Source organism: Pseudarthrobacter sp. NKDBFgelt (genome assembly GCF_046097905.1).
In the GTDB taxonomy this organism is placed as follows: Bacteria; Actinomycetota; Actinomycetes; order Actinomycetales; family Micrococcaceae; genus Arthrobacter; species Arthrobacter polychromogenes.
Map to the genome: position 1 here is coordinate 1 of NZ_JBJURL010000004.1, position 56,405 is coordinate 56,405.

At 65.6% G+C, this 56,405-nt stretch carries 52 protein-coding genes, 1 tRNA gene and 2 pseudogenes (1 of these 55 running past the window's edge); 14 read left to right on the forward strand and 41 right to left on the reverse strand.

The features are described 5' to 3' along the window. Nucleotides 1–193 (reverse strand): annotated as a pseudogene (locus tag ACKAE7_RS01750) (hypothetical protein); the annotation flags it as partial. Nucleotides 194–293: 100 nt separating this feature from the next. Then, entirely contained in the window at nt 294–1,199 is a 906-nt protein-coding gene (gene mca / locus ACKAE7_RS01755) for a mycothiol conjugate amidase Mca (protein WP_188809200.1), read from the reverse strand. 118 nt (nt 1,200–1,317) lie between these two features. Here mca and ACKAE7_RS01760 point away from each other — a divergent pair, with 118 nt between their 5' ends. Both ACKAE7_RS01760 and greA read left to right on the forward strand, forming a co-directional pair. Continuing rightward, the gene (locus ACKAE7_RS01760; RefSeq protein ID WP_104185381.1) at nt 1,318–1,770 is read left to right on the forward strand and encodes a DUF4307 domain-containing protein; all 453 of its coding nucleotides are present in this window, start codon (nt 1,318–1,320) and stop codon (nt 1,768–1,770) included. Between the two features lie 182 nt (nt 1,771–1,952). Next, the gene (gene greA, locus ACKAE7_RS01765) at nt 1,953–2,447 is read left to right on the forward strand and encodes a transcription elongation factor GreA (RefSeq protein WP_174175518.1); all 495 of its coding nucleotides are present in this window, start codon (nt 1,953–1,955) and stop codon (nt 2,445–2,447) included. A gap of 82 nt (nt 2,448–2,529) precedes the next feature. On the opposite strand, the gene ACKAE7_RS01770 is transcribed toward greA, so the two are convergent. The 4 genes from ACKAE7_RS01770 to ACKAE7_RS01785 are packed head-to-tail and all read right to left on the reverse strand — an operon-like array spanning nt 2,530 to nt 6,728. Continuing rightward, entirely contained in the window at nt 2,530–3,150 is a 621-nt protein-coding gene (locus tag ACKAE7_RS01770) for a rhomboid family intramembrane serine protease (protein ID WP_104185383.1), read from the reverse strand. An 8-nt stretch (nt 3,151–3,158) separates the two neighbouring features. Beyond that, a complete protein-coding gene (gene ilvA, locus ACKAE7_RS01775; RefSeq protein WP_190610770.1) occupies nt 3,159–4,397 on the reverse strand; it encodes a threonine ammonia-lyase in 1,239 nt (412 codons plus the stop codon). Nucleotides 4,398–4,400: 3 nt separating this feature from the next. Further along, the gene (locus ACKAE7_RS01780) at nt 4,401–5,735 is read right to left on the reverse strand and encodes an AI-2E family transporter (RefSeq protein WP_190610773.1); all 1,335 of its coding nucleotides are present in this window, start codon (nt 5,733–5,735) and stop codon (nt 4,401–4,403) included. A 39-nt stretch (nt 5,736–5,774) separates the two neighbouring features. Next, nucleotides 5,775–6,728 (reverse strand): aldose 1-epimerase family protein, encoded by a 954-nt coding sequence (locus ACKAE7_RS01785; protein WP_408978365.1) that lies wholly within the window; start codon nt 6,726–6,728, stop codon nt 5,775–5,777. Between the two features lie 100 nt (nt 6,729–6,828). On the opposite strand from ACKAE7_RS01785, the gene galT reads away from it, so the two are divergent. Together galT and galK are read left to right on the forward strand one after the other, a co-directional pair. Then, a complete protein-coding gene (gene galT, locus ACKAE7_RS01790; protein WP_408978366.1) occupies nt 6,829–7,986 on the forward strand; it encodes a galactose-1-phosphate uridylyltransferase in 1,158 nt (385 codons plus the stop codon). Further along, entirely contained in the window at nt 7,983–9,170 is a 1,188-nt protein-coding gene (gene galK, locus ACKAE7_RS01795) for a galactokinase (protein ID WP_408978367.1), read from the forward strand. Before galT ends, galK begins: the two co-directional genes overlap by 4 nt. A gap of 97 nt (nt 9,171–9,267) precedes the next feature. Here the strand turns inward: galK and ACKAE7_RS01800 are convergent, their stop codons facing one another. Beyond that, a complete protein-coding gene (locus tag ACKAE7_RS01800) occupies nt 9,268–10,167 on the reverse strand; it encodes a Bax inhibitor-1/YccA family protein (RefSeq protein WP_188809195.1) in 900 nt (299 codons plus the stop codon). A gap of 348 nt (nt 10,168–10,515) precedes the next feature. Here ACKAE7_RS01800 and ACKAE7_RS01805 point away from each other — a divergent pair, with 348 nt between their 5' ends. From ACKAE7_RS01805 to ACKAE7_RS01820, 4 genes are read left to right on the forward strand one after another with little or no spacing between them, the layout of a single operon-like run. After that, entirely contained in the window at nt 10,516–11,811 is a 1,296-nt protein-coding gene (locus ACKAE7_RS01805) for an ABC transporter permease subunit (RefSeq protein WP_238340449.1), read from the forward strand. A 9-nt stretch (nt 11,812–11,820) separates the two neighbouring features. Beyond that, a complete protein-coding gene (locus ACKAE7_RS01810; RefSeq protein WP_188809194.1) occupies nt 11,821–12,789 on the forward strand; it encodes a branched-chain amino acid ABC transporter permease in 969 nt (322 codons plus the stop codon). Beyond that, nucleotides 12,786–13,877, forward strand: coding sequence for an ABC transporter ATP-binding protein (locus tag ACKAE7_RS01815; RefSeq protein WP_190610784.1), 1,092 nt, complete (start codon nt 12,786–12,788; stop codon nt 13,875–13,877). The genes ACKAE7_RS01810 and ACKAE7_RS01815 overlap by 4 nt, the downstream gene beginning before the upstream one ends. Beyond that, nucleotides 13,874–14,647 carry an ABC transporter ATP-binding protein gene (locus tag ACKAE7_RS01820; RefSeq protein ID WP_188809192.1) on the forward strand — a complete coding sequence of 258 codons (774 nt, stop codon included), beginning with the start codon at nt 13,874–13,876 and terminating at the stop codon, nt 14,645–14,647. Before ACKAE7_RS01815 ends, ACKAE7_RS01820 begins: the two co-directional genes overlap by 4 nt. A 69-nt stretch (nt 14,648–14,716) precedes the next feature. On the opposite strand, the gene ACKAE7_RS01825 is transcribed toward ACKAE7_RS01820, so the two are convergent. The 24 genes from ACKAE7_RS01825 to ACKAE7_RS01940 form a co-directional block, all read right to left on the reverse strand. Continuing rightward, nucleotides 14,717–16,072: an ABC transporter substrate-binding protein gene (locus tag ACKAE7_RS01825; protein ID WP_408978368.1), complete on the reverse strand. Its 1,356-nt coding sequence runs from the start codon at nt 16,070–16,072 to the stop codon at nt 14,717–14,719. Between the two features lie 209 nt (nt 16,073–16,281). Beyond that, nucleotides 16,282–16,355, reverse strand: a tRNA-Leu gene (locus tag ACKAE7_RS01830). A gap of 20 nt (nt 16,356–16,375) precedes the next feature. After that, nucleotides 16,376–17,320, reverse strand: coding sequence for an N-acetyltransferase (locus ACKAE7_RS01835; RefSeq protein WP_188809190.1), 945 nt, complete (start codon nt 17,318–17,320; stop codon nt 16,376–16,378). A 156-nt stretch (nt 17,321–17,476) separates the two neighbouring features. Continuing rightward, on the reverse strand, nt 17,477–18,958 hold the full coding sequence (locus ACKAE7_RS01840) for an NAD(P)/FAD-dependent oxidoreductase (RefSeq protein WP_188809189.1): 1,482 nt from the start codon (nt 18,956–18,958) through the stop codon (nt 17,477–17,479). A 59-nt stretch (nt 18,959–19,017) separates the two neighbouring features. Next, entirely contained in the window at nt 19,018–20,415 is a 1,398-nt protein-coding gene (locus tag ACKAE7_RS01845; protein ID WP_188809188.1) for a S8 family serine peptidase, read from the reverse strand. Nucleotides 20,416–20,419: 4 nt separating this feature from the next. Then, nucleotides 20,420–21,367 (reverse strand): Ppx/GppA phosphatase family protein, encoded by a 948-nt coding sequence (locus ACKAE7_RS01850; RefSeq protein WP_188809187.1) that lies wholly within the window; start codon nt 21,365–21,367, stop codon nt 20,420–20,422. Further along, nucleotides 21,364–22,035, reverse strand: coding sequence for a DUF501 domain-containing protein (locus ACKAE7_RS01855; protein ID WP_188809186.1), 672 nt, complete (start codon nt 22,033–22,035; stop codon nt 21,364–21,366). The genes ACKAE7_RS01850 and ACKAE7_RS01855 overlap by 4 nt, the downstream gene beginning before the upstream one ends. 28 nt (nt 22,036–22,063) lie before the next feature. After that, a complete protein-coding gene (locus ACKAE7_RS01860; protein ID WP_408978369.1) occupies nt 22,064–22,750 on the reverse strand; it encodes an FtsB family cell division protein in 687 nt (228 codons plus the stop codon). 139 nt (nt 22,751–22,889) lie between these two features. Continuing rightward, nucleotides 22,890–24,170 carry a phosphopyruvate hydratase gene (gene eno, locus ACKAE7_RS01865; RefSeq protein ID WP_188809184.1) on the reverse strand — a complete coding sequence of 427 codons (1,281 nt, stop codon included), beginning with the start codon at nt 24,168–24,170 and terminating at the stop codon, nt 22,890–22,892. Between the two features lie 133 nt (nt 24,171–24,303). Next, complete coding sequence (locus ACKAE7_RS01870) at nt 24,304–24,936, reverse strand: MazG nucleotide pyrophosphohydrolase domain-containing protein (RefSeq protein WP_408978399.1); 633 nt, start codon at nt 24,934–24,936, stop codon at nt 24,304–24,306. 85 nt (nt 24,937–25,021) lie between these two features. Further along, nucleotides 25,022–26,152 carry an adenosine deaminase gene (locus ACKAE7_RS01875; RefSeq protein WP_188809183.1) on the reverse strand — a complete coding sequence of 377 codons (1,131 nt, stop codon included), beginning with the start codon at nt 26,150–26,152 and terminating at the stop codon, nt 25,022–25,024. 39 nt (nt 26,153–26,191) lie between these two features. Continuing rightward, nucleotides 26,192–26,920, reverse strand: coding sequence for a DedA family protein (locus tag ACKAE7_RS01880; protein WP_104185400.1), 729 nt, complete (start codon nt 26,918–26,920; stop codon nt 26,192–26,194). A gap of 124 nt (nt 26,921–27,044) precedes the next feature. Continuing rightward, nucleotides 27,045–27,674: a DedA family protein gene (locus tag ACKAE7_RS01885; RefSeq protein WP_408978370.1), complete on the reverse strand. Its 630-nt coding sequence runs from the start codon at nt 27,672–27,674 to the stop codon at nt 27,045–27,047. 6 nt (nt 27,675–27,680) lie between these two features. Continuing rightward, entirely contained in the window at nt 27,681–29,024 is a 1,344-nt protein-coding gene (locus ACKAE7_RS01890) for a thymidine phosphorylase (RefSeq protein ID WP_408978371.1), read from the reverse strand. Continuing rightward, nucleotides 29,021–29,464: a cytidine deaminase gene (locus ACKAE7_RS01895; RefSeq protein WP_408978372.1), complete on the reverse strand. Its 444-nt coding sequence runs from the start codon at nt 29,462–29,464 to the stop codon at nt 29,021–29,023. The genes ACKAE7_RS01890 and ACKAE7_RS01895 overlap by 4 nt, the downstream gene beginning before the upstream one ends. Before the next feature lie 4 nt (nt 29,465–29,468). Beyond that, nucleotides 29,469–30,794 carry an ABC transporter permease gene (locus ACKAE7_RS01900; protein WP_191034295.1) on the reverse strand — a complete coding sequence of 442 codons (1,326 nt, stop codon included), beginning with the start codon at nt 30,792–30,794 and terminating at the stop codon, nt 29,469–29,471. Beyond that, nucleotides 30,791–32,164 carry an ABC transporter permease gene (locus tag ACKAE7_RS01905; RefSeq protein WP_191034296.1) on the reverse strand — a complete coding sequence of 458 codons (1,374 nt, stop codon included), beginning with the start codon at nt 32,162–32,164 and terminating at the stop codon, nt 30,791–30,793. The genes ACKAE7_RS01900 and ACKAE7_RS01905 overlap by 4 nt, the downstream gene beginning before the upstream one ends. Beyond that, nucleotides 32,157–33,743, reverse strand: coding sequence for an ABC transporter ATP-binding protein (locus ACKAE7_RS01910; RefSeq protein WP_408978373.1), 1,587 nt, complete (start codon nt 33,741–33,743; stop codon nt 32,157–32,159). The genes ACKAE7_RS01905 and ACKAE7_RS01910 overlap by 8 nt, the downstream gene beginning before the upstream one ends. A 177-nt stretch (nt 33,744–33,920) precedes the next feature. Further along, complete coding sequence (locus ACKAE7_RS01915; RefSeq protein ID WP_188809432.1) at nt 33,921–34,991, reverse strand: BMP family protein; 1,071 nt, start codon at nt 34,989–34,991, stop codon at nt 33,921–33,923. 294 nt (nt 34,992–35,285) lie between these two features. Further along, a complete protein-coding gene (locus ACKAE7_RS01920; protein WP_408978374.1) occupies nt 35,286–36,296 on the reverse strand; it encodes an NADP-dependent oxidoreductase in 1,011 nt (336 codons plus the stop codon). Next, nucleotides 36,293–36,721, reverse strand: a complete 429-nt coding sequence (locus ACKAE7_RS01925; RefSeq protein WP_190610810.1) for an Ohr family peroxiredoxin — start codon at nt 36,719–36,721, stop codon at nt 36,293–36,295. The genes ACKAE7_RS01920 and ACKAE7_RS01925 overlap by 4 nt, the downstream gene beginning before the upstream one ends. A gap of 49 nt (nt 36,722–36,770) precedes the next feature. Next, on the reverse strand, nt 36,771–37,205 hold the full coding sequence (locus ACKAE7_RS01930; protein WP_188809176.1) for a MarR family winged helix-turn-helix transcriptional regulator: 435 nt from the start codon (nt 37,203–37,205) through the stop codon (nt 36,771–36,773). Nucleotides 37,206–37,305: 100 nt separating this feature from the next. Beyond that, complete coding sequence (locus ACKAE7_RS01935; RefSeq protein WP_104185409.1) at nt 37,306–38,505, reverse strand: amidohydrolase; 1,200 nt, start codon at nt 38,503–38,505, stop codon at nt 37,306–37,308. Between the two features lie 56 nt (nt 38,506–38,561). Further along, nucleotides 38,562–39,695 carry a mannose-1-phosphate guanylyltransferase gene (locus tag ACKAE7_RS01940; protein WP_188809175.1) on the reverse strand — a complete coding sequence of 378 codons (1,134 nt, stop codon included), beginning with the start codon at nt 39,693–39,695 and terminating at the stop codon, nt 38,562–38,564. A 297-nt stretch (nt 39,696–39,992) separates the two neighbouring features. On the opposite strand from ACKAE7_RS01940, the gene sdhC reads away from it, so the two are divergent. The 5 genes from sdhC (at nt 39,993) to ACKAE7_RS01965 (ending at nt 44,471) form a co-directional block, all read left to right on the forward strand. After that, complete coding sequence (gene sdhC / locus ACKAE7_RS01945) at nt 39,993–40,373, forward strand: succinate dehydrogenase, cytochrome b556 subunit (protein ID WP_074446982.1); 381 nt, start codon at nt 39,993–39,995, stop codon at nt 40,371–40,373. 3 nt (nt 40,374–40,376) lie between these two features. Then, nucleotides 40,377–40,853 (forward strand): succinate dehydrogenase hydrophobic membrane anchor subunit, encoded by a 477-nt coding sequence (locus ACKAE7_RS01950; RefSeq protein WP_408978375.1) that lies wholly within the window; start codon nt 40,377–40,379, stop codon nt 40,851–40,853. A gap of 108 nt (nt 40,854–40,961) precedes the next feature. Continuing rightward, on the forward strand, nt 40,962–42,761 hold the full coding sequence (gene sdhA / locus ACKAE7_RS01955; RefSeq protein ID WP_188809173.1) for a succinate dehydrogenase flavoprotein subunit: 1,800 nt from the start codon (nt 40,962–40,964) through the stop codon (nt 42,759–42,761). A 1-nt stretch (nt 42,762) separates the two neighbouring features. Then, a complete protein-coding gene (locus tag ACKAE7_RS01960) occupies nt 42,763–43,545 on the forward strand; it encodes a succinate dehydrogenase iron-sulfur subunit (protein WP_066274343.1) in 783 nt (260 codons plus the stop codon). A gap of 155 nt (nt 43,546–43,700) precedes the next feature. Next, complete coding sequence (locus tag ACKAE7_RS01965) at nt 43,701–44,471, forward strand: alpha/beta hydrolase family protein (protein WP_408978376.1); 771 nt, start codon at nt 43,701–43,703, stop codon at nt 44,469–44,471. Nucleotides 44,472–44,509: 38 nt separating this feature from the next. Here ACKAE7_RS01965 and ACKAE7_RS01970 read toward each other — a convergent pair. Continuing rightward, nucleotides 44,510–45,421, reverse strand: a pseudogene (locus ACKAE7_RS01970) (ABC transporter substrate-binding protein); the annotation flags it as partial. 326 nt (nt 45,422–45,747) lie between these two features. Between ACKAE7_RS01970 and ACKAE7_RS01975 the strand changes: the two are divergent. Continuing rightward, nucleotides 45,748–47,859 (forward strand): hypothetical protein, encoded by a 2,112-nt coding sequence (locus ACKAE7_RS01975; RefSeq protein WP_408978400.1) that lies wholly within the window; start codon nt 45,748–45,750, stop codon nt 47,857–47,859. A 65-nt stretch (nt 47,860–47,924) separates the two neighbouring features. Here ACKAE7_RS01975 and ACKAE7_RS01980 read toward each other — a convergent pair whose 3' ends face one another. From ACKAE7_RS01980 to ACKAE7_RS02020, 9 genes are all read right to left on the reverse strand, one after another. Continuing rightward, complete coding sequence (locus ACKAE7_RS01980) at nt 47,925–48,953, reverse strand: YihY/virulence factor BrkB family protein (RefSeq protein ID WP_408978377.1); 1,029 nt, start codon at nt 48,951–48,953, stop codon at nt 47,925–47,927. Between the two features lie 94 nt (nt 48,954–49,047). Continuing rightward, nucleotides 49,048–49,767, reverse strand: coding sequence for a 2'-5' RNA ligase family protein (locus ACKAE7_RS01985; RefSeq protein ID WP_408978378.1), 720 nt, complete (start codon nt 49,765–49,767; stop codon nt 49,048–49,050). Between the two features lie 4 nt (nt 49,768–49,771). Further along, on the reverse strand, nt 49,772–50,815 hold the full coding sequence (trpS, locus tag ACKAE7_RS01990; protein WP_104185416.1) for a tryptophan--tRNA ligase: 1,044 nt from the start codon (nt 50,813–50,815) through the stop codon (nt 49,772–49,774). A gap of 21 nt (nt 50,816–50,836) precedes the next feature. Beyond that, complete coding sequence (locus ACKAE7_RS01995) at nt 50,837–51,670, reverse strand: exodeoxyribonuclease III (protein WP_408978379.1); 834 nt, start codon at nt 51,668–51,670, stop codon at nt 50,837–50,839. Between the two features lie 10 nt (nt 51,671–51,680). Continuing rightward, the gene (locus tag ACKAE7_RS02000) at nt 51,681–52,241 is read right to left on the reverse strand and encodes a hypothetical protein (protein WP_190610823.1); all 561 of its coding nucleotides are present in this window, start codon (nt 52,239–52,241) and stop codon (nt 51,681–51,683) included. 96 nt (nt 52,242–52,337) lie between these two features. Continuing rightward, a complete protein-coding gene (locus ACKAE7_RS02005) occupies nt 52,338–53,576 on the reverse strand; it encodes an IS110 family transposase (protein WP_408978380.1) in 1,239 nt (412 codons plus the stop codon). 344 nt (nt 53,577–53,920) lie between these two features. Then, nucleotides 53,921–54,754, reverse strand: coding sequence for an ABC transporter permease (locus tag ACKAE7_RS02010; protein ID WP_408978381.1), 834 nt, complete (start codon nt 54,752–54,754; stop codon nt 53,921–53,923). Beyond that, on the reverse strand, nt 54,751–55,596 hold the full coding sequence (locus ACKAE7_RS02015; RefSeq protein WP_408978382.1) for an ABC transporter permease: 846 nt from the start codon (nt 55,594–55,596) through the stop codon (nt 54,751–54,753). The genes ACKAE7_RS02010 and ACKAE7_RS02015 overlap by 4 nt, the downstream gene beginning before the upstream one ends. Further along, nucleotides 55,589–56,405, reverse strand: partial view of an ABC transporter ATP-binding protein gene (locus ACKAE7_RS02020; RefSeq protein WP_408978383.1) — the 3' portion only. The gene runs 185 nt beyond the window's last position; only the last 817 of its 1,002 coding nucleotides appear in the window; its start codon lies off the right edge, out of view — the gene reads right to left on this strand; the stop codon is at nt 55,589–55,591. Before ACKAE7_RS02020 ends, ACKAE7_RS02015 begins: the two co-directional genes overlap by 8 nt.

Here is a 56,405-nt window from a genome sequence, read left to right on the forward strand (position 1 = left end):
GCGCCCGGTAACGCACCCGCCGGATGCGCCGCACCATATCCACGATCAGCAGCGCGGTGGCAACCACGAAGAACGCCGTCATAATGAAGCCCAGCAGGCCGGGCGTCACCTGGTCCTCGGAAATCCCCTCACGCAGCGTTGGCGTCGGCAGGGGCGTCGGGGTGGTGGCCAAACTGAGGAGCAGGTGATGCACGGTTATATACCTTCTGTGGAGCGGATGGCAGGGGTCGCGGAAGGGACGGCGACAGCGCCATACCCTAACTTCTACGCGACATAGAAATTGCCGGCTGCTTCTATCTTAGCCCTGCAAACAGATCCCGCTCCGGGAGTTCGGAAGGAACCCGGGAGCGGATGAGGGAGTAGTCTTCCCACGGCCAGGCCCGCCGCTGCATCTCCGGGGACACGGCAAAAAAGAACCCGAGGGGATCCACCTGGGTTCGGTGGGCCCGGAGCGCGTCGTCGCGCACTTCGAAGAAGTCGCCGCAGTCCACCTGGGTGGTGGTGGGATGTGTGGCGGGCGGAGGCGTGTGGCCCTCGGCGTCCGCTTCAAGCCAGGCGGCGAGCCGCTCGGCGTACGGGGACTGGAGCCCGGCTTCCTCCAGGGCGAAATGGAGGGCCCGGAAGCGCTCCGGGCTGAAGGCCCTGTCGTAGTAGAGCTTGCTGGGTTCCCACGGCTTCCCGGCGTCCGGGTAGCGCGAAGCGTCACCGGCGGACTCGAAGGCTTCCACGGCAACGCGGTGCGCCATGATGTGGTCCGGATGGGGGTAGCCGCCGTTTTCGTCATAACTGAGGATGACGTGCGGCTTGAAGGACCGGACCAGCCGGACCAGGGGCGCGGCAGCGCGTTGCAGGGGCAGGGTGGCGAATGATCCCGCAGGGAGGGGAGGAAGCGGATCACCTTCAGGCAGGCCGGAATCCACGAAACCCAGCCACCGCTGGCTGACGCCGAGGATGGCCGCCGCCCGTTCCATCTCCAGGCGCCTGGCGCCGGCCATGTCCCGTTTGGGGTGCGGCTCCCCCTCAACGGCCGGGTTCTGGATGTCCCCCCTGGAGCCGTCGGTGCACGTGGCCACCAGTACGTCGACGCCGGCGGCTGCATACTTGGCCATCGTCGCAGCGCCCTTGCTGGACTCGTCATCCGGATGGGCATGGACTGCGAGCAGCCGTAGCGGCGCCGGGGTGGTGCTGGACGCTGTCATCGAAGGACGGCTCCTTATTCTTCTGCTGCCTGTGGCTGCTGATCGGATGGCTTGAACGGGCGGACGCCTGGAGGGGCTGCTGACAAGCCGCTTCCGGAAAGGGCACTAAACTGGTGAGGTGACTTCCCCGGACCAGCCGGCCCAACCCGCGCCCGCAGACACTAGCCTAGCCAATCGATATGGGGCTAAAAAGCGCACGCTTACGCCGACAGCCAAACGCGTCATTGGCGGGGCGGCGCTGGCCGCAGGAATCGGATTCCTGGCGTGGGTTTCCACGTCCCAGTCCTTGTCCGACGTGACGTTCAAGGACATCGGCTACAGCACCACGGACGCCACGCTGGCGGAGGTGGACTTCCAGGTCACCCGCGAGCCGGGAACCGCAGTCAAGTGCGCGGTCAAGGCACTGGACTCGAAGTTTGCGGTGGTGGGATGGAAGGTTGTGGACATTCCTCCCGCCGAGGCCACGGAAACAGCCGACGGCGGCCGCACGGTTGCCCAGCGCGTGGCCGTGCGCACCGAATCACTGCCGGTATCCGGCGTGGTGGACAGCTGCTGGGCGGCAGGCACGTAGCACCGGACGCGCGGGCCCGGAAGCAGGCCCGGGCCTGTGACGTGCGCCGCTTCCCTGTTGGGTTAAGTCCAAGGGATTGACTACAATGGAGCAATACCTTTACCCCGCTGAGCTGGTTACTGTTCCACAAGTGGCCACCGTGGCGGGGTCTTTTGCATGTAGGACCACCAGAGGAGAAGTCCGTGTCTACCACCAACAGCGCAGCTGCAGCCTGGCTCACCCAGGAAGCTTTTGACCGCCTGAAGGCAGAGCTGGACCACCTTTCCGGCGCTGGCCGGGCAGAGATCGTCCAGAAGATTGAAGCAGCCCGGCAGGAGGGCGACCTCAAGGAGAACGGTGGCTACCACGCAGCCAAGGAGGAGCAGGGCAAGATCGAGGCCCGCATCCGCCAGCTCACTGCACTGCTCCGCGACGCCCACGTGGGCGAGGCTCCTGCAGACGACGGAATCGTGGAGCCCGGCATGATCGTCGTGGCCAGGATCGCCGGCGACGAAGAGACCTTCCTGCTCGGTTCCCGTGAAATTGCCGGCGACTCGGACCTGGACGTCTTCAGCGAGAAGTCGCCGCTGGGTGCGGCCATCCTTGGCCACAAGGAAGGCGACACCCTCAGCTACGCGGCACCCAACGGCAAGGACATCAAGGTGGAGATCCTCTCCGCCAAACCGTACGCCGCCTGATTGCTTCCAGCCCGCAGTGGCACACATAACGCTGGCCGCCCCGGAAAGGGGCGGCCAGCGTTTGCCGTTAAGGGCCTGATACCTACAGCGCCGGACCGGGGGCGCGGCTGCGGCGCCGCAGCAGCAGGGCCGCCACCACCCCACCGGCCGCGCCGCCCAGATGGGCCTGCCAGGAAATGTAGCCGGCTGCTATAGGCAGGACACCCAGCAGGATGCTCCCGTAGCCCATGAAGAGGACAACCGCCAGGAGGATCTGGCGCCAGCTCCGATTGATGAACCCGCGGACCAGCAGGAACGAAAACAGCCCGAAAACCAGTCCCGAGGCACCCACAGTGACGCCGCCGTCGCCAATCAGCCAGACCGTGAGGCCGGACCCCAGCCAGCTGAAGGCCAGGGCGGTCAGGAACACCCTGAGGCCCGAAAGGAACACCAGGAACCCAAAGATGATCAGCGGCAGGCTGTTGGACAGCAGATGGTTCAGGTTCGCGTGCAGGAGCGGGAATGTGAAGATGTCCAGCAGCCCGTCGGCGCTCCTGGGCCGGAGCCCGAACGTCGCGTTGAGCGAGCGCAGCATCACCATGTTGAACAGCTCGATAACAAAGAGGAGAACCACAAAGGTCCCCAGCACCAGCAGGCCGCCCTTGGCCCGGGCGGCCACGGTCCTGCGCTGCCCTAAGCTTCCGTTTCCCGTCAGTCCGGCCATGGCTTTTCCTAGTGCACCACGATGGGCTGGAAGCCTTCGGCGCGCAGGGCGCTGAGGACCTGTTCGCCGTGCTGGTGGCCTTTGGTTTCCAGGTTCACGGTAATGGACACGTCGCCCATGCTGATGGAGCCGCCCACCCGGGTATGGTCCAGGCCGGTGACGTTGGCATCGTTCTCGGCGATGATCCTGGCGATGGTGGCCAGTGAACCGGGCCGGTCATCGAGCATCATGCGGACGGTCATGTAGCGCCCGGCAGCGGAAAGGCCCCGCTGGATGACCTTGAGCATAAGCATGGGGTCGATGTTGCCGCCCGATAGGACCACCACGGTGGTTCCCGGGTTTTCGATCTTGCCGTCCATCAGCGCCGCCACGCCAACGGCACCGGCCGGTTCCACCACCATCTTGGCCCGCTCCAGCAGGAAGATCAGGGCACGTGCCAGCGAGTCTTCGCTGACCGTCACGACGTCATCAACGAGTTCTCGGATGATGCTGAACGGGAGCTGCCCGGGACGGCCGACGGCGATGCCGTCCGCCATGGTGGACACCTTCTTCAGGGGCACCAGCGCGTCAGCGGCCAAAGAGGGCGGGTAGGCAGCAGCGTTCTCCGCCTGGACCCCGATAATGCGGATCTCCCGCCCCAGTTCTTTGGCCCGGGCCTTGATGGCGACGGCGACCCCGGCCAGGAGCCCGCCGCCTCCCACGCCCATGAGGATGGTGTCCACAGTGGGTACCTGTTCAAGGATCTCAAGCCCCAGGGTTCCCTGGCCTGCCACGACGTCCACGTTGTCGAAAGGGTGCACGAAGACGGTTCCCGTCTCGTCGCTGTACCGCTGGGCTTCGGCGAGCGCCTCGTCAACGTTGTGGCCATGCAGGATGACCTCCGCACCGTGGCTGCGGGTGGCGGCCAGCTTGGGCAGCGCAACGCCCAGCGGCATGTAGATGCGGGCTTTGATGCCAAGGCTCTTGGCGGCCACGGCGACGCCCTGGGCGTGGTTGCCTGCGGAGGCTGCCACCACGCCGCGCTTTTTCTCCTCGGGGGAAAGCTTCGCCATGCGGACGTAGGCGCCGCGCACCTTGAACGATCCGGCCCGCTGGAGGTTTTCGCACTTGAAGTAGACATCCCCGCCGGCCATCTTCCCGAGGGCGCGGGACGATTCCACCGGTGTACGCGCAATAATCCCGTCGAGCAGCTTCTGCGCCTCCAGGACATCGTCCAGCGTGACGGGAAGGGTTTCAAGGATGTTCACGGACTATTCTCCTCTGGATTCGGCCCCTGCGCCCGGTTCCGCAGTGGGAGGGGCATCAGGCAGTTCTGCTGTGGTGCCGGCGGCGGCGCCCTTGCCGCGTTTGAGTGCCGCTGGCGGCCGGACGTCCCGGAAGGTGTTGTCCGGTCCGGCGCCCGCCGTCGTGGGTCCTCCGGCTAAAGCCGGCACTTGTTCATGTTCCCACGTTCTGGCGGCAATGTAGCGAATGGAGGAATTTGCGACGGCGAGGATGGGCACCGAGAACAGGGCACCGGGGATGCCTGCGAGGTAGGATCCTGCCGCCACCGAGAGGATCACCGCCACCGGATGCAGGGCCACTGCCTTGCCCATGATCAGCGGCTGCAGGATATGGCTTTCCAGCTGCTGGACGAGGAGCACGATGCCCAGCATGATCAGGGCGTTGATGGGGCCGTTCGCCACCAGTGCCAGCAGGACCGCGATAGCACCCGTCACCAGGGCGCCGACGATGGGGATGAACGAACCGATGAAGACGAGCACGCTCAGCGGCAGCGCCAGGGGTACCCCGATAATGGCGGCGCCCGCGCCGATTCCCACAGCGTCCACAAAAGCCACAAACATTTGGATGCGCGCGTAGCTGACCATGGATGTCCAGCCCTTGCGCCCGGCGCCGAACGCTGCCGCCCTGGCCTTCCTGGGAAGCAGCCGGACCAGAAACGTCCAGATCCGGTCCCCTTCCAGCAGGAAGAAGATCAGGATAAACAGCGCCAGGATGAGCCCGGCGGCAAAGTGCCCGGCCGTGCTGCCAAAGGACAGCGCCCCGCTGACGATGCTGCTGGTGTTGTCCTGCAGCGCAGTGGTTGCTTCCTGCAGGTACTGGTCCATCTGGGCGGCGGTCAGGTGCAGCGGACCGTCGGACAGCCAGTCCTGGATCTGCTTGACCCCTGCCAGCGCCTCCGACCAGAGTTCGCCGAAGCCTGAAACCAGCTGCCGTCCCACCAGGGCAAGCGACCCGCCGATCAGGCCGATGAAGGCTACAACGGTGACGGCGACGGCCGCTCCGGCAGGCAGCCTGTACTGCTTGAGCCACCGCACCACCGGGCTGAGGAGTCCAGCGAGGAGCGCAGCCACCATGACGGGGATGATGAGGAAGCTGATCCGGCTCAACAGCCAGACGAGCGCGCCTCCCACGAGGAGGATCAGCCCCACGCGCCAGGCCCAGGAGGCTGCGATGCGTACGCCGTAGGGGATGTCCCGGTCCAGTTCACGGTCCGCGAGGACCCTGACAGGCTGGCTGGAGTCAGGCCGTTGCGGGCCTGGGGTAAGGCTGGTGGAGGTAACGGCATCCTCTGCTGGCGTCATAGCCCAATACTTCCCCAGCGGAAGCTGATTCGGAAACCGCTACCCGCCGGCGCCCGGGGTGTAGTCAATGCCCCACTCGATGGTGAAGGAACCGCCAGGGCTTAGCCAGCGCAGGCCGTCACCGGAGTTGAAGGCGTTGGCCGGCCCGGTCATGGGCTCAACGGCCACGGCCCGGCTGCGGCCCGGATACTGGGTGCTGACAAAGACGTGGACGTAGCGGCAGGCTTCGTCCTGCCACAGGCTTACCCGCCTGCCGTCCGGGGCCGACAGTGTGTGGCGGGCCTTTCCTGCTTCGTAGCGCAGGTCCGTCAAGGCGACGTCCACGTCCAGCGCAGCGATGTTCAGCCCTGTCCTGAAATCCGAGTCCCCCTGCACCGGGGCGGAGCTGCGTGGAATCAGGCGGTCATCGGCCACCAGGCGCGTGTCGGCCGCTACCGTCAGGACCAGCTCTTCAATAGGTACATCGCCCAGCCTCAGGTAGGGATGGGCACCCAGGACGAATGGTGCGGGCTCCCTGGCGTCGTTCAGCAGGGTCTGTCGGACCACCAGCCCGAGGCCGCCGTCAATCCCGTACTGCACCCGGTGCCGGGCAAGGAAGGGATACCCGTGCTGCGGGAAGATGGTGGCCTCCAGCGTCACGGAGTGCTCCGACTCATCCACCAGCGCGTAGGCGGAATTGCGGAGCAGGCCGTGGCTGGCGTTATTCCGGGCAACCTCGGTGATGTCCAGCTGCTGTTTCTTGCCGTTCAGGAACCAGATTCCGTCCTCCACGCGGTTGGCCCAGGGCGCCAGGGTGATGCCGGCGGCACCGGGGGCAATCTCGTCGTCGCCGTATGTCTCCGTCAGGAGGGTTCCTCCCCTGCTGAAGGAACGGAGGCCGGCGGCCAGCTCCGTAACCACGGCCGAGGCGTCGCCGCGGCGGAGTTCATACTGCCTGCCGGTGGCATATACCTGCATCGCCGGCACGGGTTCCTGGGGTGAACGTGAAGTCATGAGCAATACCGTACCCCGCGGCGGTCCTGGCACGCAGCACCACCTTGTGACTTTTTGTTGTTAACTATTCTTTTTTGATCGAATGTGCCACACTTTTTTCATGACAGGTATCACGAGCACCAGACTCTCCGACGGCAGGGAGCTGATCTATTTCGACGACGCTGCAGCGCCCAAGTCGCGCATCGCCGAACTCACCTCGGACCAGCGGGGCCTTCCCCCGAGGGGTGAACCCGGCGAGGTCCGCTATGACGCGCTGACCGACGAGTGGGTTGCCGTGGCCGCGCACCGCCAGACCCGCACCCACCTTCCTCCGGCGGACCAGTGCCCGATATGCCCCACCACCGCCGGTAATCCTTCCGAGATTCCTGCGTCGGACTATGACGTGGTGGTGTTCGAGAACCGGTTCCCGTCGCTGGGGCCGGCGCTGGGCCCGGTTCCGGAGGAAACAACATGGGGAACGAAGGGGCCCGCATACGGCCGCTGCGAGGTAGTGGCGTTCACCCCGTCCCACACCGGTTCCTTCAGTGAACTGGGGGAAGCCCGTGCTCGGACCGTCATCGAGGCGTGGGCGCACCGCACGGAGGCTTTGAGTGCCCTCCCCGGAATCAAGCAGGTCTTTCCGTTCGAGAACCGCGGTGCCGACATCGGCGTCACGCTCCACCACCCCCACGGGCAAATTTACGCCTACCCCTACGTCACGCCCCGCGCGGGAGTTTTGGGGGCCGCGGCCCGCAAGTTCCATGACGCCCACGAGGGCCGGGAAACACTCACCGGGTCCTTGTTGCGCTCTGAAAGGGAAGACGGCAGCAGGATGGTCCTGGAAGGCGAAAACTTCAGCGCCTACGTGCCCTTTGCTGCCCGCTGGCCGCTGGAAATCCACCTGGTGCCCCACCGCCAGGTCCCGGACCTGGCGGCGCTGAGCGGCGAGGAGAAGGATGAGCTCGCGTCCGTCTACCTCAACCTTCTCCAGCGGGTTGACGCCCTTTACCCCACGCCCACGCCCTATATCTCGGCCTGGCACCAGGCTCCCCTGGACCCGGTCCTGCGGCCCTCCGGATACCTTCACCTCCAGCTGACATCCCCGCGGCGGGCTGCCGATAAGCTCAAGTACCTGGCAGGATCGGAGGCAGCCATGGGCGCTTTCATCAACGACACAACCCCGGAGAGCGTGGCGGAGCGCCTCCGGGAAGTCGCCCTTCCGTCCCCCGCCCCACACCCCGCCGCCCTGGCGGCCACACCCGAAGGAGCCCACGCTTGAACGCCGCACCCGACCCCCTGGCCACCCGTGCGCCGGCAGGGACAGAGGACCTTGCCGCCCGGTTCGCGAAGGAGTTCGGCGGCGCTCCGGACGGCATCTGGCAGGCGCCGGGACGGGTGAACCTCATTGGCGAGCACACGGACTACAACGCGGGTTTCGTCCTGCCTTTCGCCATTGACCGGACTGCCCGGGTGGCCGTCCGGGTCCGCCCTGATTCCGCTGTCCGGCTGCTCTCCACCTACGGGGATCAGGGCGTCGTCGGCACAACACTGGATTCCCTGCAGCCGGGCTCCGCCAAAGGCTGGACCAAGTACCCCCTCGGCGTGATGTGGGCGCTGAAGCAGCGCGGCATCGAGGTTCCGGGCGTGGACCTCCTGCTCGACTCGAACGTTCCCCTCGGAGCCGGGCTTTCGTCATCGCATGCCATTGAGTGTGCGGTCATCTCCGCGCTGAACGAACTGACGGGCGCCGGGCTGGAGGCGGAGGAAATGGTGCTGGCCACGCAGCGGGCGGAGAACGAGTTTGTCGGTGCCCCCACAGGCATCATGGACCAGTCCGCCTCGCTCCGGGGCTCTGAAGGGCACGCTGTCTTCCTGGACTGCCGGGACCAGAACGCCCGCCTTGTTCCGTTTGAGACCCAGCCGGCGGACCTGGTGATGCTGGTGATTGACACCAAGGTCTCGCATTCACATGCCGACGGCGGCTACGCGTCCCGGCGGGCATCCTGCGAACTGGGCGCCGAGGTGCTTGGGGTCAAAGCGCTTCGGGACGTGCAGGTGGGTGACCTGGAGGAAGCCAGCGGCCTCCTGGATGAAGTCACCTTCCGGCGCGTCCGGCACGTGGTGACCGAGAACGACCGCGTGCTCCAGACCGTGGAGCTCCTGGCAAGCGAGGGACCGGCCGCCATTGGCGCCCTGCTGGACGCCAGCCACGCTTCCATGCGCGACGACTTCGAGATCTCCTGCCCCGAACTGGACCTGGCGGTCGACACTGCCCGCGGCAGCGGCGCCATCGGGGCCCGCATGACCGGCGGCGGTTTTGGCGGTGCAGCCATCGCGCTGACGCCGGTGGGGCAGGAACAGGCGGTGCGTGACGCCGTCGTCAAGGCATTCGCAGATGCCGGCTACAAGGCGCCGGACATCTTCACGGTGTCCCCGGCTGCAGGAGCCCGCCGGATCGCATAGCACGCTCCTGAGTTGCGGCCTTAACAGCTAAGGGCCCCACCGCGAGGTGGGGCCCTTAGCTGTTAAGAAGGTCCGACGGCGGGGGCCGGCGTGGGCGTTATTCGTCCCCGCGCAGGATGGCCAGCAGGCGGATGATTTCCACATAGAGCCAGACCAGCGTCACCGTCAGGCCGAAGGCTGCCGTCCAGGAGAAGCGCTGCGGGGCGCCGCTCTGGACGCCCGCCTCAATGCTGGTGAAGTCCATCACCAGGGAGAATGCGGCCAGGCCGATTGCAAGGATGCCGATGACAACACCGATGATGCCGCTGCGCAGCCCGAAGGGTTCCGAGGTCAGGCCGGTCAGCATCATGACGAGGTTCACGACGGAGAAGAGCGCATAGCCGACCAAAGCGATCATGAAGAACTTCATGGCCTTGGGGGTGGCGCGTACCTTACCGCTCTTGAACAGGAGCAGCGTCACGGTGAAGACGGACAGCGTGCCAATGACGGCCTGAAGCCCTACGCCCGGGTACATGGTATCCAGAACGCGGGTGAGGCCGCCGAGGAAGAGGCCCTCGAGGCCTGCGTAAGCAAGAATCAGCGCCGGCGACGGCTGCTTCTTGAACGTGTTCACGAGCGCCAGCACAAAGCCGCCCAGCGCACCGACAATCATCAGCATGGAGGCGAGCCCCAGGCCAACAAACATTGTCACGCCGGCGCCGACGAGCAGCACGCCCAGGCAGGCGGCAGTCTTGACGATGACGTCGTCGTAGGTCATCCGGCCTGTGTCAGCGGGACCTGCAGCGGGCTGGTTGTACATCTGCCGCAACTGCTCGTCCGTCATGTTCTGCGGCTGGCCGTACGCCTGCTGGCCATACGGGGCCTGGCCGTAAGGTGCCTGGCCATACGGCTGCTGGCCGTAGGCCTGGTGTCCGTAGGGAGCCTGCGGAACAGGCGGTGCCTGGGTGGCTCCACGGAAGCTCTTTCCGTTGAAGATCGGGTTGCCGCCAAGTGCCATTGCGGGATTCCTCCATATGGGATGTGTTGTGAACCTTAAGGTTTACGCTACCAATTCTCACGTAAATGCACCCGCAATAGTTCCCCGGTGGAAACAGGAGCCTGGAGTTGTTATCCGATCGCTACCATCGGCGCCTGGACCTCGGCATTTACCGGTACGTCCGCGCTGTAGCATAAGCCAAGCAGGGTGACGGAACTCACATATGTGGCGGTGCCGGCGTGATGGCACCATCCTACCCCTGCATCCGTTCGCAGCGGCTGCAATGGCGCAGCCGAGACCGCCCCCAAGTGGAGGTTTACCAATTTGAGAAGTACACCCCAAGGCCCGCCGGCCGGCGCACGGCGAGGGTTGCTGAGATTACTGGGAGCCATCAGCGCTTCCATCCTGGCAATCCTCCTCGTGGCAGCACCGGCTTCCCAGGCCACTTCCCCGTCTCCGACACCATCCCCGTCGAACCAGACCTTCCAAAACAACATCAGCGGATTCCTTCGTGATGACAGCCGCGCACCCTTGGCGGGTGTGACCATCACGGCCACGAAGGATGACTTCACCGGCACGGCCACGTCCTCCGCGAACGGAGCCTGGAACATCGGGGTGCCCGAACAAGGCACCTACACCGTGGAGTTGGATGAGTCCACCCTGCCTGAGGGCATTGCCCTGGCTGAGGGCCAGGAAAACCCCCGCGATGTCACCTTCAGCCAGACCTCGAACCTCTCGGTCATCTTCGCGTTCGGCGAAGGCATCGTGGTGCAGCAGCAGGACTTCGGGCAAAACCTGCTGAACCGGCTCGTCGCAGGATTGAGCTTCGGCCTCCTCCTGGCGTTGGCCTCGGTAGGGCTGTCACTGATCTTCGGCACCACCGGGCTCACGAACTTCGCCCATGGCGAGATGGTGACGCTGGGCGCGGTCCTGGTGTTCGCCTTCAACGCCCTGGGCCTTCCCTTCTGGCTCGCCATCCTGCTGGCACTGCTTGGCGGCGGCCTCTTTGGGTACGCCCAGGACAGGGGGCTATGGCGGCCGCTGCGCCGCCGCGGCACGGGGCTGGTCCCCATGATGATCGTCAGCATCGGCCTGGCACTGGCAGTCCGCTACGTCATCCAGTTCTACTTCGGGGGCGCCACCCAGCAGCTGCCGTACGCGCAGAGCCCAGAAATCCAGCTGGGACCTGTCTCCATCTCACCGAACAACCTCTGGTCCCTGGGCATCAGCGCCGTGGTGATCGCCCTGATCGGCATCGTGCTGCTGAAGACCAGGCTGGGCAAGGCCACCCGCGCGGTAGCCGACAACCCCGCCCTGGCGGCGGCCTCGGGCATCGACGTTGACTCCGTCATCCGGATTGTGTGGATCACGGGCGGCATGCTGGCCTCCCTCGGCGGCATCCTGTGGGCCTACTACCGTCCCGGCGTAACGTTCGACATGGGCTCCGCCATCCTGCTGCTCATCTTCGCCGGCGTTACCCTGGGCGGCCTCGGCACAGTCTTCGGCGCCCTGATCGGTTCCATCATCGTGGGCATCTTCGTGGAGCTGACCACAGTGTTCGGCCTCGCCGCGGACCTGAAGTACGTGGGCGCCCTCTTCATCATGATCGTTGTCCTTCTGTTTCGGCCCCAGGGAATCCTGGGCCGGCGCGAGCGCGTGGGTTAGGAGACAGCCATGGACTTTGGATTCATTCTTTCCAGCGCTGCCAGTGAAATTTTCAGCCCGACCACGGCGGCGTACGCCCTGGCTGCGCTTGGCCTCGCCGTGCACTTTGGCTACTCCGGCCTGCTGAACTTCGGACAGGCCGGCTTCATGGCGGTGGGGGCCTACGGCTTCGCCATCTCCACCCTTACCTTTGGTGTCCCCTTCTTCGTGGGGCTGCTGATCGCCATCCTTGCCTCAGCCGTCTTCGCCCTGCTGCTGGGCATACCCACCCTGCGGCTCCGTGCGGACTACCTGGCCATCGTGACCATCGCCGCAGCGGAAATTGTCCGCTACATCGTGACCACCAACCAGCTCACCTCCGTGACGGGATCGGCAAACGGCCTGGCAGCCTTCGAGGGCGGGTTCTACAGCATGAACCCCTTCCCTGAAGGCTCCTACTTCGGCATGAACAACCGCGATTTCTTCATCCGCGTGGTGGGCTGGGCGCTGGTCGCCCTCTGCTGCACCCTGATATGGCTGCTGATGCGCAGCCCGTGGGGGCGTGTCCTCAAAGGCATCCGTGAGGATGAGAACGCCGTCCGGTCCCTGGGGAAGAACGTCTACGCCTACAAGATGCAGGCCCTCATTATCGGCGGCGTTCTCGGAGCACTCGCCGGCATGGTCTTCACGCTTCCACGTGGAGCGGTCCAGCCGGCCAACTACGGTACGGAACTGACGTTCTTCCTGTACACCTGCCTCCTCCTGGGCGGCCTGGGCACCGTGCTTGGTCCGGTCATCGGCGCCATGATCTTCTGGGTTGTCCTGTCCCTGACCCAGGGAATCCTGTACGGCCTGATCGAGTCAGGAGCCATCACGTGGCTGAACACGGTCCAGGCCGGTCAGTTGCGCTACATCCTGGTTGGCGTCGCCCTGATGCTGCTGATGATCTTCAGGCCCCAGGGCGTCTTTGGAAACAAGAAGGAGCTGGCGTTCGCATGAGCATGCACAGCGAAGTACCCGCAACCCCAGGCGAGGTTGGCGTGGACTACATGACCGACACCCGGCCCATAGCAGCGGGCGAGGCAGCACCCGGCTGCAAGAAGCGCGACCCTATTGTCGTGGCGGAGAACGTGACGCGCAGCTTTGGCGGCATCAACGCCGTGGACGTGGAGTACCTCGAGATCCCCCGGCACAAAATCACGGCACTGATCGGCCCCAACGGTGCGGGGAAGACCACCCTCTTCAACCTGCTGACCGGTTTTGACACACCGAACACGGGCAAGTGGCAGTTCGAAGGCAAGAGCCTCGCAGGCGTGTCCCCCTACAAGGTGGCGCGGATGGGAATGGTGCGCACCTTCCAGCTCACCAAGGTCATGGGCAAGCTGACCGTCATGGAGAACATGCGCCTCGGCGCTTCGAACCAGCCCGGCGAGCGGCTGTCCAAAGCGCTCTTCAAGGGCATGTGGGGCGGCCGGGAAAAACAGATCACCGACGAGGCCAACGTCCTGCTGGAAAAGTTCAAGCTTGACGCCAAAAAGGACGACTATGCGGCGTCCCTCTCAGGAGGCCAGCGCAAGCTCCTGGAGATGGCCCGGTCCCTGATGGTCCGGCCCAAACTCGTCATGCTGGACGAACCCATGGCAGGCGTCAACCCCGCGTTGACCCAGTCCCTCCTGGACCACATCAAAAACCTTAAGGCCGAGGGCATGACGGTGCTGTTCGTCGAGCACGACATGCACATGGTCCGGCATATCGCCGACTGGGTGGTGGTCATGGCTGAAGGCAAGGTGGTGGCGGAAGGCCCGCCGGGCGAGGTCATGAAGAACCCTGCGGTCATCGACGCCTACCTCGGCGCCCACCACGACGTCGACCTGGGAGACTCCGAGGGCCTGAAGGAGCTCGCGGCCGAACTCGTGGCGGACGAGGAATCGATTGTGGGCACCGAGAACGCCGGAATCATCTCGCTGGACGTTGTGGCGGGAGAGGCGGAACCGGAACGCCGGAGCGGCGGCCGGCACCAGGGCGAGAGCCCGCATGGCCGCCACGGTAGCACGGACACAGGCACCACAGACAAGGACAGGCAATGAGCAGCACCAGCGCGGCACCGGCCGCACAGCCAGTCACCGACGGTGACTCGGTGGTCAAGGTCACCGACCTCGTGGCGGGCTACCTGCCGGGAGTGAACATCCTCAATGGCTGCAGCATCGAAGCCCGCAAGGGCGAGCTGATTGGCATCATCGGCCCCAACGGTGCCGGTAAGTCGACCCTCCTGAAGGCCATGTTCGGTTTGGTCAAAGTCCATTCCGGGACGGTGGTGGTCCGCGGCCAGGACATCACCGGACTGAAAGCGAACAAGCTGGTGTCCCGGGGAGTGGGTTTCGTCCCGCAAACGAACAACGTGTTCGCCACGCTGACCATCGAGGAAAACCTGCAGATGGGCATGTTCCAGCGGCCCAAGGATTTCGCCGAACGGTTCGACTTCGTGGCCGGCCTGTTCCCGGAACTGGGCAAGCGGCGCGCGCAGCGAGCCGGCTCGCTCTCCGGCGGCGAACGCCAGATGGTGGCCATGGGCCGGGCGCTGATGATGGATCCTGCCGTACTGCTCCTCGACGAGCCGTCCGCCGGGCTCTCCCCCGTCAAGCAGGATGAGACCTTCCTGCGAGTCCACGAAATCAACCGTGCTGGCGTCTCCGTCATCATGGTGGAGCAGAACGCCCGCCGCTGCCTGCAGATCTGTGACCGCGCCTACGTCCTGGACCAGGGACGGGACGCGTACACCGGCACGGGCCGTGAACTGATGAAGGACCCCAAGGTCATCCAGCTCTACCTGGGCACCCTGGCGGACACCGCCGAGTAAGGCCAGGGCAAACACAAGGAAGCCCCCGTCCGGCCGGACGGGGGCTTCCTTGTGTTTCAGGTACGGCGGTTACAGCTGGCCGAACTCTTCCTTCACTGCGGTGTACTTGTTGTCATCCTGGTACTCGTAGATGCCAATGTAGGCCTCGGTCGGGTCACCGGCGTCGGAGAAGGTCACGGGGCCGGACTGACCGTCGTAGTCGGCATCCTTGCCTTCCCTGATCAACGTGACGCAGGCAGCGTAGGACGTGCACTTCTCGCCGCCCTCAGAGACTTCCTTGAGCTTGGCTGCGATGTCCACGCCCTTGGTGCTCTGTGCCGCCTCTGCGGCCAGCGCGATGAGGTTCACGGCGTCGTAGGACTCGCCGGCGTAGCTGTAGTCCTTGAGTGCCGGGTCGATGGCCAGCAGCTTCTTCTTGAAGTCGTCCTGCGCAAACGTGCCCGGGATGGCGCCGCGTGCGCCCTTCAGGGTGCCCGGCTGGAAGTCCTTGCTGTAGTCGGAGGTGTTGCCGTCCACCAGGAACATTTGGGTGGGCTTTACCCCCTTGCCGGTCATCAGCGGAACGATGCTCTTCGCCTGGTCAAAGGTGATCAGCGCAATGGCATCCGGCTGGGCAGCAATGACCTTGTCCACCTGGCTGCTGAACTGGCTGTCGCCCTCGTTGAAAAGTTCCTCCGCCACAACCTGGCCGCCGGCCGCCTCGAAGGCCGACTTAATGTTGGATGCAAGGCCGGTACCGTAGGCGTCATTCAGGACGATCATGCCCACGGTCTGCGCGCCGCAGGTGGCCATGTAGTTGCCGAGCACCTTGCCCTGGAGGACATCGGAGGGTGCTGTACGCCAGTACAGGCCATTGTCGTCCCAGGTGGTGAAGTCCGGGGACGTGTTGGCGGGTGAGAACTGGATGACGCCGGCGCCGGTGATCTGGTTGATGACCGTCTTGGAAACGCCTGAAGACGCCGCACCGATGATGGCGCTGACCCCCTGGCCCAGCAACGCGGACGTTGACTGGGTGGCGATATCCGTCTTCGTGTCACCGGAGTCGCGGTGGATCACTTCGACCGGCTTGCCCAGGACGCCGCCTGCCTTGTTGACTTCGTCGATGCCAAGGTTGACGCCGGCGATTTCGGGCGGGCCGAGGAACGCCAGGGAACCGGTGGTGGGAAGGAGCGAACCAATCCGCAGCGGCGTTTCAGTAGCGCCGGTTGACGGCGGCACCGAGGGGGTCTCCGCAGGCTGGCTGGCGGCAGCGCCTCCACTGCCCTCGGTTGCTGGGCAAGCAATTCCTGCCGCTTCTGCGGTGGCAGAGGATTCGGTTGCCGTGGGTGTGGACGAACCGCCGCAAGCCGTTGCCATAAAGGCGACGCCGATGCCAAGCGCTGTCAGCTTGGCAACACGGGTTCCCGCCTGGGGGAATAAAGTCATTTACGAGCTCCTCGATCTAAAGGTGCGAACGGCCTTTGACGCGAAAAATCAGGTGTTCCTGATTTAGCTTCAAGCTAATGCAAATCGGAGCCGAAGATAAGTGACTGAGGTCACATCCTTATAACAGTAGTTGCATATGTGGAATTAAATGGACGAAGCCGCCCGCTGTGCGGACGGCTTCCGATCCTGGCCTTGTTCACGATGCCTAGTACCCCAGGTGGGACTCGAACCCACAACACGCGGATTTTAAGTCCGCTGCCTCTGCCAATTGGGCTACTGGGGCGCCCGGTCAATGGTATCCCGTCAGGCGAGTGCGAAGGGTTCGGCATACCGGAATGTGCCGTGGACGCCGCCGGGCCAGAGGGCCAGGGGCAGCAGTTGGAAGTAGTCGCCCCACGCGTCGTCAGGCGGAAGTACCCCCAGCGAAGTGGCAGGCACAAAACCAAAACGCGAGTAGTACCCGGGGCTGCCCAGGAGGGCAATGCCGCTCTCCCCCGCCGCGTTTGCCCGATGGATGGTCTCCTTCATCAGTGCCGACCCGATACCGTGCCGCTGGTGCCTGGGCGTGACGCCGAGGGGACCCAGCCCCAGCAGTCCATGGCCGCCCACCCAGCCGCGGGTACTGATGACGTGGCCCACCACTTCGCCGTCCAAGACAGCCACAACGCTGAATTCCGGCAGGTAGTCCTTGGACTCGAAGAGACCGCGGAGCACCCTCGCCTCCACAGGTTCGCCCTCCACCTTCAGGCCGGTGGCCGGGGAGACCGCGAAGGCGTCGGCCGTCAGGGCCAGGATGGCCTTGCGGTCCTCCGGCGCCTCGCTGCGAACCAGCAACTCGGGCCGCGGCACCTGCCTGCTGTCTGCTGACAGCCCGGCCAGGACCTCCAGTGCCCGGGGCGCTTCAGCGACGGGAACCAGCAGATGGTCGTGGTGGAATCCGGCGAGCACGTTGCAGCTGATCCTGGCCTCGGCAAGCGCCTTGCTGACGGCGGCCGTCAGGCCCACCGCCTCCAGTGCGGAGTGGACCTCCAGGGTGATCCAGGCGCCCACGAAGTCGTAGGCAAGGCCTTCCCTGTCAGCCACCGCCCGGGGCAGCACCACCGTCAGGCCTTCGGCTTCGCGGACCGCCGCCTCGACGCCCTGCACCAGCGGCCTTCCGTCAGGCCACATGGCATAGACGTACTCGCCGCCGCGCTGCACCGGATGCATCGCGGCCAGCAGCGCCTCGAGGTTCTTTTCGCCAGTCATGGTGCCAGTCTAGAAGGCGCCGGTAGGCCTCGGCCGGCAGCGCTGCAGCAGGACGCCACCCTGCTGAAGAGCAAACGCCGAGGAACGCAAACGGCGGCCGCCCCGCAGAGGGGACAGCCGCCGTCGTATATTGCAGCGCAGGGGCGGTACAGCCCTTTACTTGGCCTTCGCCGAGACCGTTTCCTTGGCCTCAGCAGCGGCCGGGGAGGTCACAGAGGAACCGGAACCGCTGCCCACCGGGGCCGGCGCCGGAGCGGCAGCCGGCTTGGGGGCCGGGGTGGCTGCTGCTACGAACGCACCGCGGGGGTTGTCCAGGTCCATCAGCTGCGTGGTGTCGCGGCCGGTGAAGAAGCTGATGATCCAGTTGAAGATCACGCGGAACTTGCGCTCGAAGGTAGGCATCGCCATGCCGTGGTAGCCGCGGTGTGCCAGCCAGGCGAGTGCGCCCTTGAGTCCGATGCTGCCCACCAGGTTGATGTTGGCAACGCCCTTCCACTGGCCGAAGCCAGCCACAGCACCCAGGTTCTTGTGCTTGTAGTCCTTCAGCGGCTTGTCCCAGCGGGAGGCCCACAGGTTCTTGGCGAGGCGCTTGGCCTGGCGGAGCGCGTGCTGGGCGTTGGGAACGCAGGTGCCGTCCGGGAGGCCCTTGCCGGTCAGGTCGGGCACAGCGGCGACGTCGCCGGCTGCCCAGGCGTTGTCGATGATGCCTTCGTCGCCGGCAACGCGGAGGTCCGGCAGGACGCGGACGCGGCCGCGCGGCTCCAGCGGGAAGTCGGTGGAGCGGACCATGGGGTTGGCCTGCACGCCGGCGGTCCACACGAGGGTGTCCGTTTCGAACTCCTGCGCGGGGGTCTTGTCCGGAAGGTTGATGAGCTTCAGGCTGCCCTCGGCGTTGTCCAGGGACGTGTTGAGGAGGACCTCAATGCCGCGGCTGCGGAGGTGCTCCACAACCCATTCCGCCTGCTTTGCGGTAACTTCCGGCATGATCCGGCCCATGGCCTCGACCAGGACGAAGCGGACTTCCTCCTGCTTGATGCGCGGGTTGTTCCGGACGGCGGCCCGGGCGAGGTCTTCCATTTCGGTGATGCACTCGATGCCGGCGAAGCCGCCGCCCACCACCACGAAGGTGAGGGCACGTGCACGGGCTGCAGGATCGGTCATGGTGGAGGCGACCTCGATGCGCTCGAGGACCTTGTTGCGCAGCGCAACGGCTTCCTCGATGGTCTTCAGGCCGATGCCCTTGTCCGCGAGTCCCTTGATGGGGAAGGTGCGGGTGATGGCACCCGCGGCCATCACGACGTCGAAGTAGGGAACCTCAAAGTGAGCGCCGCCGTCAGCGGGCGCCACGACGGCGGTCCGGTTGGCGTGGTCGATCGAGGTGACGCGGCCCTGGATCAGTTCGGTCTGCTTGAGGTGCTGGCGGTGGGATACCACGGCGTGGCGGGCCTCGATGTTACCGCCTGCCACCTCGGGGAGGAAGGGCTGGTACGTCATGTAGGGCAGTGGATCCACGAGGGTGACGATGCCACCGGCATTCGCGATCTTCTTCTGCAGTTTGAGTGCTACGTACAGGCCGACGTACCCGCCGCCGACGACGAGTACCCTGGGACGGTCCTGGAGCTCTGGGGTGGTTGCCATGGGTTTAAGGATACAACACTTTGTGAAAATCTTCACTAACTGCCTGGGAGGCCTGCAACCTAGGTTTTGTTGCCGGTTTCCACCGTCTCCGTGGCACCGGTCTCAGCATCCTCCCCGGGCAGTGCAGGGTTCCTGGCGGCTCGCCGCAGCTGGACCGCTGCCGCCCCGACAATGGCGACGAACAGCACACCAAAACCGATGACGACGGAGGCGCCAATGGCGCTGTCACGCTGGGACGGCGGCTCCGCTGCCGGCACCGTTGCTTCGGGCAGCGTGGGGACGGCGCTGGGGACGTCCGTGGTGGGGAGCGGGGCGGGAGTAGCGAGGTTTCCCCTGCGGTGTACCCGGATCCATTCCGCGATGGAGCCCAGCGGGTTGCCGGCAGTCTCCGGGACGGTGTCCTTCAGGGCTGCCTCGGCGTTCAGCACGCCAAAGCCGTACAGCGGGTCCTTGCCGGGGGCACCGGCATCCTTGGCGGTTGAAACAATGCGGTTGATGACCTGCTCCGCGCTCATGGACGGCCACTTGGAGCGGATGAGCGCAGCAACGCCGGAAACAATCGGAGCGCTGCCGGAAGTTCCGGCCCATTCGGCGTAGCCGCCGCCCGGAAGGCCGCCGAGCAAATTTTCTGCCGGCGCGGCCACGCCGATGCTGATGCCTTGCGAGGACGCGTCAACGCTTGCTGCGCCCTGCCGGTCCAGTCCTGCAACGGTGAGGACTCCTGGGATGGTGGCCGGAGCCCCCACCTGGATATTGCCGCCCACCCGGTTTCCGGCAGCGGCAACGATGACCACATCCTTCTGCTCCGCGTACAGGAACGCCGCGTCCCAGCTTTGCGGCCACTGCGGAGTGGTGCTGCCCAATGAAATGTTGATGACCCTGGCGCCGTTGTCCACAGCCCAGCGGACGGCTTCGGGAATCTGGTCCTGGTCGCTCTTGCCCGAGGGATTGGCCGAACCCAGCCACGTGGAGACGGAGAGGATCTGGGCTTCCGGGGCAACACCCACGATGCCATCGGGCGCCTGATTGGAGGGGGCAGCTGTGGGGCTGGCGCTGGGACTCGGGCTGGGGCTGGCCGGCTGGTGGCCGCGTCCTGCCAGCATGGTGGCCACGAGGGTGCCGTGTTCCGGCTTGATGCCCACGCCCTGTTGTCCGTCCGGCCGGCCCGCACCGGACGCGTCATAGCCCCCGGCCACTGCGCCCAACAGGTCCGGGTGCTCCGCGTCCACACCGCTGTCGATGACGGCCACCTTGACGCCCGCGCCCTTGGAAACCTCCCAGGCCTTGGTGATGCCGGACTCGGCTAGCCAGTACTGTTTGTCCCGCCACTCATCCGCCTGCGCTGCGGGCGCGGAGTAGAGGCCGAAGCCCAGGCAGGACGCCGCAAGGACCAGTGCCAGGAGGGCTGAGGCTGCGGCGCGGGGCAGGCGGGCTGTCCGGAGAAGAGCGAGGTGCATCAGGTCAGCCGATGCTCAGGGCGATGCCGTCGAGGATGTCGTGCTCGCTGGCTGTGGCGGTGGTAATGCGGCCGCCGGTGAGCTCACCCATGTGTTCAAGGATGCGCCGCCACACGAGCCCGCCGGCGCCGATGACGTCCACCCGGCCGGGGTGCATGTAGGGCAGGGCGGCCCGCCGGGACCGGGGCATTTCCAGCAGGCCCGTGGAGGCGGCGCGCACGGTGTCCAGGGGCAGTTCGGCGCCGTGGATCGCGTCGGGCGAGTATTCGGCCAGTCCGAGCGCATGCGCGGTAATGGTGGTGATGGAGCCGGCAACACCGACGACGGCGGTGGCGCGTTCCAGCGGAACGTCCTGGCGGACGCGGGTGATGGCTGCGTCGACGTCGGCTTCCGCGGCTGCTATCTGCTGGGCAGTGGGCGGATCGTCCCGGAGGTGCCGTTCGGTAAGGCGGACGCATCCGATGTCCACGGACTTTGCGGCTGTGACCCCGCTGGCCGTGCCCAGCACGAATTCGGTGCTGCCGCCGCCCAGGTCCACCACCAGCACTTCCTGGCCATCCAGGATGGGGAGGACGCTGCTGGCGCCGGCGAAGGACAGGGCAGCTTCCTCGTCGCCGGAAATCACCTCCGGTTCCACGCCGAGCAGGTTCCGGATGCCGTCCACAAAAACGTGCCGGTTCCGTGCATCCCGGCTGGCTGAGGTTGCCACGAAGCGGACCTTTGTTGCTCCATGGTCCCGGATCAGCCGCGCATAATCCGCGGTGGCGGCGAAGGTGCGTTCCAGGGCCTCCGGCGCAAGTTCCCCGGTGGCGTCCACTCCCTGGCCCAGCCGGACCACGCGCATCTCGCGCACCACGTCATGCAGGGCTGTGGTCCCGTTGCTGCGTTCGATGTCTGCGATCAGGAGGCGGATGGAGTTGGTGCCGCAGTCGATGGCTGCCACGCGCGTCATTCCGGGGCCTCCTCAGTGGCTGCGGATTTCCGGACCGGAGCGGGCCGGCCGACGATGTCCGGCAGGCCCTGGGGTCCATGGCGGCTGAGGTCCCGCGAGGGGGCTTCACCTGAGGTGTCCCAGGCTCCCTCGCAGTAGCACCTGTCAGCGGTCCACCATTCCTTGATCCGGTCCAGGCTTTCGTCCCCCAGGGGGTTGACCCCCGGCCCGGCGGCCAGCGAATGGCCCACCAGTACGTGCAGGCATTTGACGCGGGTGGGCATGCCCCCGGCAGAGATGCCGTCGATCTCCGGGACGGCCCCGATCCCCGAGCGTTCGCCGATGGCGTTGCGGGCTTCCAGGTAGGCGTCGTGGGCCGAGCGGTAGGCGGCAGACAAGTTGTCGTCGGCGGCCAGCTGGTCATTCATCTCGTTCATGACGCCCGCGGCTTCGAGCCGCGAGACCGCTGAGGTGATGACCGGATGCGTCAGGTAGAACGTGGTGGGGAACGGTGTTCCGTTACTGAGGCGCGGAGCGGTGGCGGCCACCAGCGGATTGCCGCAGATGCAGCGTGCAGGAATCTCCACCACGTCACGGACCGGCCGTCCCAGCTGGCGGCTCAGTACTTCAAGGTCGTGTGCTGATGGCTGGCGGGATTCGTCCCGGGCGGCTGCCGTGTTGTGTTCCACTGTGGCGGGCCGTCCTTCCTGTTGCGGTTCAGTCTGTAGCCGCGCGCGTGATGGACTCCCACAGGGAATCCACCCACGGCAGATCGGCGGGGTCTTGTGCTGCTGTACCGGGCTGGCTGCTGGCTTCTCCGGCCGGCAGGTCGCTGCCGAAAACCCAGTAGCCGGTTTCTCCCGGCATAACCATGTTAATGCGGTCGCGTGCCTGCTGTTTCACGTAGTTGGGGTCCTGCCAGCGCGAGACCTGCTGCCGGAGGGCGTCGCCCTCGGCCTGGCGGGCAGCGATGTCAGCGTTCAGCGCGTCGATCTCAGCCTTCTTGTCGAAGAAGATCTTGACTGTGGGCGCGAGCATGATGGTGATGGCAACCATCACCACGGCCAGTGCGAGCATCCGTCCGGAGAACGCCTTGGCCGGAACGGGCTGCTGGTCTTCTGCTGTTTCGTCTGCGGCTCCGGTGCCGGCACATTGTGCCGTGCCTGAGGTGGGGCTGCTCCCCTTGCGGCGGGTTGCCTGCCCGGCGTCCTTGCGGCCGTGCGGCTCCCGGCGTCCCGCCGGTGATGCGGCGGACGGCGCACCGGCGGGTTCCCGGAGTGTCCCGCCGGAGCCCGCGTCCTTGCCCGGGCCGAAGTCTGCGCGGATGACGTCCGCGTCGCCGGAAGCTTCCTGTGCGGAACGGGCTGGGGCAACCTTGGGGACTTTGGGACGGCGGGTAGCCATGACACTCCTGAAACGCGCAGCCTGCCTGGGCCGCCACTATCGGGGCTGGAACACGTACTGCTATGACACGTGCTGCTGAAACAGCAACGGTGGCTATGGTCTTTCAACCATAGCCACCGCTGATTGTTTTGCGCGGCTACTAGCCCTTGAAACGCGGGAAGGCGGCGCGGCCGGCGTAGCGTGCGGCGTCGTCGAGTTCCTCTTCGATGCGCAGCAGCTGGTTGTACTTGGCGACGCGCTCGGAGCGGGCCGGAGCGCCGGTCTTGATCTGGCCGGCGTTGGTGGCCACCGAGATGTCGGCGATGGTGGTGTCCTCGGTTTCGCCGGAGCGGTGCGAGGTGATGGTGGTGTAGCCGGCACGCTGGGCCAGGCTGACGGCGTCCAGGGTCTCGGTCAGCGAGCCGATCTGGTTGACCTTGACCAGCAGCGAGTTGGCGGTCTTGGTATCGATGCCGCGCTGCAGGATGGCGGGGTTGGTGACGAACAGGTCGTCGCCAACGAGCTGGACCTTGTCGCCGATGGAATCGGTGAGGGTCTTCCAGCCGTCCCAGTCGTTCTCGTCCAACGGGTCCTCGATGGACACCAGCGGGTAGTCGGCCACGAGCTCGGCGTAGTAAGCGCTCATCTCGGCCGAGGTCAGGGACTTGCCTTCGAACTGGTAGGCACCGTCGGTGAAGAACTCGGAGGAGGCAACGTCCAGTGCCAGGGCAATGTCCTTGCCCGGGGTGTAGCCGGCGTTCTTGATGGCTTCCTGGATGAGGTCCAGTGCGGCACGGTTGGACGGCAGGTTCGGTGCGAAGCCGCCTTCGTCGCCCAGGCCGGTGGCGAGGCCCTTTTCCTTGAGGACGGACTTGAGGGCGTGGTAGACCTCAACGCCCCAGCGGAGGCCCTCGGAGAAGGTCTCGGCACCCAGCGGGACAACCATGAATTCCTGGATGTCGACGTCGGAATCGGCGTGGCTGCCACCGTTGAGGATGTTCATCAGCGGGACGGGCAGCACGTGGGCGTTCGGGCCGCCGAGGTACTTGTACAGCGGCAGGTCGGCGGAGGCGGCGGCTGCGTTGGCAACGGCCAGGGACACGCCCAGGATGGCGTTGGCGCCCAGCTTGCCCTTGTTCGGGGTGCCATCCAGGTCCAGCATGGCCTGGTCGATGCTGCGCTGGTCGGTGGCGTCGAAGCCGGTCAGGGCCGGGGCGATCTGGTCGATGATCGCGTCAACGGCCTTCTGGACACCCTTGCCGAGGTAACGGCCCTTGTCGCCGTCGCGCAGTTCAACGGCCTCGTGCTCGCCGGTGGAGGCACCGGAGGGAACTGCTGCGCGGCCGATCTGGCCGTCGGAGAGCAGGACCTCAACTTCTACGGTCGGGTTGCCGCGGGAATCAAGGATCTCGCGGGCGTGGATGGCATCGATAAGCGCCATGAATTTGCTCCTTATGGGCGATTAACGGGGGGATCTAACAGAAAGACTCGACGTACTCGTCACAGACCAGCGTAGTCGAGAGTGGTCCGGGTTACGGAAACCTATCCAGCGCCCGGACGTCATGATGGCGCGGCTATCCCTGGTGGTGCTGCTGGGGGACGCGCTGCTGGTAGCGCCGGACGGCGCCGCGCAGGGCACGCTCCGCATCGAATCCGCTGGCCCGGGCGGAATGCACGACGGCGAGCAGCAGCTCCCCGAGCTCTTCTTCCGTTCCGGGGACGGGAACGGCAGGCGGCAGGGCAACTCCGGCCCGTGCTGCCCGGTCGATGGATTTTTGTGCCCGGGCGAGCGCCGGGAGCGCCTGGGGAATCCCCGCGAACGGATCCTGCCGTTCCGGCCGCTCGGTGCGCTTCACGGCGTCCCACTTCTGCACGATTTCCTCCACGGTTGCGGGGAAGGTGTCCTGCAGTGAGCCGTCCGGATGGAACACATGGGGGTTCCGGCGGACCATTTTGGCACTCAGGCCCCGTGCGACGTCGTCGAACGTGAAAGCGCCGCGTTCCTCGGCGAGCCGGGAGTGCAGCACCACCTGCAGCAGGACGTCGCCCAGCTCACCCAGCAGTTCGGCATCGTCGATTCCCTGGGCATTCACCAGTCCGGCCGCGTCCCGCTCTTCGGCGGGCGCGGCGGCCTCGATCGTTTCGGCCACTTCAAAGGCCTCTTCGAGAAGGTACTCCACCAGGGATGCGTGGGTGAGCGCCCCCATCCAGGGGCAGTGCTCCCGCAGGGCAGCAATCACATAGAGAAGCTCCTGCACCTCCCCTGCCGGGATGCTGCCCGCGTCCGACTGGCTAGCCAAGGTTGGCGTAGGCGTCGTTGATGTACTCCACCAGGGCTTCCTTTTCCTCAAGCGGCAGGAAGGATGCTTCGGCCGCGTTGAGGGTCAGCTCCAGCAGGTCGTCGAGGTCGTAGTCGAAGGTTTCCACCAGGAGGTCGAACTCGTCCGTCAGCGTAACGCCGCTCATCAGCCGGTTGTCGGTGTTGATGGTGACGTTGAAGCCGAGCTGGTACAGCATGTCCAGGGGGTGGCTCTCGATACCCTCGCCGAAGCCGGCAATAGCACCGGTCTGCAGGTTGGAGGACGGGCAGATTTCCAGGGCGATGCCGCGGTCCCGGATCCAGCTGGAGAGGTCCCCCAGCGTCACCAGGCCGACCGTGTCCTCGGCGTCGTCCTCGAACTCCACCATGATGTCCTCGGCGATCCGGACGCCGTGGCCCAGGCGGAGGGCGCGGCCGTCCACCAGCGCGGACTGGATGCTCTCCAGCCCTGCGGCCTCGCCGGCGTGGACGGTGGCGGGGAAGTTGTGCTGCGCAAGGTAGGTGAAGGCATCCCGGAAGCGGGAGGGAAGGAAGCCGTCCTCGGCTCCGGCGATATCGAAGCCCACGGCACCCTTGTTGCGGTGGCGGACGGCGAGTTCGGCGATCTCCTGGCCGCGGTCCGCGTGGCGCATGGCGGTGATGAGCTGGCCCACCTGGATTTCGCGCCCGCCCTCCCCCACGGCCTCGACGCCGGCTTCAAGGCCTTCCTGCACGGCCTCGACGGCTTCATCCAGTGAGAGGCCCTTCTGCAGATGCTGCTCGGGCGCCCACCGCACCTCGCCGTACACCACGCCGTCGTCAGCGAGGTCCTCAACGAACTCCTTGGCCACGCGGAACAGCCCCTCGTGGGTCTGCATCACGGCGACGGTGTGGTCAAAGGTTTCCAGGTAGCGGACCAGCGAACCCGAGTTTGCGGACTCGCGGAACCACTCGCCCAGCGCAACGGGATCGGTGGAAGGCAGCGTGTGCCCAACGGCTTCCGCCAGCTCGATGATGGTGGCCGGGCGCAGTCCTCCGTCCAGGTGATCGTGGAGGGAGACCTTGGGCAAGTTCTTCAGGTCGAAATCGATGGCAGGGGCAGCGTCAACAATGGGCTCAGTCACGTTCCCACCTTAGGGTGGGCAGGAGCCCAAAGCCAGCCGCTACTTGGCTGCCGGTTCGCCGTCCCCGGCCGCGGAAGCAAAGTGCGCCGCGCTGCCGTTCTGTGGGCCGCGGGCGCCGGCCGGGCCGCCGTCGAGCCACCCGTCAACCTCCTGGGCGTCGTTGCGGGCGAGGTGCTTGTGCCACAGCCGGAGCACATGGTCCAGGAGGACTCCCAGCACGATGGCGAAGACCACCGCGATGCCGGCGCTGAGGAGCGGATTGTGGTGCAGCCACGGAAATGAACTGGCCAGGAGCCCAATGCCGATGGAGTAGCCCACCCAGGTGATGCAGGCGAAAGCGTCGAGCAGGAAGAAGCGGCGGTGCGGGAATCCTGTGCTGCCCGCAACGTAGTTGACGGCCACCCGGCCCCAGGGAATGTAGCGGGCGGTGAAGATCAGCACGGCGCCGCGCTTGTCCAGCTCGTAGCGGGCCCAGCTGAAGGCCTTCTGGACTTTGGGGCGCCGCATCCATTTCCACCGCTTCAGGCCGATGCGCCTGCCGAGCATGAAGGCCATGTTGTCCCCGGCGATGGCTCCAACCAGGGCGGTGAAGCCCAGGATCCAGAGGTTCGGTTCACCGCTGTGCCGGGAAAAGGCCGCCAGTGCCACGATCAGGGTTTCGCTGGGGACCACCATGGCGAAGCCGTCAACGAAGAAGAACACCAGCAGGAGCGGGTAGATCCACCACTGACCCGCTGCATGGAGCACGGCCTCATTAATAAACTCCACGCGGGTCTTGCTCCTATGCAATTTGGCGTGGCCGTCGGTGGCCCAGCCAGGCGGAAATCGTGTCTAAGTGTCCCATGGCCAGGGCGCCTTCGCTACGCCCCCACCTGCTGGAACAACGCTTCACCTACGCTTCGGGTTCCTTCATCCGCTCCACCATTGGCGGCCGCCGCCGGACGCGGTTGATGACCAGGTCCACCACGATCCCCAGCGCCACCGCGCACACAATGGCGATGACCGCCCCCAGCAGGTGGTTGTCCTCGAACCATTGGCCGAAGAACAGCCCGATCCCCACCGAGTACCCTGCCCAGAGGGTTGCTGAAAGAAGTGTCAGGCCCACGAAGCGCAGGTGCGGATAGTGGGTTACGCCGGCGGTGAGGTTGACCGCCACCCTGCCGATCGGGACGAACCGCGCCACCAGGATCAGCGACGCCGGCCGTTTGCGCAGTTCCCTACCGGCCCACCGGAAGGCGCTCTGCATCCGTGGCCCGCGCATCCACGACCAGCGCCGGGTACCCACCCGGCGGCCAATCAGGTAGGCGATGTTGTCACCCGAGAAGGCACCAATCGCGGCCACCAGCATCAGCAGCCAGGGGTTGGGAACGTCGGCGGTGGCGGCGACTGCGGACAGGCCCACCACCACCGATTCGCTGGGAATGGGCGGAAAGAAGCCGTCAATGATGCAGCACGCAAGGACGACGAACAGCACCCAGGGCTGTCCGGCTGCGGCGAGGATGAAGTCATTGATGGCCTGCATGGATCCCTATGCTATTCGGTCGATGATCAACCGCTGTGCCGGCCTGGATCCCTCCGGTGCAATGACGACTGCATGTTCCAGCGCTTCCTTGGCCCGCGCAAACCGCTCCGGGGTGTCCGTGAGGAGGGTCATCAGCGGCTCCCCCGCCCGGACCAGGGCACCGGGCTTGGCATGCATCCGGACACCGGCGCCTGCCTGGACCGCGTCCTCCTTCCGGGCACGTCCGGCCCCGAGGCGCCAGGCTGCGACACCGACGGCGAGGGCGTCCAGTTCCACGAGCACCCCGTCCGCCGGGGCGTACACCACCTCGGACTCGCGGGCAACGGGCAGCTTGGCCCGGGGGTCGCCGCCCTGGGCTTCGATCATGCGGTTCCAGACGTCCATGGCACGGCCGTCCTTGAGCGCGGCGGCGGGATCGGCGTCGGTAACTCCCGCACAGGCGAGCATCTCCTCGGCGAGCCGCACGGTCAGCTCCACGACGTCGTCGGGACCGCCGCCGGCCAGCACCTCCACGGATTCCTCAACCTCGATGGCGTTGCCCGCCGTCAGTCCCAGCGGGGTGTCCATGTTGGTGAGCAACGCCACGGTGTTGACGCCCGCGTCCTTGCCCAGCGCCACCATGGTCTCGGCAAGCTCGCGTGCCCTGGCTTCATCCTTCATGAACGCGCCGCTGCCCACCTTGACGTCCAGGACCAGCGAACCGGTCCCTTCAGCGATTTTCTTGCTCATGATGGACGAGGCGATCAGGGGGATGGCCTCCACGGTGCCGGTGACATCCCGCAGCGCGTAAAGCTTCTTGTCAGCGGGCGCCAGGCCTGCACCGGCGGCGCAGATCACGGCGCCCACGTCCTGGAGCTGCGCCAGGATCTCTTCATTGCTGAGGGAAGCACGCCACCCCGGGATGGACTCGAGCTTGTCCAGCGTGCCGCCGGTGTGGCCAAGCCCCCGGCCCGAGAGCTGCGGAACAGCCACCCCGAAGACCGCCACAAGGGGCGCGAGCGGCAGGGTGATCTTGTCCCCCACACCGCCCGTTGAATGCTTGTCCGACGTGTACTTCAGGCCGCCGTCGGGCCTGCGCAGGCTGGAGAAGTCCATCCGCTCGCCGGAGGCGATCATCGCCGCCGTCCAGCGGGCAATCTCCGTGCGGTTCATGCCGTTGAGCAGGATGGCCATGTTCAGGGCCGCCATCTGCTCGTCGGCAATCGCACCGCGGGTGTAGGCGTCAATGGTCCAGTCGATCTGTTCCGGGCTCAGTGCACCTTTGTCCCGCTTTACGCGGATGATGTCGACGGCGTCGAACGGTTCGGCAATGTTGTCCACTGCGTGGGTCTGTGCCGCCTTGTCAGTCACGGTGTTTCCTCCAGGTGTTGGGGACCAAAGGCGTCGGGCAACACCTGGTCCATCGTCTTGATGCCTTGGGTGGTCATGAGCTCCATGTCCGGAGCGCGGAACTCGTACAGCAGCTGCCGGCAGCGCCCGCAGGGCATCAGGATGTTGCCCTCCCCGTCCACGCAATAGAACGCGCGGAGCAGTCCGCCGCCGGTCATGTGCAGGTTGCCCACCAGCGCGCATTCGGCGCAGAGGGTGAGGCCGTAGCTGGCGTTCTCCACGTTGCAGCCGCTGACCAGCCGGCCGTCGCCGGTGAGGGCCGCGGCCCCCACCGGGAACTTCGAGTAGGGAACGTAGGCGTGCTGCATCGCCGCGACGGCGGCTGCCTCCAATGCTTCCCAGTCAACCGGCTGCACCTCGTCAGTGCCTGTAGCGCCGCGCACTTCTGCAGGTCCGTCCACGCCGTCAGCCCTTGACATACGGAATGCCGCTGGCCGCGGGTCCCCTGGATTTGCCCACCAGCCCCGCCACCGCCAGGACCGTCACCAGGTACGGGAGCATGGCCATGAACTGGCTGGGAACCGGCGTGCCGATAATGGTGACGATGCTCTGCAGGTTGTCAGCGAATCCGAACAGCAGCGCCGCGAAGAAGGCTCCGATCGGGTTCCACCGGCCAAAGATCAGGGCCGCCAGGGCAATAAAGCCGCGGCCGCCGGAAATCTCCTTGGTGAAGCTGTCGATGGCCACCAGTGTGAAGAAGGACCCGCCGATGCCGGCCACTGCCCCGCCCAGGGTGACGTTCCAGAACCGGGTGGCGTTGACGTTGATGCCCAGGGTGTCCGCGGCCTGCGGATGCTCGCCGACAGCCCGGACGCGCAGTCCCCACCGGGTCTTGAAGAGGCCCACCCAGACCACCAGGACGGCAATGTACATCAGGTAGCCCACCAGGGACTGGCGGAACAGGATGGGACCGATGACCGGGATGCTGGACAAGACGGGAACCTCGATGATGTCCAGCCCCGGCGGGGAGTTGAACTGCGCCTTGTTGGCCTGCATCACGGTGCTGAACAGGAAGCCTGTCACGCCGGAGACCAGCACGTTCAGGACCACGCCGACGATGATCTGGTTGACCAGGTACTTGATGCTGAACAGTGCCAGCACCATGGAAACCACGGCACCTGCCACGGCGGCGGCGAGCAGCCCGACGAAGGGGTTCTGCGTGATGCTGGCCACGATCGCGGCGGTGAACGCTCCGCCCAGCAGCTGGCCCTCGATGGCGATGTTCACCACGCCCACCCGTTCGCAGAGGACGCCGGACAGTGATCCGAACACCAGCGGAACGGCCAGGGTGACCGAACCGGCGATGAGCCCGGCCAGGGAGATGCTGGGGGTCCGGGCGCCGCCCACCACCCAGATGAGGAACGCGGCCACAAACAGGACGATAAACGCCACGGTGAGCCAGCCCGGGACGGGATTGTCCTTGGTCTTGAGGTAGATGGCGTAGGCCGCCAGTCCCAGCAGGAGGATGGACAGCACCAGGCCGCCGGCGAAGGCGTTCACCTGGATGGCCGGCAGCTGGAAGAAGTCGCTGCCCGTGGAGATCCCGAAGCTTGCGGTCTGGTTGGGTGCGAGCAGCCCGAAGAACACGAGGGCGATCAGCGCGAAGGCAGCCAGGAAAACCGGCGTCTTCCAGCCCACCGGCTTGGCGGAGACAGTAGCGGCGGCAGCATCCTTGCCGGCGTTTCCGGGCTGCGGGTTGCCGGGCCTTGATGAGGATACTGTCGTGCTCATGCTGCACCTCCGGTGGTAGCTGCCTCGCGGGACTTGGCCGGGCGGGCGGGCTTCCGGCGGCGGGGGTTCAGGCCAAAGATGGCCCGGACCAGCGGCGGAGCCGCAATAAACAGGACAATCAGGGACTGGACCACCAGGACAATGTCGATAGGGGTTCCGGTCTGGATCTGCATCTGGACCGCTCCGGCGCGGAAGGCACCGAACAGCAGGCCCGCCGCGAAAGTGCCCCACGGCGACGAGCGCCCAAGCAGGGCAACCGTGATGGCGTCAAAGCCGTACGTAGCGGCCACACCGTCGGTGAGGACTTTCTCCGTACCCGCCACCTGTGCCACGCCGGACATGCCGGCGAGGCCGCCGGCAAGGGCCATGACCAGGATGGTGGAGCGGGACACGTTGATACCCGCAGTCTGCGCTGCCTTGGGGTTTGCCCCCACGGCACGGAACTCGAAGCCCACCGTGGAGCGGTTGAGGAGCCACCACACCAGGACGGTGGCCGCTATGGCCAGGAGGAAGCCAAGGTGGAGCCGGTACTGGCTGCCGAAGATCTGCGGATAGACGGCGGTGGGGTCCAGGATGGGCGAGATGGGGTTCGACTCCCCCGGCCGCTGGAAGGCGGGAGTGTTCAGGAGGTACCGCAGGAAATACAGCGCGATGTAGTTGAACATGATGGTCAGGATGACCTCGTGCGCGCCGGTGCGGGCTTTGAGGACGCCGACGAGTCCGCCCCAGAAGGCGCCGCCGATGATGCCGGCCACCAGGACCAGGAGCAGGTGCAGGCCCATCGGCAGGTCGAGCGCGAACCCCACCCAGGCGGCCAGGATGCCGGCCACGATGATCTGGCCCTGTGCACCGATGTTGAAAAGACCCGCGCGGAAGGCCAGGGCAACGCCCAGGCCGGCCGTGATGAGTGGCGTGGCGATGGTGAGGGTTTCCATGAAGGGCGCGAACTGGGCTGCCACCCCGTTGCCCCGCGGGTTGAAGACCGAGCCCTGGAACAGGGCAATGTAGGACCGTGTGGCCGCGTTCCAGACGGCCGCCAGGAAATCGGTGGGCCGGGCGAAGAAGTAGGTGGCCGTGGTGGCAACCTGCCTGTCCGTGCTGGCGATGAGCAGCCCGCCGATGATGAGGGCCAGCAGGACCGCAAGGACCGAGACCATGCCGCTGCCAGTGAAGATTTTCCGGAGCAGGGTGTCGGGACCGCCCGGGAGCTGGCCGCTCTGGGCCGTTGCAGGGACCGCCGACGGTTCCATGGCGCCGCCGGCGGTATCAACGGATACGAGCGCGGCGGTTTCCTCGGACGCGGGGGTGGGCTCCTGCGCCCGGCCGGCGGGCTCGCCTCCGGCGTGTTTGGGTGGGTGCTTTTCAGACATGGTCGCCTCCTTCGGCGTCGGAGGTGCTCATGGTGGCGGTGTCCGCGGCCTTTCCGGCCTGGGTGGTGTGGACATGTTCCTCCGGCGGGATGCCGGCCATCATGAGGCCCAGGACGTCGCGGCTGGTTCCGGCCGGGACCACACCCACGAGTTTGCCCTTGTAGAGCACGGCGATCCGGTCAGCCAGTTCCATAACCTCGTCCAGTTCGGTGGAGATAATCATCACCGGCGTGCCCTGGTCCCTTTCTGCCACAATCCGTTTGTGCAGGAACTCGATGGATCCCACATCCACGCCGCGGGTGGGCTGGGAGGCAATGAACAGGCGCAGCGGGCGGGACAGCTCGCGGGCCATCACCACCTTCTGCTGGTTGCCGCCGGACAATGTTCCGGCGGCCAGTGCACCCGACGGGGTCCGGACGTCGAACTCGTCGATCCGGCTCTTGGCGTTCTCCAGCACCCTGGCAGGGCTCATGCTGATGCCCTTGGCGAAGGGAGGTTGGTCGTAACGGTCCAGGATCAGGTTCTCCGCGATGGAGAAGGTGCCGATCAGGCCGTCCACGGAGCGGTCTTCGGGGACGAATCCGACGCCGGCATTCAGCACCTCTTTGACGGTGCGGCCCAGGAGCTCCTGCCCGTCCAGCAGGATGGAACCGTGGACGCGTTCCTGGAGGCCGAGGATCGCCTCCGTCAGTTCCGTCTGGCCGTTGCCCTGCACGCCGGCTACCGCAAGGATTTCCCCGCGGGCAATGTCAAAGCTGAGTCCGTCCACGACGTGCTGGCCGTTGGGGGCGATGACGGTGAGGTCCCGGACCTCGAACGTCTTCTCCTTGGGCTGTGCCGGGGCCTTGTCCAGGGTGAGGCTGACGGCGCGGCCAACCATCATGGACGCCAGTTCGGTGGTGGAAGCAGCCGGGTCAGCCGTCCCCACCACCTTGCCGCGCCGGATCACGGTAATGGTGTCCGAAACTGCCTTGACTTCCCGCAGCTTGTGCGAGATGAAGACGATGGACGTCCCGCCGGACTTGAGCTGCCGCATGATGTCCAGCAGTTCGTCGGTTTCCTGGGGTGTCAGGACGGCCGTGGGTTCGTCGAGGATGAGGACTTTGGCGTTGCGGACCAGTGCCTTGATGATTTCCACCCGCTGCTGGACGCCCACGGGCAGGTCCTCCACCAGGGCGTCCGGCTCAACGTCGAAGCCGTACTGATCGGAAATTTCCTTGATCCGGCGGCGCGTCTCGTCCAGGTTGAGGAAGCCGGCGGCCTTGGTGGGCTCCGCGCCGAGCGCCACGTTCTCCGCGACGGTGAAGACGGGGACCAGCATGAAGTGCTGGTGGACCATGCCGATGCCCGCCTCCATGGCGTCACCGGGCCCTCGGAAGGAGACGGGCTTGCCGTCGACGAGGATCTCGCCCTCGGACGGTTCATAAAGGCCGTACAGCACGTTCATGAGGGTGGATTTGCCGGCCCCGTTTTCACCCAGGAGACAGTGGATCTGTCCGGGCTCAACCACCACGTCGATGTGGTCGTTGGCAAGCAGGGTGCCGAAGCGTTTAGTGATCCCTCTGAGTTCAAGTTTCAAAACTCTGACCAATCTCGATGCGTCCAGTGATCGACCGGACGGGATATGTGGCTGCAGCACCAGCCTAGTGGGTGCAGTCCTGGTATAGGCGGGCTACGGTCCGGTGCGGGGCAGCCAGCAAAAAGCGCCACCGCCCGGCCAGTCGGTAACCGGCCGGGGGTGGCGCTCAGGCAGGGATCAGGCCTTCGGGCTTGCCTCGGATTCGACCTTCAGTTTCCCGTCGATGATGTCCTTCTTGATCTGCTCAAGCTCGGACTTCAGTTCTGCGGGGACCTGGGAATCGAGGTCGTGGAACGGTGCCAGCTGGACGCCGTCGTTCTCCAGGGTGCCCACGTACGGGGTGTTGTCGAAGTTGCCTTCCTTGTCATCCTTCACCACGGCCTCCACGGCGTCGCCCATGGTCTTCATGACGGAGGACAGCATGATGTCCTTGTAGTCGGGGGCAGTGAGGTAGCCATCGGAGTCAACCCAGATCAGCTTGACGTCCTTGCCGGCAGCCTTGGCTTCCTTGAGCGCGGAACCGGCACCCTTGCCCACCGGACCTGCTACGGGCATTACGATGTCTGCGCCCTGGTCCAGGAAGTTCTGGGTGAGCTGCTTGCCGACGTCCTGCTTCTCGAAGTCGCCGGTGAAGCTGCCGTCCTGGGCTTCCTTGTTCCAGCCAAGGAGTTTGACGTCCTTGCCCTTCTGCTCGTTGTAGTACTTGACGCCGTCCGCGTAGCCGTCCATGAAGATCGTGACAGTGGGAAGCTTGATGCCGCCGAAAGTGGCAACCGTGCCGGTCTTGGTGGTGCCGGCTGCGAGGTACCCGGCGAGGAACGCGGCCTGGGCGGTGTCGTAGATGATCGGCTTGACGTTGGCGATCGGCGTCTCGTAACCGAAGTCGACAATCGCGAAGTGGCTGTCCGGGTTGGCCTCGGCCTGGGCCTTGGTGGCGTCGCCCAGCAGGAACCCCACCGTGACGGTGAGGTCGCAGCCGGCGCTGACCATGGCGCGCAGGTTCGGCTCGAAGTCGTTGTTAGTTTTGGATTCGACCTGGTTGACCTTGATGCCCAGGTCGGTCTCGGCCTTCTTCAGCCCTTCGTAGGAGGACTGGTTGAAGGACTGGTCATCGAACCCGCCGGAGTCGGAGACGATGCAGCCGGTGTAGTCGCTGGCTTCCGCCGTTGAGGTGCTTCCGGCTTCGGGTGCTGCGCCGCAGGCGGTCAACAGAAGCGCCGAAGCACCGAGGGTAGCCACGCCGGCCATTGAACCCCGCTTGAAACTTGCACGCAGTGAGTTCTTCAATTTTCCTCCAGGATGAAGAGAGAGGCGCTACGGCTCGAATTCAATGAGTGTCCGTTTCTGCACTGAAATTCTGTTTTCACTGAGGGCACGCAGCACTGCGCCGGAGCGCACTGATGGCACCAACTTTAGTGGCCTGCGCCACGTGCCCGTAGCACGGCGGCAGGGTATCCCGAAGATTGTTTACAAGTTGTTACCAACCAGTAGGGGGCGCCGCGTGAAAGCGGTGCCCCTCCTGGTTGTGCGGGCCGGTCAGGCTTAGAGCCGGACCAGCATTTTTCCGGTGTTGGCACCGTCGAGGAGGTCCATGAAGGCCTGCGGAGCGTTGTCCAGGCCCTCCACGATGGTCTCGTCGTAGCGGACAATGCCGTCGGCCAGCCAGCCCGCCATCTTCCCGGCGAACTCCGCGGCGTGCTGCCGCTGGCCGCCCACCAGGAACCCCTTAAGGGTGAGCTGCTTGCCGATGGCGAGCATCAGGTTGCGGGGCGCCGGGGTCGGCTCGGTGGAGTTGTACTGGGCGATGGCGCCGCACATGGCCACGCGTCCGCCCACGTTGAGGACGGCCAGGGCGGCTTCAAGGTGTTCCCCGCCCACGTTGTCGAAGTACACGTCGATTCCGCCTGGGCCCGCGGCCTTTTCCAGCTGCTCCCGCACGGGGCCGTCGTGATAGTCGAAGGCTGCGTCAAAGCCGAGCTCCAGCAGCCGGGCCACCTTGGCGGGCGAGCCTGCCGAGCCGATGACGCGCGAAGCGCCCATGGCCTTGGCAATCTGGCCCACCAGGGAGCCAACGGCTCCGGCCGCCCCGGAGACGAATACCGCATCTCCCGGCGCGAAGTCCGCAACTTTCAGCAGTCCTGCATAGGCCGTGAGCCCGGTCATGCCCAGGGCGCCCAGGAATGCGGACGCCGGCGCCAGCCCGGTGTCGGCGGTGGTGGCCGCAGCCCCCTCAACCACAGCGTGCTCCCGCCAGCCAAGGGCGTGCACGACGACGTCCCCTTCCTTGTGCTGCCCGGAGCGGGACGCCAGCACCTCGCCCACCGCGCCGCCGTCGAGCGCTTTATCCAGGGCGAACGGGGCGGAGTAGGACTTCACGTCATTCATGCGGCCGCGCATGTAGGGATCGACGGAGATGAACAGGTTCCGGACCAGGATCTGGCCGTCGCCAAGTTCCGGCAGCGAGGACTCGGCCAGCCGGAAATTCTCGGCAACGGGGCGGCCCACGGGCCGGGAAGCCAGCTGGATTTCGCGGGTTACGGATGGGAGGCTCATGCGGCGAACTCCAGGATCTTGATGTCTACGGAAATGTTGCCTCGGGTGGCGTTGGAGTACGGGCAGATCTGGTGGGCTTTGGCGACCAGCGCCTCCGCGGTGGCCAGGTCCAGGGCGGGCAGCGCAATCTCCAGCTCCGCGGCAAGCCCAAAGCCGGCGCCGTCCAGCTGGCCCAGGTGGACCTTCGCGGCTACGGCGGAGTCGGTCAGGTCGGCCCGTTCCTTGCGGCCTACCAGCCGGAGGGCCGAGTGGAAGCAGGCCGCATATCCGGCGGCGAAGAGCTGCTCAGGGTTGGTTCCCTGGCCGTTTCCGCCAAGTTCGACGGGACTGGACAGGGTGACGTCCAGCTTGCCGTCATTGGTCCGCGCGGTGCCGTCGCGTCCTTCGCCCGAGGCGAGGGCCTCGGCAGTGTAAAGAGTTTTCACGGGTTGTATCCGTCCTGTTGGTGGGATGAAAAGTTTCGGACCGGTGCCATCAGTGCGCGTCGTGCAGCGCGGCGGTCAGGCGCCCAAGCGTGTGGCGCAGCTGGTCAAGCTCCTCCGCGGTGAGCCCCGCCGCCTGCGCGAGCCGCTGCGGCAGGGCACCTGCCTTGCTGCTCAGCTCCCGCCCCGCGGGGGTGAGGTGGATGGCGACGCGGCGCTCGTCCTCGCCTGAACGGCGGCGCTCACACAGCCCCAGGGCCTCCAGCCGCTTCAGCAGCGGCGACAGGGTGCCGGAGTCCAGGCCGAGCTCTTCGCCGATCTCCTTGACGCCGCGGGGTTCGTTTTCCCACAGCACCAGCATCACGAGGTATTGGGGATAGGTCAGGCCCAGCTCCTCGAGGACCGGGCGGTACACCGCGGTGGCGGCCCGGGAGGCGGAGTAGAGCGCGAAGCAGACCTGGTGGTCCAGCCTGGGTGCATCGGTCATGGAGAAAACGATAGTACACAAGTAAGTTGTGCACAACTTAGATGGGGATGCGAACAGTTTGGCGTGGGGTGAAAGCCCGACGACGGCGGGCGGCGCGGGCCTACCGGTGGCGGATGGTGCGCAGCGCCGCTGCGGTCAGGACCCGGATCCCCAGGCCGAGGGCCTGCTCGTCCACGATGTAGTCGCCGCGGTGCAGGTCGTACTCCTCGCCGCCGGGCGTCTTGGTGCCCAGCCGCATCATGGCGCCGGGAAGTTCGGCGAGGAACCAGGCGAAGTCCTCCCCGCCCATGGACTGCGGCGTCAGGACCACGGCGCTTTCGCCGATTTCGGCGCGGGCGGCGGCCTCAATGATGGCGGTTTCGTGTTCAGAGTTGACTACCGGGGGAACTCCCCTGGTGTGCTCGAGCCGGACGTCAACGCCGTAGGGTGCCGCGACCTGGTGGACCACCTCGTCCAGCAGTTCGCCGGCCTCGTGCCAGGCATCGCGGTCCAGGCAGCGCATGGTTCCGGCCATGTAGCCGGTGCCGGGAATTGCGTTGGGTGCGGATCCTGCGGAGATCTGCCCCCAGACCACGGAGACTCCGCTGCGGACATCCACCCGGCGCGAGAGGACTGCTGGCACGTTGACCGCGATCTGCGCCAGTGCGAACACCAGCTCTTCGGTCAGGTGCGGACGGGAGGTGTGCCCGCCGCGCCCGGACAGTTCGATGCGGATGGTGTCGGACGCTGAGGTAATGGCGCCGATGCGGGTGCCGATCTTGCCCACCTCGATCCGTGGATCGCAGTGCAGTGCCAGGATCCGGGGAACGCCCTCCAGCACGCCCTGTTCGATGCAGGCGTGGGCGCCGCCGGGCATGGTTTCCTCGGCGGGCTGGAAGATGATGCGGACCGTGGCGCCCAGCGGCTCTTCCTGGTGCATCCGGTGCAGCACCAGGGCGATGCCCAGCATGGTGGTGGTATGGACATCATGGCCGCAGGCGTGGGTGACACCATGATTCTTCGAGGCGAAGGGCAGGCCTGTTTCCTCAATGATGGGCAGGGCGTCGATGTCACCGCGGAGAGCCGTGGCGATAGGCCCCTCCCCCACGTCCACCGTGAGGCCGGTTCCCTCAAGGCGGCGGGGCGCGAGTCCGGCAGCCTCGAGCCGCTCCGCCAGCTTGTCCGTGGTGCGGAACTCCTTGAAGGACAGTTCCGGATGCGCGTGCAGGTCCCGCCGGAAGTCGATCAGTTCCGGCAGGAGGGGCTCGAGCCAGGGAGCCACCAGGTCGGTGGGCTCGGCTTCAGTAGTGTAATTGCGCACTGTTTCACTCTAGCGAGGGTCAGCTGATTACCGGCCATCACGGTCGCAGGATTACATCAAAGGACGTCGGTGTCTCCGCTGGCCTTGAGGGCGTCCACTGCGGCCTTGACCCGCTGCGAGTTTGCCATGGTGGTCACCAGGAGCGCGTCCGGCGTGTCAACGATGACGACGTCCTGGATTCCGATCAGGGCAATGACGCGCTTGGTGTCGGTAACCACCACACCGCTGGAATTTTCCGTGAAAACGCGTGCGCCTTCGCCCAGCACCGTGACGTCATCCACTTCCTTGGCACTGTTGAGCCGGCCCACGGAGGCGAAGTCCCCGACGTCGTCCCAGCGGAAGGAACCGGGCACGACGGCGACGTCCCCGGCTTCGGCGGCAGGCTCGGCCACCGCGTAGTCGATGGCGATCTTGGGCAGGGTGGGCCACACCCGGGCGGTGACCTCGTCGCGGGCGGGGGTGTCCCAGGCCTGGGCGATCTCCTGCAGGCCCCGGAACAGTTCGGGCTGGTTGGCTTCCAGGTGCTTGAGCAGCAGCGCCACCGGCGCCACGAACATCCCGGCGTTCCAGACGTAGTTGCCGCTGTCCACGTACTGCTGGGCCACTTCCTCGTCCGGCTTTTCCACGAACTCCACCACGTCAAGGGCACTGGGTGCGCCATCGATGTGCAGTTCCTGGCCGGACCGGATGTAGCCGAACCCGGTGGAGGGGTGGGTGGGCTTGATGCCGATGGTCACGATCTTGCCGGCCGCGGCCGTGTGGATGGCCTCCCGGACGGCCTGCTGGAAGAGGTTGTCCGGGCTGATCACCTGGTCGGCCGCGAAAGAACCCATGATGGTGTCCGGGTCGCGTTCGTGCAGGATTGCAGCGGCAAGGCCGATCGCGGCCGCGGAGTCCTTAGGCTCGGATTCGAGGACGAGGTCCGAATCCTGGACTTCGGGAAGCTGCCGGCACACGGCGTCCCGGTGGGCCTTTCCGGTTACCACCAGCACCTTGCTTCCGGCCAGCGGCTGCAGCCGGTCATAGGTGGCGCGCAGGAGTGTACTGCCCGATCCGGTGAGGTCGTGAAGGAATTTGGGAGCTGCGGCGCGTGACAGGGGCCAGAGGCGGGTCCCCACACCGCCGGCCGGGATCACCGCAATGAAGCGGTCAAGGGGTGATGCCGGGCTTGTCACTTTGTCTGTACTCATCACCGCCTACTTTAGCGGAACCCCGGCGCGCCGCCTTCGGAGGCAGTTTCCGCCCCTGGGTCCGCACGAACACCGGCAGGACAGCAGCCCTGCACGCCGCACCCGCTGGCGGGCAGTGTGTCCTTTGTCTCATAAATTAGGAAGATCCGCGCCACTGCTGGTCACCAAGGAGCTCCTAAATTGAATAAGCTGTGAGCGGAGCCTAAATTTAGGCCTGAGCTACGAGTGCTCTCGCAGCAGGCGTTCCCCCCGCGTGGATCTCATGCCAGCGCCGCTGTGTTGCAGGGAGGTTTATCAGTGCCGACAAAACCAGCTGGCACCTTGTACCGCGGCCGTGAAGGCATGTGGTCTTGGGTAGGACACCGCATTACCGGTGTAGTGATCTTTTTCTTCTTGTTGGTCCACGTTTTGGACACCTCCTTGGTGCGGGTGTCTCCCGAGGCTTACACCGCCGTGATCGGTGCGTACAAGAACCCCCTTATGGCCCTGGGCGAGACCGGCCTTGTTGCCGCCATTGTTTTCCACGCGTTCAACGGCCTGCGCATCATCGCGGTTGACTTCTGGAAGAAGGGCGCCAAGTACCAGCGGCAGATGCTCTGGGCAGTCCTGGGCCTCTGGCTGGTCACCATGGTCGCCTTCTCCATCCGCCACCTGTCCCTCGCCCTGGGAGGTCACTAATCCATGAGTGCAACCATCGAAAACCCACGCAGTGGACAAAACAGCAGTGGGCGGATCGCACCCGAGTACCGCCGCCACGGCGGCAGCAAGGGCAACTTCGAGATGATCGCATGGCTCTTCATGCGCCTCTCCGGTGTGGTCCTGGTGGTGCTCATCTTCGGGCACCTCTTCGTGAACCTCCTGGTAGGTGAAGGCATCAAGGCCATCGACTTCGGCTTTGTGGCCGGCAAGTGGGCCGATCCGTTCTGGCAGTTCTGGGACCTTGCAATGCTGTGGCTGGCCATGCTCCACGGAACCAACGGTGTGCGCACCATCATCAACGACTACGCTGAAAAGGACTCAACCCGCCGCTGGCTGAAGACGGTCCTCTACGCGGCCACCGCCGTCATCATCGTCCTGGGCACCCTGGTGATCTTCACCTTCGATCCCTGCCCCGTCGTTGACGGTGTGCCCCTGCCTGGCGGTTTCTGCCCTGCCTAGCACCGGCACCACCTCGGGCCCGCGGGCATCTCCGCGGGCCCTGTTTTGCGGAGCAGGCAACGCCCGCCCGTTGTTTTATAGCGAATTTTGAGAGAAAGAGCGTCTGGTATGCAGGTCCATAAGTACGACGTCGTCATCGTCGGTGCCGGTGGCGCTGGCATGCGCGCCGCGATCGAATCCGGTCAGCGCGCGCGCACAGCAGTACTGACCAAGCTCTACCCCACCCGCTCGCACACAGGTGCCGCGCAGGGTGGCATGTGTGCAGCACTCGCCAACGTCGAGGAAGACAACTGGGAGTGGCACACGTTCGACACCGTCAAGGGCGGCGACTACCTGGTTGACCAGGACGCCGCGGAGGTCATGGCAAAGGAAGCCATCGACGCCGTGCTGGACCTCGAGAAGATGGGCCTGCCGTTCAACCGCACGCCCGAGGGCCGGATTGACCAGCGCCGCTTCGGCGGACACACCCGCGACCACGGCAAGGCCCCCGTGCGCCGTGCCTGCTACGCCGCGGACCGCACCGGCCACATGATCCTGCAGACCCTGTACCAGAACTGCGTCAAGCACAACGTCGAGTTCTACAACGAGTACTACGTCCTGGACCTGCTGACGGTTGAGGAGGATGCTGTCCGCGAGGACGGCACGACCTACAAGCAGAAGCGTGTTGCCGGCGTCGTGTCCTACGACCTCGCCTCCGGGGAACTGCACGTCTTCCAGGCCAAGTCCGTGGTGTTCGCCTCCGGCGGCGCAGGCAAGGTCTTCAAGACCACTTCCAATGCCCACACCCTCACCGGTGACGGCATGGGCATCGCCTTCCGCCGCGGAATCCCCCTGGAGGACATGGAATTCTTCCAGTTCCACCCGACAGGCCTCGCGGGCCTCGGCATCCTGCTGTCCGAAGCTGCCCGTGGCGAGGGTGCCATCCTCCGCAACTCGGAGGGTGAGCGCTTCATGGAACGCTACGCCCCCACCATCAAGGACCTGGCGCCCCGCGACATCGTTGCCCGTTCCATGGCCAACGAGGTCCGTGAAGGCCGCGGCTGCGGCCCCAACAAGGACTACGTCCTCCTGGACCTGACGCACCTGGAGCCGGCGCACATCGATGCCAAGCTGCCGGACATCACCGAGTTCGCCCGCACCTACCTCGGCGTCGAGCCGTACACGGAGCCGGTTCCCGTGTTCCCGACTGCCCACTACGCCATGGGCGGCATCCCCACCAACATCACCACCGAGGTCCTCCAGGACAACGACACCGTGGTTCCCGGACTGTATGCAGCCGGCGAAGTGGCCTGCGTATCGGTGCACGGCTCAAACCGCCTGGGCACCAACTCGCTGCTGGACATCAACGTGTTCGGCAAGCGCGCCGGCATCGCGGCGGCCGAGTACGCCAAGACGGCCGACTTCGTGGAACTGCCGGAGAACCCGCTGGCCTACACCACCGAACTGCTGGACATTGCCCGCAACGGCACCGGCGACGAAAAGGTGGCCGTGATCCGCAAGGAACTCCAGGACACCATGGACGCCAACATGCAGGTGTTCCGCACGGCGGAAACCCTGAACCAGGTCCTGCGCGACATCGCCTCCTTCGAGGAGCGGTACAGGCGGATCAACGTCCAGGACAAGGGCAAGCGCTTCAACCTTGACCTGCTCGAAGCCGTTGAGCTCGGCTTCCTGCTGGAACTGGCCAAGGTGATGACCGTTGCAGCCCTCTACCGTGAGGAATCCCGCGGCGGACACTTCCGTGAGGATTTCCCGGACCGCAACGACGAAAAATTCATGAAGCATTCCATGGCGTACAAGGATGACCACGCGCCGGCAGACGGATCGGCAGAGTCAATCGCCGGCATCCGCCTGGCCACCAAACCGGTCGTCTTTACCCGCTACGAGCCGATGGTGAGGAAGTACTAAGATGTCAGCTGAACTTGCTGAGCCAGCCTCAAAGATTGAACTGCCTGCCGGCGTCGGCGGTGGCGGCGAGATCCCCACGTTCGATGTGCACCTGCGCGTCCGCCGGTACAACCCGGAGGTTTCCGAGGAAGCCACCTGGGACGACTTCCACCTGACCATGTACGGCACGGACCGCGTCCTGGATGCCCTGCACAAGGTCAAGTGGGAAACGGACGGCACCCTCTCCTTCCGCCGGTCCTGTGCGCACGGCGTCTGTGGCTCCGATGCCATGCGCATCAACGGCCGCAACCGCCTCGCCTGCAAGACCCTGCTGAAGGACCTGGACACGTCCAAGCCCATCACGGTCGAGCCGATCAAGGGCCTTCCGGTGGAGAAGGACCTGATCGTGGACATGGAACCGTTCTTCCAGTCGTTCCGCGAGGTCATGCCCTTCCTGGTCAACAAGGGCCACGAGCCCACCCGGGAGCGCCTGCAGTCCGCCGAGGATCGTGAGCGTTTCGATGACACCACCAAGTGCATCCTCTGCGCCGCGTGCACGTCGTCCTGCCCGGTGTTCTGGACCGACGGCCAGTACTTCGGTCCTGCCGCGATCGTCAACGCCCACCGCTTTATCTTCGACTCGCGTGATGACGCCGGCGACATGCGCCTGGAGATCCTCAACGACAAGGAAGGCGTGTGGCGCTGCCGCACCACCTTCAACTGCTCCGAAGCATGCCCGCGCGGCATCCAGGTGACCCAGGCCATCGCCGAGGTCAAGCAGGCAATTCTCTCCCGCAAGATCTGACCACACGGATCCAGCGGACGACGGCGCCCCTCCCCACTGCGGGGATGCGGCGCCGTCGTTGTTTCTCCCCACCCGCCCCCTGACCTCGCAGGCTCGGCCAGGGAACCCGGCGGGCGTGGGCCCACAGCCATTTGTACCAAACGAAAGGGGACGCCGTGTCCCGCTCCGAAAAAGTCACCTTCGAAGGCTCCACCGGCGAAACGCTGTCCGGCATCATCGATATCCCGGAAGGGCCGGTCAAGGGCTGGGGCGTTTTTTCGCACGGCTTCACGCTCGGCAAGGACAGCCCCTCCGCCTCGCGGATGTGCAAGGCGCTGGCGGACAGTGGCGTGGGCATGCTGAGGTTCGACAACCTGGGCCTGGGCGGATCCGCCGGTGAGTGGTCCGCGGGATCGTTCAGCCACAAGGTGGCGGACACCGTCAAGGCTGCTGAGTTCATGCGCGCCGAGGGGAAGCAGATTTCCCTGCTCGTAGGCCATTCTTTCGGCGGCGCGGCCGTCCTGGCTGCGGCGCGGGAGATCCCGGAGCTCGACGCCGTAGCTACCGTTGGCGCCCCCTTCTCGCCGAAGCACGTGGCACACGTCTTTGACGCAGCCGTGGACAAGATCCTGAGTGAGGGCAGCGCCGAGGTGGACCTTGGCGGGAAGCGGGTGGAGATCCGCAAGCACTTCGTGGAAGACCTGGAGAACGCGGACCTGACGGATTGCATCAAGCAGCTGCAGAAGCCGCTGATGGTGCTCCACTCCCCCACGGACAACACCGTGGGGATCGAGAATGCCAGCACCATCTTCCAGACAGCCCGCCACCCCAGGAACTTCGTCTCCCTCGAGGGAAGCGACCACCTCCTCACCGGAAAGGGCCAGGCGGCGCGGGCTGCCCGGATCATCTCCGCCTGGGCCGACCAGTACCTCGACGCCGGGCAGTAATCGGTTGCTGGGTGCCGCCTCCTACCCGGCTCCGGCGCCTACTTGCCGATTGCGGCATTGCTTTCGCTGATCCACTGCTCGGCAGCCTTCTCGGGCGAGAGCCGCTTGAAGAGGACGTCGGTGTTCATGCGGGCGGTGATCTCGGAGACTGCCGTTGATCCGGTGGGTCCGATGTAGGTAGGGGCGAAGTCCATTTTGCCGATCTGGTCGATGTACCCCGCCTCCACCTTCCCCTGCGGCGTCAACAGGTCCTGAATGGCGGTGCGCATGCCGGAATTGCTGGGGACGCCACGGTCGCTCTGGATGATCTTGGCGGCGGACTCGTCGTTGACCAGGAAGTCCACAAGCTTTGCCGCAGCCTCGGTGTGCTTGCTGCGGGCCGAGATGGTGTAGAACTGCGATGACTGGAGCCAGATGCCCGCGGTGGGCGTTTCGCCGGGGAGTTTGAGCAGCTTCAGGTCGGCGCCGGAAGCCTTGCTGAGCGCGGACAGCGAATTGCTCCAGGTGAGCATCATGCCCGCCTGGCCCATGCCCATCAGGGTCTGTTCGGTGCTGACGTTCAACTTCTCCACCGTTTCGGACGCATTTGGTGCCGCCCCGGACTCGCTCAATTTCAACGAGTAGTCGAAGTAGTCCTGCACAGTGTCCTTGCCCAGGCCCAGCTGGCCGTCCTGTGTGTAGAGCGATTCACCGCGCTGGCGGGCAAAGGCATCCAGCGAATCGTGGGTGAGGACGGTGGCCGTTCCGTAGGTCCCCTTGGGGCTCTTGGCCGTCACGTCCGCGGCGGTCTTCGCGAAGTCGTCCCAGTCCCACGTGCTGTCATCCGGAAGCGGCACCCCGGCTGCGGCGAATACAGCGGGATTGATAACGATGGCGAGGGCGTTGGCGCCGGTGGAAACCCCGTATTGCGTGACCTGGACCTGGCCGTTTTCCAGGGCTCCCGGGTCCATTGTGGCTCACCAGACTTACCGCAGCGATGACTGCAACTGATTTACGCAATGACCGGAAAAGGCTACGCTCCATTGGGTATGCTTCCTTCTGGCATCAGAAAACGGTTTCGTGAAACGTATCAAGATGCTGCCGAAGCGTCAACGCCAGGAAGACGGACACAGTGAGCAACCCCAACAGCACCTCCCGGCCTGCGGCACCGTCCCCGGGGTTACCCCCAAGCGGCCCCATTGACAGGAACGCACTCGTGCGGCGCCACAACGTCCGCCAGCAGGCCCTTGACCCGCGGAGCCCTGTGTCCGTAGGCAACGGTGGATTCGCCTTCACGATGGACCTCACCGGCCTCCAGTCACTCCCTGGCTCCTATCCTGTGGGGGCAAGGGACGAACTGCCGCCGGGAACACTCCTTGGCACGCAGGCCCAGTGGGGATGGCACGCCACACCGCCCGCCCAGGCCTATGAACTCTCAGGCTCCACGGTCCTCTATGACTCACCACGTGGACCTGTGCCCTACGTGGACATGGTGGGCGACATCGTCAACGACCGCGAAACCGGCACATCCCTCGCCGAAACGTGGTTGCGGGCCAACCCGCACCGCCTGGATCTGGGACGCATCGGCTTCAGGCTGGTGGATGCAGGACGAGACCGTGCCCTTTCCGAAGGGGACCTCACCGACGCCGAGCAGACGCTCGACCTGTGGACGGGGACAGTCGTGAGCCGCTTCACGCTGGCCGGCCACCAGGTGACGGTCATGACGGCGTGCCACCCCGAACGCGACGAGCTCGGCATTCGCGTGGAGTCCCCGGGCCTCCAGGACCGCCTGGCCATCACCATCGACTTCCCCTACGGCTCGGAGGCATGGCACGACGCCGCGGACTGGACCAGCCCGGACTCCCATACCACCACACTCGGGGAACCGGCCGCCTCTGGACTGCATGCCGGATCCACCTCCTGGACCGCCCACCGTGAACTGGATGAATCCCGCTACCAGGTTGTGATCAGTGGACGCGACCTCGCCGTGCTGCAGACCGGGCAGCACCGTCTCCGGATATGCCCCAACCCGGGCGGCAGCAGGGGCCACGGCGTGATGGACCTGGCTGTTGCTTTCGTCTCCGCCGGGGACGGGGACTGTGTCCCCCGCGGTGAAACCGGTGCTACCTTGGCCGCAGCCAAGCCGGTCGCGGGCACGCCAGCCGGGCCCGCCGTCGTGCTTTCCGGCACGTCCGGCCCTGCAGCGGGCAGCAGCGTGGCAGCGGCCTCGGAGGCGTACTGGCCCGGCTTCTGGCAGTCCGGCGGCGCCATCGAGCTTGCAGCGACGGACGACCCCCGGGCGAAGGAGCTGGAACGCAGGATCGTCCTCTCGCAGTACCTGACGGCCATCAACTGCTCCGGGTCCCTGCCTCCCCAGGAAACCGGGCTGGTGTGCAACTCCTGGCGGGGGCGCTTCCACCTGGAAATGCACTGGTGGCACGCCGCCCACTTCGCCCACTGGAACCGTGTGGAACACCTGCTCCCGTCGCTGCGCTGGTACTGCACCGTGATGGAGGCATCGCGGCAGACCGCCAAGGCTCAGGGTTTCGACGGCGTCCGCTGGCCCAAGCAGGTAGGTCCGGACGGGAGGGAGAGCCCCAGCCCCATCGGCACCTTCCTGGTCTGGCAGCAGCCGCATCCCATCCACCTGGCGGAGCTTGCCTACCGCACCAATCCCAGCCGGGAGGTGCTCGAGGAGTTTGCGGAGATCGTGTTCGAATCCGCCGCGTTCATGGCAAGCTTCGCGCACCCGACGCCGCGGGGATTTGAGCTTGGTCCGCCCCTGATTCCCGCGCAGGAGAGCTACGGCTCCATCCGGGCGTCCGTCACCAATCCCACCTTCGAATTGGCCTACTGGCAGTGGGCCCTGCGGGTTGCAGCTGCCTGGCGGGACCGGTTGGGGCTTGAGCCCGTTCCGGCGTGGCAGGAGGTGGCCAGCCACCTGGTGAAGCCACGGGTACTGGACGGCGTCTACGCGGCCATTGACGTGGACCCCTTCACCATCCGGACGGACCACCCCTCGATGCTGTGCGCACTGGGCGTCCTGCCCGAAACCGACCTGATCGACAAGGACACCATGCGGGCAACGCTCGCCAGCGTCCTTGCCGACTGGGATTGGGACAGCACCTGGGGTTGGGACTATCCAGTGATGGCCATGACCGCCGCGCGCCTTGAGGACCCGGAAGCCGCCGTCAACGCCCTCCTGCTGGACGCCGGGAAGAATACAGTGCTGCCCAACGGGCACAACCGCCAGACCGATTCGCTGCCGCTGTACCTCCCCGGCAACGGCGGACTGCTTGCCGCTGCCGCGCTGATGGCAGCGGGCTGGGACGGCGGACCGGACCGGCATGCCCCCGGATTTCCCGCCGGCTGGACCGTGGCCTGGGAAGGACTGGTGGCTGCACCGTAGCAACATCCCGGCGGTCAGGCAGCAATTCCTGGCGCGGGGCTTGAGGCGGCGCGGGGCCGTTCGGGTCAGCGCTGCCGCGTGCGCCCGTTGCCCCGGCGCCGGGCAGCTGCGGCACGGGCCGGGCTCTGCATGCCAGCCTCCGCTTGTGCCGGCACTTTGCCCGGCTGTACCGGCACTTTTCCCGGCTGGACCTGCCGGGCGCCCCAGGTTCCCTTCTCGTGGCCGGAGGATGAGATGCCGTGGTCAGCCTCGCGGACCGCGGACCAGCCTGCGGAAACGAGGTACACCTGGCTCACCAGGTTGAACCAGATCAACAGTCCGATGATGATGGCGAATGGTGCCAGGAGGGGGTTGCGGCCGGCACCGGCGAGAAGCTCGGTGCTGAAGATCTGAAGGACCGTGGTGCCCAACGCCGCCAGGATGGTGCCTTCCAGCAGTGCGCGGCGCGAGAGCTTCAAGTTCGCTGCGAGCCGGAACATGACGAGCGCGGTCACCCAGTTCAAAACGAGGGGCACGCCAATTTTGATGGAGGTGCTCAGCGGGACGGCCAGTGCGTCGTCGAGCCGCAGGAAGTCCGCGACCCATCCCGCGGCCGTGCCAAAGACGAGGGACGCGCCGGCACTGATGACCAGGGCCACGCCCAGCAGCAGCAGGGTTCCGGCGTCGCGCAGTTTCAGGAGGATGGGGTTGACCAGTGACGGGGGCAGCTCCATCACGCCGCGGAGCCCGTCCCGCAGGCTCGCAATCCACCGCAGCGACGTATAGACGGTAACGGCTGCCGCGATGGCCGCCGTCCAGCCCAGTCCGTCCGGATTCAGAAGGTCCTGCGGGTCAACCAATCCCTCACTGCCGTTGACTTTCAAGAGACCCGGGGCGCTCTGGGCCACGCTGCCGATAATGGTCTCCAGCAGTACGGGCTGCCCCCTCAGGACCAGCCCGGCAATGGAAAAGCCAGTGGCGAGGAGGCCGGTGATCGAGAAGAACATATTGAACCCGATGCCTGCACTCATCAGCGGGCCGTGCTGGAGGCTGTAGTGCCGGAAGGCACGCATGGGGCGGAAAGCGTTCAGGCGCGCAAGCAGCCACTGTGACATGGCCAGTAAGCCGGCCACGGGTCCACCGCCAGCCCTGCGGGCCCTGTTCCATTCCATCCGTTTTTGGATGGCGGCCAGCTTCAGGTGGGCCTGGTCAGTGGGAAGCGGTTGCTGTCCCGCCTGTTTCGGCTGTGCCCGGGGCGGAATCCGCGGGTCTGGTGCCGTCGTCGTCAGTTTGGGTCCCAAAGTCCAGCTCTTCCCGTAGCTGCCAGATGCCGTTGGCATCGTGCTCGTAAAGTCCCATGCTAACCACGGGGAAGGTGGCCCTGTAGTTCCTCAGCACCGTTTCGGCTTCATCAAGGTTTTCCGGCGCCACATCGTGCGCGATGGTGACGTGCGGGTGGTACGCAAACGGCAGCTCACGGTGGAGGGGGCCTTGCTGGAGCTTTTCGTGGAGTTCAACGCAGTCCTCGAACCCGTCCTCCACATTGATGAAGACCACCGGGGAAACAGGGCGGAACGTCCCCGTGCCTGCGATGGTGACCTCGAACGGGCTTTGCTGGCGGGCCACCTCGCGGACATGCTCCAGCGTGCCCTCCCAGTCCCGAGTCGTGGTGGTGGTGACCAACGTGATGTGGGCCGGCACTACGTCCGCCAGGGGATCGCCGAAGGACGCCCGCCAGCGCTGCAGCTCTTCGGCAATGTCGGCCGGGAACCCCAGGATGACGCCAACGCTGATGTCTTCCGGCCGGGACACGGGGCTGGCTGCCGCAGCACGGTGATCCGCAGGGTCTGCGTGGGAACCGCCGGGGGTCCCCGCCACCCGGCGGGTGGCACGGGCAGCTTCCCTTGCCGCGACTTTGCTGGACGACATGGCGCTAACGGACTCCGGCGAGGCTGAGGGACGGAAGGAAGCCCATGCGCTCGTACACCTGCGCGAGGGTGGCCGAGGCGATCTCGCGGGCGCGCTCGGCGCCGTGTGCGAGCAGCCTGTCCAGCTCCGCAGGATCAGACATTAGCTCATTGGTGCGGTTCCGCAACGGCGTAACGAACTCAACCATCACCTCAGCAAGATCCACCTTGAGGTGGCCGTACATTTTGCCCTGGTATTCGGCTTCGAGCTCAGGGATGGTTTTGCCCGTCAGGGACGAGTAGATGGTCAGCAGGTTTGAGATGCCCGGCTTTTCTTCAGCGTCGAAGCGGATGTCGGTTCCGGCGTCGGTCACTGCCGACTTGATGCGCTTGGCCGCGACCTTCGGGTCCTCCAGTAGCTGGATGGCTCCGTTGGGCGACTCCCCCGTCTTGGACATCTTGGCGCTGGGGTTCTGAAGGTCGTAGATCTTGGCGCTTTCCTTGACGATGGTCGCCTCGGGAACAGTGAACGTGTGGCCAAACCGGGTGTTGAAGCGCTGGGCCAGGTTGCGGGTGAGCTCCAGGTGCTGGCGCTGGTCCTCTCCCACGGGCACCAGGTCGGTCTGGTACAGCAGGATGTCCGCGGCCATCAGGGTGGGGTAGGCGAACAGGCCCAGGGTGGCGGCGTCGGCGCCGGACTTCTGGGTCTTGTCCTTGAACTGGGTCATCCGCGAGGCTTCGCCGAATCCGGTGATGCAGTTCAGTGCCCAGGCGAGCTGCGCGTGCTCCGGCACATGGGACTGGACAAAGAAGATGCTCTTGTCCGGGTCGATGCCAGCGGCGATGTACTGGGCGGCCACAATCCGGGTGCGCTTGGCCAGTTCAGCGGGATCGAAGTCCACCGTGATGGCGTGCAGGTCCGGAATGAAGAAGACGGCGTCGTACTCCGCCTGCATGTCAACCCAGTTGCGGACGGCGCCGATGTAGTTGCCCAGGTGCAGGGAGTCGGCTGTGGGCTTGGCGCCGGAGAGGATGCGCTTCTTGGTTGCCGGGGAGATCTGGCTAGTCATGGGGGAGGAAACCTTCGGGGCTCAGAGCTGGTAATCCACTACCAGCGGGGCGTGGTCGGAGAAGCGGGTGTCCCACGAGGGTGCCCGGTCAACAACGGCCGAGATGGCGGCCGCCGCAAGGGCCGGGGTGGCCAGGTGGTAATCGATGCGCCAGCCGGTGTCGTTGTCGAACGCCTTCCCGCGCTGGGACCACCACGTGTAGGGACCGTCCACCGGGCCGGCCAGGTTGCGGTGGACGTCCTGCCAGCCGATTTCCTCGCCGAAGAACCGGTCAAAGTAGGCGCGTTCCTCCGGCAGGTGGCCCGCCTTCTTGAGGTTGGCCTTCGAGTTGCGGATGTCCAGCGGTGTGTGGGCAACGTTGAGGTCACCCACCACCAGGGCGTGGTCGCTGTGTTTGGTCAGTTCCGGCAGCCTTGTGGTCATGACATCCAGGAACCGGAACTTGTCATCCTGCTTGGGCGTGCCCACCTCACCGGAGTGGACATAGGCACTGGCAACAGTGAGCTGGACCGGGTGTCCGGCGGTATCTGCGAAACGGAAATCGGCTTCCACCCAGCGTCCGGCCGTGGCAAAGTAATCGTCGCCAATGCCGTTACGGGTCGCCAGGGGTTCCTCCCGCGAAGCGATTGCGACGCCGGCGCGGCCTTTTGCTTCAGCCTCGGCGTGCAGGATGTGCCACCCTTCGCCCAGCAGCTGCCGGACGATCGCGTCAGGGGCGCGGACTTCCTGCAGGCAGAGGATGTCCACTCCGCGCGGCTCCAGCCACGCCGCCATTCCGTTTTTGTAGGCAGCCCGGAGGCCGTTGACATTAACGGACGCGATGCGAAGGTGGTCCTTCTTCAATGCCGAGATCACCCGCCCCACTCTAGTCGATGATGGTTCCGGTGACCGGCTCTCCATTGCCGCCGGAGGACTTGATCATGTCCCGTGCATTGGTGGCTGTGATCTCAATGGTTTCCAGGGCCCGGTTGATGGTGTCCTGGTTGGCAGCGGCGCCCTTGGCGCGCTCCTCTTCCACCACGCGGATCTGCACCTGGACGATCTTGAACGAGTGGTCCAGCTTAAGGTCACGGACCTCGTCCGCCTGGCTGCGCTCGGCGACCACCCGGGTTCCGCCCTGGTCGGCAGAGGCGTACGGGCCCCGCCCTGCAGCGGTGCTGAAGGCGTTCTGGGCTTCCGTCAGCTTGGCTCCTGCCTTCTTGGCAGCCTTCTGGATGCTGAAGACAACAAAGCAGGCGAGGGCCAGCCAGAAGGCGGCGATGATGGCAACAACCCAGCCCACGACGTCGTTTTGGTTGGCCGCGAAGATGACGGCCACAACGAAGGCGGTGACGAGGACCATCAGTCCCGGCCCGCTGATGCGGAACATAGAGAATCCGCCCCTGGCGGGTTTGGAGGATGACTTGGAACTGCCCAGAGATTGCATGCACCCATTCTCTCAAATGCCGGAGTATGCTCCCGCCGCCTTCCACCCGCGGCGAACAAAACCCATCCATCCCAACTAATACGAAAGTAGGGTGGGTCAGGCCGCTGTGACCGGGGTGATGGTGACGTCGTATCCGAGGCTGTTGAGTTGTTTGATGGCGTTGTTCTTCGCCCGGGATGGGTTGGTCCGGGTGTAGTAGTCGGCTCCTGGTTCTAAGTAGCATTCGCCGTTGGCGAGCATGTGCCAGGCCGCGGTCAGGATGGAATGCTCGACGGCGACGAGGGCTTTGTTGCGGCCGCTGCGGGCTGTGAGGCGGTGGTATTTGGCGGCGAGGTAGGTGTTCTTGGATTGGGCCGCTGACATGGCCGCGATCCCCAGTGCACCTTTGAGGTATTTGTTTCCGGGCATGATGTGTGCTGATTTGATCCGGCCGGCGGATTCGTTGGCGCCGGGACACACTCCGGTCCACGATGCGAGCCGGCCGGGGGTTTCAAAGACGGCCATGTCCGCACCGGTTTCGGCGATGATCACTTCGGCGACTCGTTGGGAGACTCCTGGGATGGTGGCCAGGGCATCCCTGGCGTCACGAAAGGGTTCCATCGCCTCCTCGATCCGTGCGGTGAGTGCCTGAATGGTCCGGGTGTGGGCGTCGATCTGGTCCAGGTGCAGCTTTGCCATGAACGCGTGGTGGGGTTTGAACCTGCCGGTGAGCGCGTCGACGAGGGCGGGGATTTTTGAGCGCATCGTTCCGCGGGCCATGCCGGCCAGGACGTTCGGGTTCCGTTCACCATTGATGAGGGCTTCGAGCATGTCCCGGGAGGAGACCCCTGTCAGGTCAGAGACCACCGAGGAGAGTTTGATCCCGGAGCTGTCCAGGAACTTCTCGAGCCGCTGGATCTCACGGGCCCGGTCGCGGGTGGCTATGGCGCGGGCGCGGGTGAGGTCCCGCAGTTCCCGGATCGGCTCCGGTGGCACGAACGAGGCCCGCAGCAGCCCGTGCGCGGCTAACTGGGCCAGCCAGACAGCGTCCGAAACATCGGTTTTCCGGCCCGGGATGTTCCGGGCAGCTTTGGCGTTCACGAGCATCACCGGCAGGGTTTCCTCGAGCAGATAGAAGAACGGTTTCCAGTAATCGCTGGTTGCTTCCATCACCACAACGGTGACGTGTTCGCGTTCCAGGAACTCCCGCAACTCCAGGATCGCCTGCGTGGTCGCGCCCCAGGTCGTGACCTTTGAGGTGTAAGTCCCGGCCCGGTCCCCGGGTATCCGCACGCACACCTTTGCATCGCGTTTGGAGATATCCATTCCCGCGGCGCGTTCATGAACAATGTCCATTCCAGTTTCCTCCAACACTGCTGAACGGTTATGACAGTGTCTGCCTCGGGGAGGACTGGGATTATTCAGGAATCTAATACCCGTGCTTAAGAGCAACAATCCACGGTTCCCGTGGGAGCCTCCACACCACGCTAAGTAACGGACTCAAGGCACCAAGTTGGGTCGGCGTTCACCGAGACGGACACCACCATGATCCGCCCGGCACACCTTCCCTGACCAGAGACCCGGAAGGCCGGAGGCATACTTTCCAGGCCCACGGCGCGCCAGCGGCGCTCATACGCTAGGTAGCGCTAAGTGTCGTTCTGGAGCCTCAAAACGACACTTAGCGCTACCCAGTTGGGGGGCTACTTCAGGAAGAGCTGCCGCAGCCGGACGGTCGTGAGCAGCATGCCGACGGCGGTCATCACCAGGTAGTAGCCGATGTGGATGGGGGTGGCAGCGGTAAAGGTGCCCACGCTGATCTGGCGCAGCAGCTCGACACCGTGCCAGAGCGGCATGGCCTGGATGAGCCACTGGACGGCCTGCGGGTAGACGCTCAGCGGGTAGAAGGTGGCGCTGAACAGGAACATGGGCAGCATTACGAAGTTGACCCAGTCCATTTGCTGGAAGGTCTTCAGGAAACTGGTGATCCCCATCCCGATACTGGCGAACCCGAACGCGATCAGCACGGAGGCAGGCACCATCAGGAGCGCCCAGGGTGTGGTGATCAAGCCCATAAGCCCCATCACCGCCGTGAAACCCGTGGCGTAGAGCAGGCCGCGAAGGAGCGCCAGGAAGATCTCCCCGAGGGCAACGTCCAGCGGCCCCAGCGAGGTATACAGCATGCCCTGGTACAGCTTCGCGAAATTCATTTTGAAGAACACGTTCCAGGTGGAGTCGTAAACCGCGCCGTTCATTGCCGAGACTGCCAGCAGGGCCGGGGCAATGTATGCGGCGTAGCTGATCTCCCCGCCGCCGGGGCCCTGGACGGAGCCCACGATTGCGCCGAGCCCCACCCCCATGGAGATGAGGAACAGGACCGGCTCGAAGAACCCGGAGAGCATCACCAGCCAGTTTGTGCTCCGGGTGGCCAGCAGGCCGCGCGAAATGACGGCCCTGGCGTTGCGCGAATACAGCGGCCCGAACGTCCTGCTGCGGGCCTGGTCCGGTGCGCTTTTCACTGGCAGGCCGGCGCTCATCGGCCCATCCTTGCCGCGAACTGCCGCCGGGTCAGGAACCAGCCCAGCACTGCAAGAGCCACGAGCACCACCGCGTGGAGGACGGTCAGCAACGGCGGCTGCTGGTACCCATAGCTGAAGACGCGTCCCAGTTCGGTGCCATGCCAGATGGGAGAGATCCAGCCCACCCAGCGCACCGCCAGCGGGAGGCTGTCCAGCGGAAAGAAGGTCCCGGAGAACAGGAAGAGCGGCATCACGATAAAACGCATCACCAGGGCGAACTGGCCCTTGTCCTCGGTGATGGAGGCCGAGTACGCCATCAGCGGAAGGCCAAAGGAAAGGCCAGCTAGCGTTGCCACCAGGATGCTGGCCCAGCCCCAGCCGCCCGGCGCGGCACCGAACAGGACAATAGCCGCGAAATAGACGGCGGACTGCAACAGGAGCCGCAGGGTCACCGCCATGATGTGGCCCGCAGCAATCTGCTGGGGAGTCAGAGGCGAGGCGTGCGGCCCGTAATAGGTACGGCGCCATTTGAACCCGTCCATCACGGGGAACGTGAACTCGTTGGTGGCCGTCATGACGGATGCGGAAACCAGCAGGGCCGGGGCCACGAAGGTCACGTAGCCCACTCCCCCGAAGGCCTCCGCCCCCTGCGCGTCTACAAGCGTAGCCAGGCCCACGCCCATGGCAAACAGGTACGCCACAGGGTGGCCCACGCTGTACATGATGATGGACCAGCCGTAGCCCTTCATCACCCGCAGCACCTGCTCGGCGTAGTAGAAAGCGCCCCACCGCCGTGCCCTGGCAGCCGCAATTTGCGGACTGTGGGCCCGCAACGCCTCCCTTGCCGTGCCCTCAGTCAACAAGGCTTCTGCCTGTCAGCCGCAGGAACACGTCCTCCAGCGAGGACCTCCGCACCAGGGACGTCAGCGGCCGCAGGCCGCGGGACGCCACCTGCTCAAGGGCGGACTCGCCGTCGTGCGCGTAAATCAGCACCCGGTCCGGCAGGACTTCCAGCCGCTCCCCGATGCCCTGCAGCTCCGAGGCGATGGTGGTGTTCCGCTCGGATCCGAACCGGAGCTCAACCACCTCGCGGGTGGAGTGCTCGCGGATCAGCTGCGCAGGCGATCCCTCAGCCATGATCCTGCCCTTGTCCACCACGACCAGCCGGTCGCAGAGCTGCTCGGCCTCGTCCATGTAGTGGGTTGTCAGGATGAGGGTGACGCCCTGTTCCTTGAGCCGGAACAGTCGGTCCCAGAGGATGTGCCGGGCCTGGGGGTCGAGCCCGGTAGTGGGTTCGTCCAGCAAGAGGATCCGGGGTTCGTTGATGAGCGAACGGGCAATGGTCAGCCGCCGCTTCATGCCGCCGGACAGCGCGTCCACCTTGGACTTTGCCTTGTCCGTCAGCTGGGCGAACTCCAGCAGCTCATCGGCTTTCGGCTTCAGGTAGCTCATGGGGAGGCCGAAGTACCGGCCGTAGACCAGGAGGTTGTCGCGGACCCGGAGTTCCTCGTCCAGGTTGTCCTGCTGCGGCACCACGCCCAGGTGCGCCCGTACCTCGGGCCCGTGCGAGTCGGGGTCCAGGCCCATGATGTGGAGAGCGCCGGAGGTGCGCCGGGTAACGCCGCCGATCATCTTCATGGTGGTGGACTTGCCGGCACCGTTGGGCCCC

What these genes read in the sequence shown, in the direction of transcription:
- ACKAE7_RS02010 (WP_408978381.1), bottom strand. Translation starts at nt 54,754, where the DNA reads ATGAGCGCCGGCCTGCCAGTGAAAAGCGCACCGGACCAGGCCCGCAGC.
- ACKAE7_RS01825 (WP_408978368.1), bottom strand. Translation starts at nt 16,072, where the DNA reads ATGACTTTATTCCCCCAGGCGGGAACCCGTGTTGCCAAGCTGACAGCG.
- ACKAE7_RS01815 (WP_190610784.1), top strand. Translation starts at nt 12,786, where the DNA reads ATGAGCATGCACAGCGAAGTACCCGCAACCCCAGGCGAGGTTGGCGTG.
- ACKAE7_RS01920 (WP_408978374.1), bottom strand. Translation starts at nt 36,296, where the DNA reads ATGAGCCTCCCATCCGTAACCCGCGAAATCCAGCTGGCTTCCCGGCCC.
- ACKAE7_RS01850 (WP_188809187.1), bottom strand. Translation starts at nt 21,367, where the DNA reads ATGACGCGCGTGGCAGCCATCGACTGCGGCACCAACTCCATCCGCCTC.
- ACKAE7_RS01870 (WP_408978399.1), bottom strand. Translation starts at nt 24,936, where the DNA reads ATGGGGGCGCTCACCCACGCATCCCTGGTGGAGTACCTTCTCGAAGAG.
- ACKAE7_RS01905 (WP_191034296.1), bottom strand. Translation starts at nt 32,164, where the DNA reads ATGTCTGAAAAGCACCCACCCAAACACGCCGGAGGCGAGCCCGCCGGC.
- ACKAE7_RS01930 (WP_188809176.1), bottom strand. Translation starts at nt 37,205, where the DNA reads ATGACCGATGCACCCAGGCTGGACCACCAGGTCTGCTTCGCGCTCTAC.
- ACKAE7_RS01785 (WP_408978365.1), bottom strand. Translation starts at nt 6,728, where the DNA reads ATGACTTCACGTTCACCCCAGGAACCCGTGCCGGCGATGCAGGTATAT.
- ACKAE7_RS01900 (WP_191034295.1), bottom strand. Translation starts at nt 30,794, where the DNA reads ATGAGCACGACAGTATCCTCATCAAGGCCCGGCAACCCGCAGCCCGGA.
- ACKAE7_RS02000 (WP_190610823.1), bottom strand. Translation starts at nt 52,241, where the DNA reads ATGCAATCTCTGGGCAGTTCCAAGTCATCCTCCAAACCCGCCAGGGGC.
- ACKAE7_RS01770 (WP_104185383.1), bottom strand. Translation starts at nt 3,150, where the DNA reads ATGGCCGGACTGACGGGAAACGGAAGCTTAGGGCAGCGCAGGACCGTG.
- mca (WP_188809200.1), bottom strand. Translation starts at nt 1,199, where the DNA reads ATGACAGCGTCCAGCACCACCCCGGCGCCGCTACGGCTGCTCGCAGTC.
- ACKAE7_RS01885 (WP_408978370.1), bottom strand. Translation starts at nt 27,674, where the DNA reads ATGCAGGCCATCAATGACTTCATCCTCGCCGCAGCCGGACAGCCCTGG.
- sdhA (WP_188809173.1), top strand. Translation starts at nt 40,962, where the DNA reads ATGCAGGTCCATAAGTACGACGTCGTCATCGTCGGTGCCGGTGGCGCT.
- galT (WP_408978366.1), top strand. Translation starts at nt 6,829, where the DNA reads ATGACAGGTATCACGAGCACCAGACTCTCCGACGGCAGGGAGCTGATC.
- ACKAE7_RS01810 (WP_188809194.1), top strand. Translation starts at nt 11,821, where the DNA reads ATGGACTTTGGATTCATTCTTTCCAGCGCTGCCAGTGAAATTTTCAGC.
- ACKAE7_RS01820 (WP_188809192.1), top strand. Translation starts at nt 13,874, where the DNA reads ATGAGCAGCACCAGCGCGGCACCGGCCGCACAGCCAGTCACCGACGGT.
- ACKAE7_RS01800 (WP_188809195.1), bottom strand. Translation starts at nt 10,167, where the DNA reads ATGGCACTTGGCGGCAACCCGATCTTCAACGGAAAGAGCTTCCGTGGA.
- ACKAE7_RS02005 (WP_408978380.1), bottom strand. Translation starts at nt 53,576, where the DNA reads ATGGACATTGTTCATGAACGCGCCGCGGGAATGGATATCTCCAAACGC.
- eno (WP_188809184.1), bottom strand. Translation starts at nt 24,170, where the DNA reads ATGGCGCTTATCGATGCCATCCACGCCCGCGAGATCCTTGATTCCCGC.
- ACKAE7_RS01780 (WP_190610773.1), bottom strand. Translation starts at nt 5,735, where the DNA reads ATGACGCCAGCAGAGGATGCCGTTACCTCCACCAGCCTTACCCCAGGC.
- ACKAE7_RS01975 (WP_408978400.1), top strand. Translation starts at nt 45,748, where the DNA reads ATGGACCTCACCGGCCTCCAGTCACTCCCTGGCTCCTATCCTGTGGGG.
- ACKAE7_RS01845 (WP_188809188.1), bottom strand. Translation starts at nt 20,415, where the DNA reads ATGCACCTCGCTCTTCTCCGGACAGCCCGCCTGCCCCGCGCCGCAGCC.
- ACKAE7_RS01950 (WP_408978375.1), top strand. Translation starts at nt 40,377, where the DNA reads ATGAGTGCAACCATCGAAAACCCACGCAGTGGACAAAACAGCAGTGGG.
- ACKAE7_RS01960 (WP_066274343.1), top strand. Translation starts at nt 42,763, where the DNA reads ATGTCAGCTGAACTTGCTGAGCCAGCCTCAAAGATTGAACTGCCTGCC.
- ACKAE7_RS01835 (WP_188809190.1), bottom strand. Translation starts at nt 17,320, where the DNA reads ATGACTGGCGAAAAGAACCTCGAGGCGCTGCTGGCCGCGATGCATCCG.
- ACKAE7_RS01985 (WP_408978378.1), bottom strand. Translation starts at nt 49,767, where the DNA reads ATGTCGTCCAGCAAAGTCGCGGCAAGGGAAGCTGCCCGTGCCACCCGC.
- ACKAE7_RS01840 (WP_188809189.1), bottom strand. Translation starts at nt 18,958, where the DNA reads ATGGCAACCACCCCAGAGCTCCAGGACCGTCCCAGGGTACTCGTCGTC.
- ACKAE7_RS01980 (WP_408978377.1), bottom strand. Translation starts at nt 48,953, where the DNA reads ATGTCACAGTGGCTGCTTGCGCGCCTGAACGCTTTCCGCCCCATGCGT.
- ACKAE7_RS01940 (WP_188809175.1), bottom strand. Translation starts at nt 39,695, where the DNA reads ATGAGTACAGACAAAGTGACAAGCCCGGCATCACCCCTTGACCGCTTC.
- ACKAE7_RS01915 (WP_188809432.1), bottom strand. Translation starts at nt 34,991, where the DNA reads ATGGCCGGCGTGGCTACCCTCGGTGCTTCGGCGCTTCTGTTGACCGCC.
- trpS (WP_104185416.1), bottom strand. Translation starts at nt 50,815, where the DNA reads ATGACTAGCCAGATCTCCCCGGCAACCAAGAAGCGCATCCTCTCCGGC.
- ACKAE7_RS01860 (WP_408978369.1), bottom strand. Translation starts at nt 22,750, where the DNA reads ATGGCTACCCGCCGTCCCAAAGTCCCCAAGGTTGCCCCAGCCCGTTCC.